Here is a 56,392-nt window from a genome sequence, read left to right on the forward strand (position 1 = left end):
GTCAGGATCGGAACCTGCCCCAGGACCATGGCGAACAGGCGGGGATCGTAGAAGTCGAAAAAGAACTCCCGACGCGCGATCTGCACGAGGAATGCAGATCCGTCGACGAAAAGTCCCCGGCATTCCCAGCTGTGCCAGAGCACCAGGGTCCAGAGAAGGCCGACCGTGGCCCTGTATGCGACTGTAGTTGTTGGCATTTCCCCGCGAGCGGGCCTACAGGACCCTCGCGGGGGGCGCAAGCGTTGACGGCTTGCAGCGTCGATGGGGCGCTGTTAGCAAGGCGCGGCAAACGAGGATGGCGGATGCTCAGTTGGGAGAAAATCGACGCGATTCCGGGCTGGTTCATGTTCCAGTCCTATTGCGTCTGGCGCGCCTTGCTCGATCAGCAGGCCAATATTTCAGGCGATCTGTTCGAGATCGGCGTCTGGCGGGGCCGTTCGGCCTCCGTCCTCGCGTCCTATCGCAAGGGCAACGAGAAGCTTTATTTGTGCGACCTCAGGCTGGATGAACCGGCCGTCCGCCGCTCGATCGAGTCGGTCGGCGCCCAAGCCACGAACATCGTGCCCCTCTCCGGCCCGTCGGCCGACCTGCCGGCCAAGCTCGACCTGCAGGCGATGCACCAGTCGGTGCGCTGGTTCCATATCGACGGTGAGCACACCGGCACGGCGGTCTACCGGGAACTGGAGTTCGCCAACCGGATCGTGAACACCGACGGCATCGTCGTGATCGACGATTTCTTCTCGCCGCGCTACCCGGCCAACACGACCGAGGTCATCCGCTTCCTCGAGAAGAACCCGTTCAGCTTCCGCCTGCTCGCGGTCGGGTTCAACAAGGGCTACCTCTGCCGCCCCGAGAGCCTGCCGCGCTACATGGACTTCATGGCGTCGGGCATGTCGCGGACCCTGCAAGGCTACGGCGCGAAGACGACGATCTTCAAGACGACCGGCCCCTGGGACACCGACGCCGTCGGCATCACCGACTATGTCGACGATGCCGGCGCCATCGCGGGCCCCGACAACGAGCCGCAGCGCTGGCACATGATGCGGACGCGCCATGTGTGGGGGCCGATGCGCCACCTCCAGAACGGCTGGCGGATGCTGCGCGGCCGCTAGGGCCGCGCCTTCCCCGCGACCGTCAGGCCGCGGGTTTCACGATCTTCATCTGCTCGTCGATATCGTCGGCGATGAAATTGCGGACGACCTCGTCGAGATCCTTGTCGGTCTCGAAGCCGAGCTTCCGCGACCGCGCCGAATCGATGCCCTGGGGCCAGCCGTCGCAGATCTTCTGGATCGCCGGATCGTGCTGCCACGTCACCTTGCCGACCTTGCGGTTGCCGGCGTGGCGCCCGACCGCCTGCTCGAGTTCCTTCGCCGTCACGTTGATGCCGTTCAGCAGCAGCGTTCGGCCTGGGCCGAAGGCGTCCGGCGGCAGGTCGTGCAGGCGCATGAAAGCGTCGACCGTCTTGCGCGGGCTCAGCACCACCATAATCGTTTCCGGCGTCACCGGGCAGACGACGTCCACGCCGGTCAGCGGCTCGCGAACGACCGAACTGGCCCAGGTCGACGCGGCCTTGTTGGGCAGGCCGGTGCGCACGCAGATCGTCGGCAGACGGACCGCCGTGCCGCGCAAAAAGCCTTTGCGGGTGTAGTCGCGGACCAGGAATTCGCCGATCGACTTCTGCGCGCCGTAGGACGTCTGGGGCGTGAGCGGCGTGTCGTCGGTCACGGCCGGCGGCAGATCGCCACCGAAGGCGGCCAGCGAGCTGGTGAAGACCACGCGCGGATTTGTGCCGAGCGCGCGGCAGGCTTCCAGCACGTTGCGCGTGCCCTCGAGATTGACCCGATAACCCAGGTCGAAGTCGGCTTCGGCGCCGGCGCTGACCACGGCGGCGAAATGGAACACCGTCGCGGCGCCCTGGACGATCGACTGCACCGTCGCGAAATTGGAGATGTCGCCGGCCACCGTCTTGATCCGCGGATCGTCGAGACCGGGTCCGCTCGCATGTCCCACGTCGAACAGCAGCAGCTCGCTCACCTTCTCCGGCTGCCCGGAAGCGCCTGCGATCGCGCCCTGCTGCAGGATGCGCCGGGCGAGTTTCTTTCCGAGGAAGCCGGCGCCGCCGGTGATGACCACCTTCATGTTCGTTTCCGTCCCGATTTCGTTGTGTCGATGAAAGTGTGCACAGATCGTCGCTCGCAGTCTATGTTTGCAGGCACATGGCAGGACCCAGCGACATCTATGTGTTCAAGGACGCCCTCATCGTCCTGGGAACAGCGGCCGTCGTCGCGCCCGTCGTGCACCGTCTCAAGATCAGCCCGGTCCTCGGCTTCCTGGTGGTCGGCGCGGCGCTCGGCCCGCACGGTCTCGGCCGGCTGGCCGACTATTCCCGCGCCATCGACTGGATGACGGTCACGGGCGAGAGGCAGATCGCCTTCATTGCCGACCTGGGCATCGTCTTCCTGCTCTTCTTCATAGGCCTCGAACTCTCGATGCGCCGCATGATCACCATGCGCCGCCTGGTCTTCGGACTGGGCGGGCTGCAGGTGGTCCTCTCGGCCGTCGTCATCAGCCTGGCGGCGCTCTGGCTCGGCCAGCCAGCCGCCGCCGCCCTCATCATCGGCACCTGCCTGGCGCTCTCCTCCACCGCCATCGTGATGGAATTACTGTCGGGCCAGCGCCGCATGATGTCGACCACCGGCCGCGCCAGCTTCGCCATCCTGCTGGCACAGGATCTGGCCGTCGTACCCCTCCTCTTCCTGATCAGCGCGCTGGGGGGACATTCGGAAGGCTCGGTCGTCCAGGGCGTCATCATCGCGGTGGTCGAGGCAGGCGTGGCCGTCGCGGTGATCGCGCTGGTCGGCCGGCTGGTGCTGAAACCGCTGTTTCGCCTCGCCGCCAGCACCGACAACCCCGAATTCTTCATGGCCGCGACGCTGCTGATCGCCGTCGGCTCGGGCGTGATCGCAGCCTTCGCCGGCCTCTCGATGGCGCTGGGCGCCTTCATCGCCGGATTGTTGCTGGCCGAGACGGAATACCGCCGCGCCGTCGAAGCGATGATCGACCCGTTCCGCGGCCTGCTGCTCGGCGTGTTCTTCTTTTCGGTCGGCATGCATATCGACCTGAGCTTCATCTGGCGGGAACCGTTGCTCGTGATCGGCGGTTTCATTGCCATGATGGTCGCCAAGACGGTCCTGCTGATCCCGCTCTGCCGCCTGTTCGGCGTGCCCTGGGCCGCCAGCGTCGAGACCAGCCTGCTGCTGGCGCCGGGCGGCGAATTCGCCTTCATCGGCATCGGCCTTGCCTCGCAGTTCGGCCTCGTCGCGCCCGGTGTCGCGGCGGGCGTGCTGGCCGTGGTGTCGCTCACCATGGGCACCCTGCCGTTCGTGTCGCTGTTCGCGCGCCGCGCCGCCCAGCGCGTGGCCAAGCAGGTGACGGGCGACGCACCGGCGACACCGCTGCCGCCTGCCGATCATGTGAAACGCGTGATCGTGGTCGGCCACGGCCGCGTCGGTCAGCTCGTGTGCGACCTGCTCGACAAGCACGAAATCTCCTACATTGCCGCCGACCACGACGCGGTCAGGGTCGAACGCTGGCGCAAGCTGGGCCGCCCCGTCTATTTCGGCGATGCTTCAAACTCGCTGTTCCTGCAGCGTTGCGGCGTCGACGAGGCAACCGGCGTGATCGTCACCATCGATACCGCGGCCGTCGACGACGTGGTGCGTGCCGTGCGCGCCCGCCGGCCCGACGTGATGATCGTGGCGCGCGCACACGATGCCCAGCATGCCCGCCATCTCTACACGCTCGCGGTCACCGACACGGTGCCCGAGACGATCGAAGCCAGCCTTCAGCTCGCGGAGTCCGCGCTGGTCGGGCTGGGCGTACCGATGGGTCTCGTCATCGCCTCGATCCACGAGCGCCGCGAGCAGGTGCGCAACGAATTGCAGACTGCCGCCGGCGGCACCGGATCGATGACCGCGCAGATCCGCCGCGCCCGCCGCGAGAAGGCAGGCCGGACGTGAAGGTCATCAGCTGGAACCTGCTGCGTCTCACCGGTGCGGCCGTCGAGGACGTGGCGACCCTTATCAACATCCAGAAGCCCGATGTCCTGCTGATGCAGGAAGCGACACAGCATATCGAGAAGCTACCGGAGCTAGTCGGCGGGCATTTCTACCGGCTCTCCTGGCTGGGACGGATCCACGGGCTCGCTGTCTGGAGCCCGACGCATTTCCCGCGTCCCGTGGCGCTGTCGCTGCCGGCATCGCGCCTGCCCGGGCGGCTGCCGCGCCGGCGCGCGCAGATCTTCCAGATCGGCGACATCACTTTCGCCAACGTCCATCTCTCGCACGGTCAGCTTCTCAACCGGCGCCAGCTCGCCCGCATCGCCGCCGCGTTGCAGGGCAAGCCGTCGGCCATCATCGGCGACTACAACGCCGTCGGTCCGGTGATCCTGCCGGGCTTCGCCGATGTCGGCCCGCGCGAGCCGACTCACCTTTCAGGAAACGTCATGCCGGTCCGACTCGACCGCTGCCTGGCTCACGGGCTCGTCTGCCGCGCCTCCGCCGCGCTCGACTTCGGCCCCTCCGACCATCGGCCGATCAGGCTCGAGCTGAGCCTTGCTGGCCCTCATGCCGAACCCGCGCCGGCGCGGGCCCGCAAGGACCGGCTGCGCCGTTTCTACAGGTAGGGCTGCAACAGCCGCGCCGCGCTGTTGCGCAGGCGGATCGGCAACGGATCGCCGTCCATCTCGGCCAAGGTCAGGCGCCGTTGCGGCGTGGTCGCCGCCACGATCTTGCGTGCAAACTCGACATCGTGCAGTTCGACATTCAACTCGAAGTTCAGCCGGAAGCTGCGCGTGTCCCAGTTGGCGCTGCCGATGAACGACCAGGAATCGTCGATCGTCATCAGCTTTGAATGATCGAACGGCGCGGGCAGCAGCCAGATCCGGCAGCCCACCTCGATCAGCGGCCTGAGCGGCACCTGCCGCGCCCAATCGAGGATCACGTGGTTGGAATTCTCCGGCAGCAGGATGTCGACCTTGATGCCGCGCATGGCCGCGAGCCCCAGCGCCATGGTGAGCGGTTCGCCCGGCAGGAAGTACGGCGTCACCACGCGGATCGATTCGCGCGCGCAGGAGATGGCGTGCAGCGTCGCGAACTCGATCTGCTCCATGTCCTCGTCGGGGCCTGACGGTACGACCCGCGCCGACACCTGGCCGATCGGCTCGAGCGGCGGGAACCAGTCCTCGTCGGGAAGCTGCTCGCCTGTGGTGAACAGCCAGTCGTCGGCGAACGCGTCGGTGAGTTGCTCGACCACGGGGCCTTCCATGCGGAAATGCGTGTCGCGCACCGGATGGGCCGGATTGGAGGCCTGGACGTTCTCCTCACCGATATTGAGCCCGCCGGTGAAGGCCACGCGGCCGTCGATCACCAGCAGCTTGCGATGGTTGCGCAGGTTCAGGAACGGCGTGCGCCACGGGAAGTACGAATGCAGGAATCGCGCGACCGGCACGCCGGCCTTGTGCAGGACGTCGTAGGTGCCCGACCGGAAATAGCCGCTGCCGATCCCGTCGATCAGCACCCTTACCTTCACGCCGCGCTTCTGCGCGTCGATCAGCGCCTGATGGAACTTCCCGCCCGCCGCGTCGGCCCGGAAGATGTAGCTGCAGAGCCCGACGCTCTTCTGCGCGCGGCCGATCTCCTCGAGCATGCGGGGATAGGCTTCGTCGCCACTGTGCAGCATCTCGACGATGTTGCCGGGCATCGACGGCAGGCCCGTCAGGCGTCCGATCGCATATTCGAGCGGTGTCAGCGAATCCGTCGCGACCGTGACGTCCGGGTCGGCGATGGCCAGCGGCAGGCGCTGGCGCCTCAGCCTCTGGGCGCGCCGCTTCACGCGGTTGATGCCCATGACGGCGTAGAGCAGCCCGCCCAGGAAAGGCGAAAGCCAGGCAATGCCGATCCAGGAGACCGCGGCGCCGACGCTGCGCTTGTAGAGCAGCACATGGATCGTGACAGCTCCGGCGATGGCAACGTGGGCCACCGCGGCGGTCGCGCCCACCAGCGCCGTCAGATTGTCGTCGAGAATCACTGCGCCATGTTCCCCGGCCCTTGCCTCTCGGCTGGTCGAGGAACCGTTTTAGCGACGACCCGTGTCGAATGCCATGCGTACCGCGAGCGTGGCCAGCACGGTGCCCATCAACCACCGCTGCGCGGCCATCCAGAACGGCCGGCCGGCGAGGAAGGCTGCAACGGAGCCGGCCGCCAGCACGATCAGCGCGTTGACCGAAAGGCTGATCACGATCTGGGTCGAGCCGAGCAGCAGTGTCTGGCCCAGCACGTCACCCCGGTCGGCGTCGACGAATTGCGGCAGCAGCGAGAGATAGAGCGCGGCGATCTTCGGATTGAGGAGATTGGTGAGCAGGCCCATGGCGAAAAGCCGCCGCGGGGAATCGGGCGGCAAGGTCCGCACTTCGAAGGGCGAGCGGCCGCCCGGGCGCAACGCACTCCAGGCCAACCAGCCGAGATAGGCTGCACCGGCCAGTCGCAGCGCATCGTAGGCGTAGGGTATGGCGAACAGCAGTGCCGTGATGCCGAACGCCGCCAGCAGCATGTAGGTGACGAAGCCAAGCGCCACGCCACCAAGGGAGATCAGTCCGGCGACCCGGCCCTGGCAGATCGAGCGGGAGATGAGATAGGCCATGTTCGGCCCGGGGGTGAGCACCATTCCGAGCGCCACCGCGCTGAATGCAACCAAGGCCGTCAGCGACACCATCTCATCCTCCCCCAAACGACTTTAGGCGATCGCCTTGATGGTCTTCGCCGTGATGTCGATGATCTCGTCGATCTGCGCCTTCTCGATCACCAGCGGCGGCGACATGGCGATGGCGTCGCCCGACTGGCGCACCATCAGGCCGAGTTCGAAGGCCTTGGTGAAGGCGGCGAAGCCACGCGTGCCGACCGGACCGCTCGGCGCCAGGTCGATGCCGGCGGCAAGGCCCAGGTTGCGGATGTCGACGACGTTCGGCAGGCCCTTCAGCGAGTGCACGCCGGCTTCCCAGTAGGGCGAGAGCTCGGCCGAGCGCTCGAACAGGTTCTCGTCGCGATAGATGTCGAGGACTGCCGAGGCCGCGGCGCAGGCCAGCGGATGGGCCGAGTAGGTGTAGCCGTGGAACAGATCGATCGCGTTCTCCGGTCCGTTCATCAGACCGTCGAACACGGTCTTGCGCACGAACACGCCGCCCATCGGCACGGTAGCGTTGGAGATGCCCTTGGCCACCGTCATCAGGTCTGGGATCACGCCGAACTTGTCGGCGGCGAAGCCGGTGCCGAGACGGCCGAAGCCCGTGATGACCTCGTCGAAGATCAGCAGGATGCCGTGCTTGTCGCAGATCTGGCGCAAGCGCTCGAGATAGCCCTTGGGCGGCGGCAGGTAGCCGGTCGAGCCGGCGCAGGGCTCGACGATGACGGCCGCGATGTTCGAGGCGTCGTGCAGGTTGACGATGCCTTCGAGCGCATCGGCGAGCTCGGCGCCGTGCTCGGGCTGGCCCTTGGAGAAGGCGTTCTGCGGCAGGTGCGTGTGCGGCAGGTGATCGACACCCGGCAGCATCGCGCCGAACCACTTACGATTGTTCACCATGCCGCCGACGGAAATGCCGCCGAAGCCGACGCCGTGATAGCCGCGCTCGCGGCCGACGAAGCGGGTGCGCGTGCCCTGGCCGTTGGCGCGATGGTAGGCCAGCGCGATCTTGAGCGCGCTGTCGACCGCCTCGGAACCCGAGTTGCAATAGAAGGCGTGGTTGAGATCGCCCGGCAGCAGGGCGGCGTGGCGCGCCGCCAGCTCGAAGGCCTTGGGGTGACCCATCTGGAAGGACGGCGCGTAGTCCATCTCGTCGAGCTGCTTGGCGATCGCCGCCTTGATCTCCTCGCGGCCGTGACCGGCGTTGACGCACCACAGACCGGCCGTGCCGTCGATGATCTTGCGGCCTTCCGGCGTCCAGTAGTGAACACCCTTCGCCTTGGCCAGCATGCGCGGGTTCTTCTTGAACTGCCGGTTCGCGGTGAACGGCATGAAGAACGCTTCGAGATTGTTGGCGGCAGGCGCGGTGTTCGGCGGCGTCATCGGCGGACCTTCGAGTTTGATGAAGTTGAGGTTACGCTATCACTTGTTCACGTCGACAACTACGCGGCCCCGTATCTCTCCTTTGAGGATTTTTGGGGCCAGCGCCATCAGATCGCCCAGCCCCGCCTCGCTCACGGTGCTGTCGAGCTTGTCGAGTGGCAGGTCGCTCCCGAGACGCTTCCACGCTTCCTCGCGCGGCGCCTTCGGCAGCATCACCGAGTCGATGCCGTAGACGGACACGCCGCGCAGGATGAAGGGCAGGATCGAGCCCGGGAACGCAGGTCCGGCCGCGAGGCCGCAAACCGCTGCCGCACCGCCGTACTTCACCTGCGCCAGCGCCCTAGCAAACATTACGCCAGAGACGGTGTCGACGACGCCCGCGAACCGCTCGCCGAGCAACGGGCGGTCCGCCGCTTCGGTCAGTTCCTTGCGATCCATGATGGTCGTGGCGCCCAGCGACTTCAGGTACTCGCCTTCCTGGACGCGGCCCGTGGCCGCGACGACCGTGTAGCCGAGCTTGGCCAGGATCGCGACGGCCACCGAGCCCACGCCGCCGGCCGCGCCGGTCACCAGAATCTCGCCCGACGCCGGCTTGATCCCGTGCTTCTCGAGCGCCATCACGCAGAGCATCGACGTGTAGCCCGCCGTGCCGATCGCCATGGCCCGCTTGGGCGAGATGGCGTCCGGCAGCTTGACCAGCCAGTCGCCCTTCACGCGCGCCTTGGTGGCGTAGCCGCCCCAGTGCAGTTCACCGACGCGGTAGCCGTTCAACACCACCTTGTCGCCGGCCCTGAAGGCGGCGTTGTCCGAGGTCTCGACCGTTCCCGCGAAATCGATGCCGCCGACATGCGGCCAGGTCTTCACCAGGCCGCCGCCCGTCGTGAGGACGAGACCGTCCTTGTAGTTCAGGGTCGAGTAGTCGACCTTCACGACGACATCGCCCGCCGGCAGTCTGTCATCGGACAGGGTTTCGATGGCGCCGCTGACCTTGCGGTCGGCACCCTGGTTCAGGACAAGCGCGCGGAACGTCATGATGTCTCCTCAGCGAAAAGCCGTCGTTCTGTAGCAAGGCGCCCGGTGTTCAAACAGTCCAGACGAGGCTCGCGTTTCGCGGACCGCGCCAGCGCATCCATCCGGCAGCCACGATCAACAGCGCGAATGCGATCGGCCCATGCGGGCTGGCGTGGGCGATCTGCAGTTGCCAGCCGAAAGCGACCAGCACCGCCATGTTGGCAAGACCGGAAACGTCCGACGGCACCCGCCCCGACAGGAGCAGGGCGGCGGCGATGAAGACCGCGGCGGCGAACGCGGCCCACGACGCCGTCTCGCTGACGAACGAGCCGACGCCGCCGACCACCGGATCGACCCAGAGCGTGTTGAGCAGCAATTCGACTCCGGCCAACTGCTGGGGATCGAGTTTTCCACCGGCCACCAGTCCCTGGACCACGAGGATCGTGCGACCAAGGCCAATGCCGCCGATCGCATCGAGTACCGTGAAGTAGATCACAAAGACGAAGAGCGCCGCCCGGGCGAGGCACACCGCAAAGCGTGCAGCCGCTCCATCCGCGGCGCCGATTCCATCGACCGTGAGCCAGAGGCCGACCGCGACGAGACCGACGGTCGGCGTCTGGATCATGTGCATCACGAACCACCAGTGAGGGCCGAAATAGCCCAACGCACTGAACTTTGCCTCATGATGCTCGGAATGCGACAGATACTGGTACATGCCGGGATCCGCCGTGAATCCCGAAGGATGAAACAGTTCGATCGAGATCAGGACCGCCGGGGCGACGAGCAGGCAGATCCACCACAGAACATTTTTCATTGCCGCCCCCGCTCACAGTTGCGTCAGACGATCATCGTTCGGCGACCTGTTGCCAAGCGCTATGTGCACGCAATATCCGTGAAATCGGCAAGCTAGAGACCGGAAACTCTTACAACCGGAATCCGAATCATCCCCGCAAAAAAAGCACCCCGGAGAGCCAGAGCCTGTTAAAGTAATTTTGTCATATAGTTACGGGGAGACAACGGGCGCTTCTTGCGTACCAAGTCACATGTTCGCAGATTTCAGCCTCCCCGTCCTATCGACGGTTCCGCGGTCGGGTACCTGGTTCCTGCGGTATGTATTCTCCTTCCTCTGTCATCTTGAACGCGGTGGTCGTCTCGACGACCTGCTGACCGGTGACGTCATCGGCAATCCGCAAGGGGCGGCCTTCGATTTCGCGCGCTTCAGAGGCGGCCCGCTGTTTCGGGTCGCGGGCGCGCTGCCGGCGGATCATCTGTTCATCGGCCATACTGTCTGTCCCGGGTTCAGCGACCTCGCGGGAACGACGAACTGGTGGAAGCAGACCAGCTTCCATGTGCCGGGCTACGACTGTCTCCACGAAGAGACGAACTATCGCAACACGCCGGTCGATCTGGCGGCGTACGACTATGCACCCGTCAAGGTGCCGGCGATGGAACGCGCCGCCCGCAAGGGGCGCGGGGCGCCGATTGCGCTCGTCTATCGCAACCCGATCGATCAGGCCTCTTCGTACTTCCGCTACTGCCAGGCGCACGTAAATCCCGCGTACCATACCTTTCGCGGGCGCCCGGTCGCCGACATGTCGTTCCGGGAATACCTGTTCGATGCGGCCCTGACTTCCTACGCACGCCAGTTCATTTCCTACCAGTACCAGGCGGCGCGACATCCGAGGCTGGTGAAGCTCATCCCCTACGAGAACCTGATCGACCGTCCGGTCGAGACGATGATGCACCTGCTCGCGCATTTCTCGGGCGTGCGGCGTGAATGGCCGATGCTGCCGGCGGTCGTGCGACTCGCGCGCAAGGAACACATGCGCGCCATCGAGGAGAAGCTGGGTCGCTCGCTCGACGGCACGCGCAATGGCGGCAACAGCCACATGCGTCCGTCGGATGATGCCGAGCGCGAACCGCCGGTGGACCCGGCCGTGCGCAACGAAGCGCTCGCGGTACTGGACGACATGGGCGTGGATTGCAGCCTGTTTGCCTGGCCGACCCATCGCTCCGCGTCGGTCCGACTGGCCTACCAGGACGACCTCAGGCGCCGGAAGAACGCCGCCAGGTAACGCCGACCGGCGGCGCTTCGGATAACCACATCGCAGTTGTGGCCATGAGGCGCTTGCCAAGTCGCAAGGCCGCCCCCAACTCTGCTGCTGCATGTCCTCTCATTTCGCTCTTCTGCCTCATCGCAGCGTCATCTCGATCGCAGGCGCCGACCGCGTCGAGTTCCTGCAGGGACTGATCTCGAACGACACCCGGAAGGTCGCGTCGGACCATGCGATCTGGGCGGCGCTGCTGACTCCGCAGGGCCGTTTCCTGAACGATATGTTCGTGGCCGACGCCGGTGGCGAAGTCTTCTATCTGGAGACGGAGCGCGAGCGCGCGCCGGCGCTCGCGAAGAAACTCAAGATGTACACGCTGCGCTCCAAGGTGACCGTCGAGGACAAGGCCGACACGCTCGAGGTCGTCGCGGCCTTCGGCGAAGACGCCTCAAAGGCGCTCGACCTCGAAGGCGCGGTGTCGTTCGTCGACCCTCGCCTGGAAACGCTTGGTGTCCGCGTCGTCGCGCCCGTGGGGCAAGCAGCGACGCTTCTATCTGCTCGCGGCTTCACGGAGGCACCGCTCTCCGCCTACGACGCGCTGCGCCTGCCGCTTGGCGTGCCCGACGGCAGCCGCGACCTTCAGGTCGAAAAGGCGCTGCTGCTGGAGAACGGTTTCGACGAGTTGAACGGCGTCGACTGGAAGAAGGGCTGCTACATGGGCCAGGAGCTGACGGCCCGCACCAAGTATCGCGCCCTGATCAAGAAGCGCCTGTTTCCCGTCAGGGTCGAGGGCGCATTGCCCGCACCCGGTACGATTGTCCATCGCGACGGCGAGGAAGTGGGCGAGTTGCGATCCGGCACCGGCGATCGCGCGCTGGCGATGCTGCGCCTCGATGCAGCGCGTGGCGGTGGTGGCGCGCTGATGGCGGGAGACGCGCGCATCGTGCCGGAAGTTCCGGACTGGATGCGCCTGCCCGAACCTTCGGCCCCCTAGCCGCAAGAGCTTACGGCCTTTAAGGTCTCTCCGCGCCGTTTGCGCGAGGAGATGACCGTGAACCGTATCAATCCCAATCCCTTCACCACGCGGCCTGAGATCGTCGGCACGTTCGGTGTCGTCACCTCCACGCACTGGATCGCGACCGCCGTCGGCATGGGCATCCTCGAGCGTGGTGGCAACGCTTTCGACGCCGCGGTGGCCACGGCTTTCACCCTCCAGGTCGTCGAACCGCATCTCTGCGGGCCCGGCGGTGACGCACCGCTCATTCTTCACGACGTGCGCCGCGGCAAGACCGAGGTGGTCTGTGGCCAGGGCCCGATGCCGGCCGGCGCGACCATCGCCCACTACAAGGGGCTGGGCCTCGACCTCATTCCCGGCACGGGCCTCCTGCCCGCCTGCATTCCGGGCACTTTCGACGCCTACATGCTGGTCCTGCGCGATTACGGCACGATGCGGCTGGCCGACGTACTGTCGCCCGCCATCGGCTACTGGCTGAACGGCCACGCCCTCGTCGAGCGCGCGAGCGCGACCATCGCCACCGTCGCCGAGCAGTTCCGCACCCACTGGAAGACCTCGGCCGCCGTGTTCCTGCCGAACGGCGACGTCCCGAAACCCGAATCGCTCTTCCGCAACATCACCCTGGGCAACACCTACGCCCGTATCCTGAAAGAGGCGGAGGCCGGCGGCGGCGGTCGCGAGGCCGAGATCGAGCGCGCCCGGAAGACCTGGAACCAAGGCTTCGTGGCCGAAGCGATCGACAATTTCTGCCGTACCCAGGACGTCATGGACGTCTCGGGCAAGCCCAACAAGGGCGTGCTGACCGGCCAGGACATGGCGAAATGGCAGGCAACGGTCGAGGCGCCGCTCACCTACGACTACGGTCGGTACACTGTTTGCAAGCCGAACACCTGGACGCAGGGCCCGGTGGTTCTGCAGCAGCTCGCCCTGCTCAAGGGCTTCGACCTCGACGGCATGGATCCGACCAGCCCCGACTTCATCCACCTGCAGGTCGAATGCCTGAAGCTGGCCTATGCCGACCGCGAGGCCTTCTACGGCGATCCGGCGTTCGTCGACGTGCCGATGCAGACGCTGCTGTCGGATGCCTACAACGCGGATCGCCGCGAACTGGTCGATCCGGCCTACGCCTCGATGGAGCAGCGTCCGGGCAAGGTCGACGGTTACGGCGGCGTCGTGAAGCTGCGCCGCGCCGACGGCGTGCGGCTGGGCGTGGCGTCGAGCGGCGCCGGCGAGCCGACCGTCGGCCGCGTCGGCCAGACCAACGGCGACACGGTCCACTTCGACATCATCGACAAGGACGGCAACATGATCTCGGCCACGCCCTCGGGCGGTTGGCTGCAGAGCTCGCCGGTCATTCCCGAGCTCGGCTTTCCGCTCGGCACCCGCGGCCAGATGTTCTGGCTGGAAGAAGGCCTGCCGGGTTCGCTGGCGCCGGGCAAGCGGCCGCGCAGCACGCTCACGCCCACCCTGGCCCATCGCGACGGCAAGCCGTACATGGTCTGGGGCTCGCCGGGTGGCGACCAGCAGGACCAGTGGATCACGCAGCACTTCCTGCGCCACGCCCATTGCGACATGAACCTGCAGGAGGCGATCGACGCGCCGGCCTGGCACAGCGAACACTTCCCTTCTTCGTTCTGGCCGCGCACCGCGCGCCCGGGCGTGCTGGTGCTGGAAGGCCGCATCCCCAAGGACACCGTCGCCGAGCTGAAGAAGCGCGGCCACGAGGTCGAGGTGAACGACGAATGGTCCGAAGGCCGCCTGACGGCCGCGACACGCGACGATCCGTGGCGCAAGGCGGCCGCCAATCCGCGCGGCATGCAGGGCTACGCAGCCGGCCGATGACTGGGGGTCGCTGACCGCTGATGACCGTATCGATCATTCCCCCCAACGGCGGCGAGAGGAGCCTGGCGGCGGCGCATCAATGAGTGAAGCGTTGCTGGAACTGCGCGGCCTGACGGTCGATTTCGCAACCGATGACGGCGTGGTCCACGCCGTCGACGGCCTCGACCTCGCGCTGGGACGCGGCCGCACGCTCGGCCTCGTGGGCGAGTCGGGCTGCGGCAAGAGCGTGACGTCGCTGGCCATCATGGGCCTGCTTCCGCCGGAGAATTCCAAGGTCGGCGGCCAGGTGGTGTTCGAGGGACGCGACCTGCTCACCCTCGATGCGCACCTGATCCGAGACCTGCGCGGTGCGCGCCTGGCGATGATCTTCCAGGAGCCGATGACGTCGCTCAATCCGTCCTACACGATCGGCGACCAGATCATCGAGGCGATCCAGCGCCATCAGGGCCTCGACAAGGCGGCGGCGCGGGCCCGCGCCATCGAGGTGCTGAAGCTGGTGCGCATCTCCGCGCCCGAGAAGCGCATCGACGACTATCCACACAAGCTCTCGGGCGGCATGCGCCAGCGCGCCATGATCGCCATGGCGCTGGCCTGCGGGCCGCAGCTCCTGATCGCCGACGAGCCGACCACGGCGCTCGACGTCACCATCCAGGCGCAGATCCTCGACCTGATGCGCGGACTGCGGCGCGACACCGGCACCGCCATCATCCTGATCACGCACGATCTCGGTGTGGTCGCGGAAATGGCCGACGACGTGGCCGTCATGTACGCGGGCCAGATCGTCGAGCGCGCTTCCGTTGGCGATCTCTTCGCCCGGCCCGAGCATCCCTATACGGTCGGACTGCTGGGCTCGATCCCGCGTCTCGACGAAAAGCGCGAGCGTTTGCCGTCGATCGAGGGCCGCGTGCCCGACATGACGCGCCCGCCGCCCGGCTGCCGCTTCGCCGCGCGCTGCCCCTTCGTCGAGCCCGAGTGCCTGGCCGCGCCGCCGCCGCTGGTCGAGGTCGCGCCGGGTCACCTCTCGCGCTGCCGGCGCGCGCCGCTCTCGCAGGTCGCGGCATGAGCGGCCCCTTGCTCGAGGTCCGCGGCCTGCAAAAGCATTTCCCGGTGAAGCGCGGCGTCTTCGGCCTCGTCTCCGGCCATGTCCGCGCCGTCGACGGCGTCGACTTCCATCTCGATGCCGGCGAGACGCTGGCCGTCGTGGGCGAATCGGGTTGCGGCAAGTCGACGGTCGGCCGCCTCGTGTTGCGCCTACTCGAGCCGACCGGCGGCAGCGTGCGCTTCGAGGGCCAGGACCTGCTCGGCCTCTCCGAATCGCAGATGCGGGCGCAGCGCCGGCAGATGCAGGTGATCTTCCAGGATCCCTACGCCTCGCTCAATCCGCGCATGACCGTCGGCGCTATGCTCGGCGAACCGCTGATGCTGCATGGCCTCGCCACGTCGGAAGCAGCGCGGCGCGCGCGTGTCGGCGAGCTGCTCGAACTGGTCGGCCTGCGCCCCGAGCACGCCCGCCGCTATCCGCACGAATTCTCCGGCGGCCAGCGCCAGCGACTGGCCATCGCCCGCGCCCTTGCCGTCGAACCCAAGCTGATCGTGGCCGACGAGCCGGTCTCCGCGCTCGACGTCTCGATCCAGGCGCAGGTCATCAACTTGATGCGCTCGCTACAGGCGCGCTTCGGCCTCGCCTATGTCTTCATCAGCCACGATCTCGCGGTCGTGAAGCACATCGCCGACCGCATCGCCGTAATGTACCTCGGCAAGATCGTGGAGACCGCGACGACCGAGGAACTGTTCCGCAGCCCGCGCCATCCCTACACACGCGCGCTCCTGTCTGCCGTGCCGCAGCCGGACCCGACGGTGGTGCGCGAGCGCGCGTTGCTGGAAGGCGATATCCCGAGCGCGATGAACCCGCCGCCGGGCTGCCGCTTCCATACGCGCTGCGTCTACGCCCGCCCGTCCTGCAAGGTCGACGTCCCGGAACTCGTCGACGACGGTGCGGGCCACGCCACGGCCTGCCCCTGGTGGCCCGAACTTCCTCCCGCACCCCCGCTCGCCGAGGGAACGGGCAACAAGCAAGACCGGATAAGACTGGCCCGCCTTCAGGCGGCGTTCGTCACTTCACATATGGAGGCAACATGAAGAAGACATTCCATCGGCTGGCACTGGCCGCCACGTTCATGGGTCTCGCCCTTTCCGGCGCGGCCGCCCAGAGCAACCTGCGCGTGGGCCTGGCCGAGGATCCCGACGTGCTCGATCCGACGCTGGCCCGCACCTATGTCGGCCGCATCGTCTTCGCTTCCATTTGCGACAAGCTGTTCGACATCGACGAGAAGCTGGCGATCGTGCCGCAGCTCGGGCTCAGCCACGAGACGTCGGCCGACGGCAAGGAAGTCACCATCAAGCTGCGCCCCGGCGTGAAGTTCCATGACGGCGAAGTACTCGACGCGCAGGCCGCGAAGTACAGCCTCGACCGCCATCTCAACATGAAGGGCTCGTTCCGCAAGCCCGAGCTGGGTTCGGTCGACAAGGTGGAAGTCGTCGATCCGATGACGATCAAGCTGGTGCTCAAGGAGCCGTTCTCGCCACTGCTAGCGCAGCTCACCGACCGCGCCGGCATGATGGTCTCGCCCAAGGCGGCCGAAGCTGCGGGCGACAAGTTTGGCCTGAAGCCGGTCTGCGCCGGCCCCTACAAGTTCGTCGAGCGTGTCCAGCAGGACCGGATCGTCGTCGAGAAGTTCGCCGATTATTGGAACAAGGACAATATCTTCATCGACAAGATCACCTACCTGCCGATCGTCGATGGCACGGTACGCCTCGCGAACCTGCGCTCGGGCGGCCTCGACATGATCGAGCGCGTGCTGGCGACCGACATCAAGACGGTGCGCGACAATCCCAAGCTCAAGCTGATCAAGGCGGTGCAGCTGGGCTATGTCGGCCTGACGATGAACCTCGCGAACGGCGCCAAGGCCAATGCACCGCTCGGCAAGGACGCCCGCGTGCGTCGCGCGCTCGAGCTGGCGATCGACCGCGAGGCGATCAACCAGGTCGTGTTCAACGGTGAGTTCGTGCCGGGCAACCAGTGGATCAACCCGACCAATTTTTATTACCAGCAGGCCTTCCCGATCCCCAAACGCGACGTCGCCAAGGCCAAGGCGTTGCTGAAGGAAGCCGGCGTCACGACGCCGCTCACGGTCGACTTTATGGTGCCGAATGGCCCCGAGACGCGCGCCGTCGCCGAAGTCGTGCAGTCGATGGCCGCCGAAGCGGGCTTCGACCTCAAGATCCGCGTCACCGAGTTCGCGACCTCGCTGAAGCAGGCCGAGGACGGTGACTTCCAGCTCTATCTGATCGGCTGGAGTGGCCGCAGCGATCCCGACGGCAATTCCTACTCGTTCCAGACCTGCAACTCGCCACAGAACAACGGCAAGTTCTGCAACAAGGACGTCGACGAGGGCCATGCGGAAGCGCGCGCCAAGAGCGATCCCGCGGTGCGCAAGAAGGCCTACGAGAAGGTCGCGGCCAAGTTCCTGACCGAAGGCTCGATCATGTACCTCTATCACACGCAGGTGCTGGTCGCGTTGTCCGACAAGGTCGAGGGCTACAAGCAGATGCCCGACGGCCTGGTTCGCGTCGTCGGCGTCAAGCTGAAGTAAGACCTTGCTCGCCTTCCTTGCCCAGCGACTGCTGCAGATCATCCCGACACTGATCCTGGTGTCGATGCTGATCTTCGGCCTGCAGCAGCTCCTGCCGGGAGACCCGGCGCTGATCATGGCCGGCGAGGAACGCGACCCGAAGGTGCTCGAGGAAATTCGCGAGCAGTACCGGCTGAACGAGCCGATCCCGGTCCAGTACTTCTACTGGATCAAGGGCGTGCTCTCCGGGAACCTGGGCGAGTCGATGCGGCTCAAGGCCTCGGTTTCCTCGCTGGTGGCCGAGAAGCTGCCGGTCACCCTGCAGCTCGCCGCCATGGCGCTGCTGATCGCCATCGGCATCGGCATTCCCGCCGGCATCATCTCGGCGGTGAAGAAGGATACCGCCTGGGACTACGGGGCCAACATCTTCGCCCTGTGGGGCCTTAGCACGCCCAATTTCTGGCTGGGCATCCTGATGATCTTCCTGTTCTCGGTGACCCTGGGCTGGCTGCCGGCCTCGGGTTACGTCCGGCTGGGCGAGAACTGGCAGGCGAGCTTCGCCACCACGATCATGCCGGCCTTCGTGCTGGGCAACGCGCTCGCGGCCGTCCTGATGCGCCACACGCGCAGCGCCATGCTGCAGGCGATGGGCGCCGACTATGTCCGCACCGCTCGCGCCAAGGGCCTGCGCGAGGGTCGCGTCGTGCTGAAGCATGCGCTGCGCAACGCCATGACCCCGGTGATCACCCTGCTGGCCCTCGATTTCGGCACCCTGCTGTCGGGCGCAGTGCTCACCGAACAGATCTTCACCATCCCGGGCTTCGGCAAGCTGATCGTCGATTCGGTCTTCAACCGCGACTATGCCGTCGTACAGGGCGTCGTCCTGGTGACCGCCACGACCTACATCGTGCTGAACCTGCTGGCCGACGTGGCTTACGTGCTGGTCAACCCGCGGCTGAGGGGCTGATCGCGATGACCACGACCACGCTCGCCCCCGTGACCGCCGCCAAGGATGCGCGCGAGGAGAATCCCTGGGCGCGCGCCTGGCGGCGCCTGAAGCGGCGCAAGGGCGCCATGTTCGGCCTGGCCGTCGTCGCGCTGTTCGTGCTGATCGCGATCCTGGCGCCGCTGATCGCGCCTTACGATCCCATTGCCACCAGCTTCACGCAGGTGCGCAAGCCGCCGTCATGGGCCCACTGGCTCGGCACCGACGAGGTCGGGCGCGATGTACTGTCCCGCATCATCTGGGGCGCCCGCGCCTCGCTCAGCGCCGGCCTCGTGTCGGTGGGCATTGCATTGGGCATCGGTGTGCCGCTCGGCCTGCTGGCGGGCTATGCCGGCGGCTGGATCGATTCGGTGCTGTCGCGCATCGTCGATGCCATGCTCGCGATCCCGTTCCTGATCCTGGCGATCGCGCTGGCCGCCTTCCTCGGCCCGAGCCTCAGCAACGCCATGATCGCCATCGGCGTCACCGCGACGCCGGTATTCATTCGCCTGACGCGGGGACAGACGCTGGGCGCCAAGGTCGAGGACTATGTCGAGGCCGCGCGCGCCGTCGGCAACCCTCACTGGCGCATCGCGATGCGCCACGTCCTGCCCAATATCGTGCCGCCGCTCCTGGTGCAGGCGTCGCTGGCCATTGCCGGCGCCATCATCGCTGAGGCCGCCCTCTCGTTCCTCGGTCTCGGCCAGCAGCCGCCGGCGCCGTCCTGGGGAAGCATGCTGAACTCCGCTCAGCGCTTCATCGCCCAGGCGCCCTGGATGGCCTTCTGGCCCGGCTTCGCGATCTTCTTCGCGGTCCTGTCGTTCAACCTGCTGGGCGACGGCCTGCGCGACGCGCTCGACCCCCGGCACAAGTAACGACGAAGGGCGTCAGTTCGGCAGCGACGTATCGGCGAGAGCGAAAGCCGGCACGCCGCTGGTCAGCGTCGTGACCCGTTCCTCGACCAGGAGCTGCGACACGGCCAGGAAGTGCACGAGCTCGCCGTCGCCGAGGCGCTCGGCCTCCTCGATCATTTCCCGCACCGCATGCCACACCCTGAACAGCGCCGCCGCCCGCTTCTTTTCCGAAAGCGGCGCACGTCCGCGCCGCCGCCGAATGTTTGGTTCGACGATGATCTCGAAGCAATCCGTCATTTTGTACCCGCCTGACGCTTTACGCGTGGAACGTCTCTCCCTGCCCCGGCCGATCGCCGGTTACCCAAGCCTATCGCAAAAGCAGTGCCAGGCGAGGGTAATCCGGCGAGACGTTCTTCAGGCAGTCCGCGGGACCGGGCCTGCGTCAGGAGCGATTGCCGCCCAGCGGCAGGCCCGACGCGTCGACCTGCGGCTCGTTCCGCAAGGTCACCTGCTCGGGCGCATCGGCCTCGGGCAGCTTCTTGCTCGGATCGACCGGGCGCGCCATCGCCACCACGCGCTTCGGGCCCTTGCCGGTATCGTCGGCATCGACGCGATTCCAGCCGTGCTTTTCCAGGTACTTCACGTCCTGGGGCAGCGCCTGGGTGTAGAGCGTGGCAGCGCCGCGGCTCTCTGCGAGCTGGCGGCAGCGCTCGATCAGGAGCTGGCCGATGCCGTTGCCGCGGAAGCGCTGCATCACCGCCAGCCTTTCCGGCATGGCGAAGGACTGGAACCAGCGCAGCCGCACCGCGCCCACCGGCTCCTCGCCGAGATAGGCGATGATGTGGGTGGCGCCGAAATCGTGGCCGTCGAACTCCTCCGAGTAGGGGATGTCCTGTTCGCCGATGAAGCAGGCGGCACGGACCGCGAAGGCCTGCAGCGAGTCTTCCATCTTCATGGCGAGCTTGATGACGACGGACTGGCCGCCGATCGAGTTTGCGGTGTTGTTCATGTGACTCACTCCCCTCAGCTCGCGCGCCGTTCGGTCCATTCCGCGTGCGGGCAGGACGCCCCGCGATCCATCGACTCTTCCAGGATGCCCGGCATGTCGAGCTTGTCTTCCGGACGGTTCAGAACCATCGGATCGGTCGTCACGGTCGGGGCATTGTCACCTACGTCGAGATCGCAGGCGAAGGCTCCGTATTCGTGGTCGGAGAAGTGGAAGACCTTGTCGTCGACCTTGCGGAAGCCGTCCTTCTCGAAGATCGGCCACAGGCGCTTCTGGCCGTGCAGGTAGGCCTTGGGATAGCCCTTCTTGCGGCAGAATTCCTTGGCCCAGTGCACGAACGGGATGAACAGGCCGTACGAGCGATAGCGCTTCAGGATGATGGCGCGCTCGAGCTTGGCGAAGCCCGCGAACCAGCGCACGCGGATCGAAGCGGCCGGCTCGCCGTCGACGTACAGGATGAGATGGCTGGCGGTGTAATCGTTGCCGTCATACTCCTCCCAATACGGGCACTGCTGCTCGCCCATGAACACGGCGGCGCGCAGCATGAAGCACTGCATCATCTCGTCGGAGGTCGACGCGAGCTTGATCGTGATTTCAGGCCGGTTGCTCAGGTCCGCCGTCGGTTGGTCAGTCATCTCAGTTCCCCTTAGTCAAAACGCCGTTGTCATTCCGGAAATGCCGGCCGCCGGCCGACACGATCGGAAGATTCTGTGAAATCTGGGCGAGCACGTCGGTGACGATCGTCGGCGTCATGCCCTTCGCGCCCCGTCGTATGGCGGTGGCCGAGACCTGGTCCCGGCGCAGGATGCACCATGGGTAGATCCAGCCGCATTCGTCGGAGATCTGGCGCACCAGCATGCCGCCGAAATCCGTGCCGTGAAGCATGTGCAAACGGACGCCGGGATGGCGCCGCTTGATCTCGGCAATCACGCCCTGAAAGCCCTTGCCGTAGTAGATGTCGGAATAGACCGCGACCTCGACCTTGTCGGCCATGCCTGCTTCGGCCAGCGCCAGCTCGATCAGCGCGACGCGGGTCTCCGGTGGCAGGAAGGTGTTTCCGGTCGGGAAGTAGTCGACATTGGAATCGGCCTTGTCGGTCTTCTCGTAGATCTGGAAGCCGTCCTTCAGGCGCCCCACCCGAAGCTCGCCCTTGCGGAAAGCGTCGACATGAAGCTTGGGCACCAGAACCGGATGGATGATGACCCGGTCGAGCCCGCGCTCCTCGATCGCCTTCTGGATGATCGAAAGGTGGGTGTTGTGGAAGGGATTGAACGTACCGAAGTAGAGGCCGATGCCGCCCTTGGGCGCCATGACGGACCGCAGGTCCGACAGCATGCCGACCAGGAACAGCGTTCCGCCGAGGCCAAAGCCCAGCAGGAAGAAGCCTTCCCGCGCCCCCGGCACACCCGCCGTGCCCAGCGCCGCCAGGGTGACGTTGACCAGGATTCCGACCAGCGTGTTGCGATTGGCGTCGCCCACGCCCCGCGCAACGAGAAAGCCACCGAGGTACTGGGTTCCCTGCGACGCCAATGTCGTGACGAGCGCGGCGCCGGCTATCCCGCCGACGGACGCCATTCCGAGTTGGTTGAGCGCACCCCCCCATAACATCAGCCAGAACATCACCAGGTTGAACGCCAACTGGGGGATGAACCGCCCAAGCCGCCCGGCCGTGACGAAGCCGAACTGGTTGTTCGCCCAAAGTTCGGCCTTGTTACTGAGCTTGGCGTAACTCGGCAGAAATACCCCGACGAAGATTGACACGCAGATCAGCGTGGGGTTAGCCCAACTGCTGTGCGCATACGCATAGCTCAGATATGTTAAAAGTCCGCCAAAGGCGGCCATGCGCGTCGACGGACTGCGCAAATAACGGCCGATTTTGCCGGTACTAACCGCACCCGGCGTTGATTTTCCGTTGGAGCCGATGGCGGCCACGGGCAGCACTCCTGTCTCGTTGCGAGCGTCAATCCCGATACATACAACCGAAAGATTGACTAACGAATACGTGAACTGGAGGTGCCGAAGGGTCCGGCGAGGACCGGAAAGCCGCCTAACCCCCTAAAATACGACAGAAAACGACATTTCATCGATAATGGTGTAAGGTAACCCCGTTAGATATGCGTTAACGCAACCCTTATTGTAACGATTGTCACCATGGTCACGACTCCTCCGCGCAAGAACAAGGTGCCCAACATCCTTGGCGATTGGGACGACGTTCGTTTTTTCCTCGCGGTTGCAAAAACCGGAAGTTTCAGCGCGGCCGCAACGCAGCTGAACACCAAGCAGACGACCGTGGGCCGCCGCATCCAGGCGCTGGAGCGCCGCCTGGGCGCCAAGCTGTTCGACCGCCACCGCCACGGCATGGAAGTGACCCCGGCCGCCCGCGGTGTGCTGGTGCAGGCCGAATCGATGATGTCCAACGCCACGGCGATCGAGCGGCACCTGGCCGGCCTCGACCGCGAGATGGCGGGTATCGTCCGCATCGCCGCGACCGAGGGCATCGCCGCCCACTGGCTGGTGCCGCGGCTGGGCGTCCTGCGCCGGACCCATCCCGACATCATCGTCCAGGTGATCGCCGGCGATCAGGTCCTCGACCTCGCCACCCGGCAGGCCGACCTCGCCATCCGCTTCTTCCGTCCGACGTCGAACCAACTGGTCGCCGCCCGCGTCGGCCAGGTGAACATGTCGATCTTCGCGGCCCCTTCGTACATCGAGCACTACGGGCTGCCGCAGAAGCTCGACGACATGCGCGAGCATCACGTCGTCGACCACACCACCCTGCACAGCCTGCCCGCCATGAAGCCGTGGAGCGAAGTGGTCGAGCGCAGCACTTCGGTGGTCCTGCGCACCAATTCCTCCTACGCCGCCATGGAAGCGGTGCAGACCGGCTACGGTATCTCGGTGTTCCCCGACTACATCGCCAAGTCGTCGAACCTGGTGGCGGCGCCGATCGACCTCAAGATCGTCCGCGACATCTGGCTGGTCAGCCACGAGGAAACCAACAAGGGCGCGCGCATCCGCACCGTGATCGACTATGTCCGCGACCAGTTCCGCCAGGACGAGCGCGAGTGGTTTTCCACGACGCCGCGCAGCAGCGGCTCCATCGCGGCCGCCTAGAGGGCGGCCTTCAGGCGCTTGTAGATGGCTTCGATCTCGGCCTTGTCGCCGGGCCGGTAATCCCAGTTCAGCGTGGCGCCGTCTTCGGCGTGGCGCGGCAGGACGTGGATATGGAGATGGGGCACGCTCTGCCCCGCCGCCGCACCATTGGCCTGCATCAGGCTCACGCCACCGGGCTTCAATTCGCTCACCACGGCCCTGGCCACCCGCTGCGCTGTCTTCGCCACGGCGCCCAGCACGTCGGCCGGGATCACGTCGACCGTCGGCCAATGCCCCTTGGCGACGGCCAGCGCATGACCCGGATTGACCGGGTTGATGTCCATGAAGGCGATGGTCGCCTCGTCCTCGAACAGCTTGAAGCACGGGATCTGGCCCGCGACGATCTTGCAGAAGATGCAGCTTCCGTCGGTCGGATGGGTCATGCCTCGGGCCTCGCTCGGCGCTATTCGGTCTTGAGCGGGCCGCCCAGCGCCGCCTGCGCCGCTGCCAGGCGGGCGATCGGCACGCGGTAGGGCGAGCAGGAGACGTAGTCGAGGCCGGCCTTGTGGCAGAAGAACACCGAGGCCGGATCGCCGCCGTGCTCGCCGCAGATGCCGAGCTTCAGGCTGTTGCGCACCTTGCGGCCGCGCGCCGTGGCGATCTCGATCAGCTCGCCCACACCTTCAGTGTCGAGCGAGGCGAACGGGTCGTGCTCGAAGATGCCACGCTGCTGGTACTTCTCCAGGAACGAGGCCGAGTCGTCACGGCTCAGGCCGAACGTGGTCTGCGTCAGGTCGTTGGTGCCGAACGAGAAGAACTCGGCCGATTCGGCGATGTCGCCGGCACGCAGCGCTGCGCGCGGCAGCTCGATCATCGTACCGACCAGATATTCGAGCTTCTGGCCCGACGAGCTGCTCACTTCCTCGGCGACCTGATCGATCACGGCCTTCATCAGGTCGAGCTCTTTCTTCGTCGCCACCAGCGGGATCATGATCTCCGGCACGACGGTCTTGCCGGCCTTCTTCTGGACGTCGGCCACGGCCTCGAAGATGGCGCGGGCCTGCATCTCGTAGATCTCCGGATAGGAGATACCGAGGCGCACGCCGCGATGGCCGAGCATGGGATTGAACTCATGCAGCTTGTTGGCGCGCTCCTCGATCTCCTTCACGTCGACGCCGAGGTCCTTGGCAACGACTGCCATCTCGTCCGCCGTCTTCGGCAGGAACTCGTGCAGCGGCGGATCGAGCAGGCGGATCGTGACGGGCAGGCCCGCCATGATCTCGAACAGCTCGACGAAGTCCTGGCGCTGCATTGGCTGGATCTTGGCCAGCGCCGTACGACGGCTGGTCTCGTCGTCGGCCAGGATCATCTGGCGGACGGCGACGATGCGGTCGCCCTCGAAAAACATGTGCTCGGTGCGGCAGAGACCGATGCCCTCGGCGCCGAACTTGCGCGCCTGCGCGGCGTCGGCCGGCGTCTCGGCATTGGTGCGGATGCCAAGTTTGCGGAACTCGTCGGCCCATTCCATGAGCTGGGAGAAGTCGCCGCTGAGCTCGGGCTGCACGGTCGGCACGATGCCGAGAATGATCTCGCCGGTGCTGCCATCGAGAGTGATGGTGTCGCCCGTCTTAACGACCGTACCGCGCACGGAGAGGGTGCCGGCCTTGCCGTCGATGCGCACGTCGCCGGCGCCCGCGACGCAGGGCTTGCCCATGCCACGCGCCACGACGGCGGCGTGGCTGGTCATGCCGCCGGTCGAGGTCAGGATGCCCTCGGCGGCATGCATGCCATGGATGTCCTCCGGCGAAGTCTCGCGGCGCACCAGGATGACCTTCTCGCCACCGCGCGCCTGCTTCTCGGCATCGTCGGCGCTGAACACAACCTTGCCGGAGGCGGCGCCCGGCGAGGCCGGCAGGCCCTTGGAGATCACCTTGCGCGGCGCCTTGGGATCGAGCGTCGGATGCAGGAGCTGGTCGAGCGAGGCCGGCACGATGCGCGCCACGGCTTCCTTCTTGTCGATCAGCCCCTCGTTCACCATGTCGACCGCGATCTTGAGCGCGGCTTTGGCGGTGCGCTTACCGTTGCGGGTCTGCAGCATGTAGAGCTTGCCGCGCTGCACGGTGAACTCGATGTCCTGCATGTCGCTGTAGTGCTTCTCGAGCCGCTGGCGCACGTCGGCCAGCTGCTGGAACACTTCCGGCATGACCTCTTCCATGGCCGGCGCGTCGGACTTCTGGGCGAGCTTGCCCTGCACGGTGAGGTGCTGCGGCGTGCGGATGCCCGCGACCACGTCCTCGCCCTGCGCGTTCACGAGATACTCGCCGTAGAACAGGTTGGTGCCGGTCGAGGGATCGCGCGTGAAGGCGACGCCGGTGGCGCAATCCTCGCCCATGTTGCCGAACACCATGGCCTGCACGTTGACCGCGGTGCCCCAGCTCTCGGGGATCGAATGCAGGCGGCGGTAGGTGATGGCGCGCTGGTTCATCCACGATTCGAAGACGGCGCCGACAGCGCCCCAGAGCTGCTCACGCGGATCCTGCGGGAACGGCTTGCCGGTGCGCTTCTCGACCAGCTTCTTGTATTCCGCCACGACCGAGCGCCAGTCGGCGGCCTTGAGGTCGGTGTCCATCTGGACGCCGAGATCCTCTTTCTTGATCTCGAGCGCTTCCTCGAAATAGTGATGCCCGACGTCGAGCACGACGTTCGAATACATCTGGATGAAGCGGCGATAGCTGTCCCAGGCGAAACGCTCGTCGCCCGACGACTTGGCAAGACCGAGCACGGTCTTGTCGTTGAGGCCGAGGTTCAGCACCGTGTCCATCATGCCGGGCATAGAGGCCCGCGCGCCCGACCGCACCGAGACCAGCAGCGGATTGGCGGCATCGCCGAAAGTCGTGCCCACGATCTTCTCGACCGCGGCGAGCGCCTTCTCGACCTCGTCCTTCAGTTCCGGCGGGTAGGTCTTCTTGCTGTCGTAGAAGTGGGTGCAGAGTTCGGTGGTGATGGTGAAGCCCGGCGGCACCGGCAGGCCGAGGCTCGACATCTCCGCCAGGTTGGCGCCCTTGCCGCCCAGCAGGTTGCGCATATCGGCGCGGCCTTCAGCCTTGCCATCCCCGAAACTGTAGACCCACTTGGCCATGCTAATCAGCCCTCGATCTTTGAAAAGTCGGCCACCGAATCCATGGTGGCGCGAATCTGGTTGAGCAGTTTCAGCCTGTTCAGGCGAATGTCGGGCCTGTCCGTCACGTTGACCGTCACCTTGTCGAACAAGGCGTCGATCGGCCCACGCAGTCCCGCGAACGCCCCCATCGCTCCCGCGAAATCCTCGGCGGCCAGCGCCGGTTTCACCGAACGCGCGACCTCTGCCAAGGCGGAAGCAACGGCTTTCTCCTCGACTTGTTCCAGAAGGGCAGCATCGGGCTCACCCGCGATCCTGGCGGCAAGCCCCTTGTCCTTCTTCTCCTCCGCGCGAACGATATTGGCCGCGCGGCCGTAAGCCGTCAGCAGGTTCTTGCCTGCTTCCGTCCCCAGGAAGGCCTGCAGCGCCTCGGCCCGCGCCAGCAGCCGGACGAGGTCGTCCTCGCCGCCCAGCGAGACGACGGCGTCGACGACATCGTGGCGGACGCCCTTCTCGCGCATCTGCACCTTCAGACGCTCGGCGAAGAAGGCGAGCAGGTCGTCGGCCTTGAGGAACGGCCGCAGCGGCAGGCGAAGCTTGTTCTCGACCACGATCCGGATGACGCCCAGCGCGGCGCGGCGAAGGGCGAACGGATCGCGCGAGCCGGTGGGCTTCTCGCCGACCGACCAGAAGGAAACGAGCGCATCGAGCTTGTCAGCCAGCGCGACCGCGATCGACACCGGCGCCGTGGGGCAGCGGTCGTTGGGGCCGGCCGGCGCATAGTGGTCGCCGATCGCGTCGGCGACGGTGGCCGGCAGCTTTTCGCCAAGCGCGTAGTAACGGCCCATCACGCCCTGCAGCTCGGGGAACTCGCCCACCATGCCGCTCACGAGATCGGTCTTGCAGAGGCGCGCGGCCTGCTCGACCTGGGCGGCATCGGCGCCGGGCAGGATCTTCGCGATCTCGGCGGCCAGCTTCACGATGCGTTCGACCCTCTCGGCCTGGGTGCCGAGCTTGGCGTGGAAGACGATGTGCTTCAGCGACGGCAGCCGGCTTTCCAGCGTCGTCTTGCGGTCCTGGTCCCAGAAGAACTTGGCATCGGCCAGGCGTCCGCGCAGCACGCGCTCGTTGCCGGCGACGATCGTCTTGCCGCCGTCGCGCGCCACGTTGTTGGCCACGACGACGAAGCGGTTGGCGAGCTTCCCGTCGGCGCCCGACGTCGTGAAGAAGCGCAGATGCACCTTCATCGAGACGATCAGCACTTCCGGCGGCACGTCCATGAACTGCGCGTCGATGGCGCCCAGCATCGGCACCGGCCATTCGGTCAGGCCGGCCACTTCCTCGAGCAGGCCCTCGTCCTCGTTCAAGGTGACCTGCGCCTCGGTGCAGAGCTTGCGTGCGCCCTCGAGGATGATCGCCTTGCGCTCGGCGGCATCCAGCACGACATGCGCCGCCCGCAGCTTCGCGGCGTAGTCGGCGAAGTTCGCGACCTCGAAAGTGCCGGTGGAGAGGAAACGATGGCCGCGCGTCGTGGCGCCGAAGACGACCGGCGCCATCTGGCCGCCCGGCGAGACTTCGCCCTTCAGCACCTTGCCGTCGAACAGCGCGACGATGGACTGCAGCGGACGCACCCAGTGCATGGTGCTGCTGCCCCACTTCATCGACTTGGGCCACGGCAGCGCCTTCAGCGCGGCGTCGATCACGGCCGGCAGGGCATCGCCCGTCGGGCCGCCCTTCTTCGTGATCACGGCGAACCAGAACTCGCCCTTGCCGGTATCGCGCTTCTCGGCCTGGTCGAGCGAGGCGAGACCCGCACCCTTCAGGAAGCCCTGTACCGCCTGGTCCGGCGCGCCGACCCGAGGTCCGCGCTTTTCTTCGCTGACATCGTCGCGCACGGCCGGAATGCCATCGATCACCAGCGCGAGACGGCGCGGCGTCACGAAGGCCTGCGCCTTGTCGAAGCCGATGCCCGCGCCCTTCAGCCCGTCGCAGATCAGCCGCTTGAGATCGTCGGCCGCACGCGTCTGCATGCGCGCGGGAATCTCTTCGGAGAGCAGTTCGAGAAGCAACTCGGCCATCTCAGGCGGCCTCTTTCTGCGTCGCCAGCCACGTCTCGCAGCAGGCCTTGGCGAGTTCGCGCACCCGCAGGATGTAGCTCTGCCGCTCGGCGACGCTGATCACGCCGCGCGCGTCGAGCAGGTTGAAGGCGTGGCTCGCCTTGATGCACTGCTCATAGGCCGGCAGCGGCAGCTTCTTCTCGACCAGACGGCCGCATTCCTTCTCGGCATCGGCGAAGTGGCGGAACAGCATCTCGGTATCGGCATGCTCGAAATTGTAGGCCGACTGCTCCCGCTCGTTCTGCAGGAACACGTCGCCATAGGTCAGCGGCACCTCGGAGTCGGCGCGATTGAACGGCAGGTCGTAGACCGACTTCTTGTCGAACAGGTACATGGCCAGGCGTTCGAGACCGTACGTGATCTCGCCGGCGACCAGATCGACCTCGATGCCGCCCACCTGCTGGAAATAGGTGAACTGCGTGATCTCCATGCCGTCGCACCAGACTTCCCAGCCCAGGCCCCAGGCGCCCAGGGTCGGGCTCTCCCAGTCGTCCTCGACGAAACGGATGTCGTGCACGGTCGTGTCGATGCCGATCGCCTGCAGCGAGCCCAGATAGCGCTCGAGGATGTCGGGCGGGGACGGCTTCAGGATCGCCTGGAACTGATAGTAGTGCTGCAGGCGCATCGGGTTCTCGCCGTAGCGACCGTCGGACGGACGGCGAGACGGCTGCACATAGGCCGCACGCCACGGCTTCGGACCGAGTGCACGTAAGGTCGTCGCCGTATGAAAGGTACCCGCACCCATTTCCATGTCGAAGGGCTGGAGGATCAGGCAGCCCTGGGCCGCCCAATAGTCCTGCAGGGTGAGGATGAGTTCCTGGAAGCACGTCGGCTTGGCGCGCGCTGCTGAGGGGTTCGACACCGGTATTCCCCGAAGCTCTAAAGGCCTTTTATTTCCGCAACTTATGGCCGTTTTTGCGGTGCGGCAAAATAGGTTCCACCCCCTACCCGGTCAAGACTGCCGGTTGGGGCTGGATGCGCGCTGCGGCCTTATGGCCGGGAATGACCGCACTGGCCGCATTTTTCAGCAGCGGTCGAAATGTAGGCACCGCAGCCCATGCACTGGACCGTATCTTCGATCACGACCGGCTTGCGGAGCGGCGGCATGGTCGGCTGAGGCGCCTGCTGGGCAGTCTGCTGCTGCGGAGGCGGTGGCGGCGCGGGAGGACGCTGGGGCGGGTTCGCACTGCCCGTGAAGCGGTCGAAAAGGCCCTTCCAGTGCCGGAAAGTCCTGTACGCCCCGTACACGGCAACGCCGAACAGCAAGATCTTGAGCAAAAAACCCATGCGGCCATTTGAGGTTCCTGCGAAATCCGGTCAAGCGGGCTATAGGTGAGCCCATGAATGGAACGGAGAGCAAGCCGCTCGACCTGTTCGTGGTCGGCGGCGGCATCAACGGCGCAGGCATCGCCTGCGACGCAGCTGGACGGGCACTCAAGGTCGGCCTTTGCGAAATGAACGATTTCGCCAGCGCCACCTCGTCCAAGGCGACGAAGCTGATCCATGGCGGTCTGCGCTACCTGGAAACCTACGAATTCCGCCTGGTGCGCGAGGCGCTGCAGGAGCGCGAAGTGCTGCTGGCCAAGGCACCGCACCTGTCGTGGCCGCTGCGCTTCGTGCTGCCGCACGAGCCGCATCTGCGTCCGCGCTGGATGCTGCGGATCGGCCTCTGGCTCTATGATCATCTCGACTGGCACATGACCCTGCCCAAGTCGATCGAGGTCGACCTGCCGACCTCGAAGTTCGGCGGCGGCCTGAAGTCCAGCTTCCAGAAAGGCTTCGTCTATTCCGACGCCTGGGTCGACGACGCCCGCCTGGTGATTTCCAACCTGAAGTCGGCGCGGGAGATGGGCGCGACGATCTACGCCCGCCACCGCTGCGTCTCGGCCCGCCGCAGCGAAGACGGCAGGCTATGGAACATCGAACTGGCGGGACCCGGCGGCGCTCCGGTCCATGTTCAGGCGCGGGCGCTGGTCAATGCCGCCGGCCCCTGGGTGAAGCGCTTCATCGACGAGCAGACCGAGATCAAGACGCCCAAGCGGGTGCGCCTGGTGAAGGGCAGCCACATCATCGTGCCGCGACTGCACGACGGCGACCACGCCTTCATCCTGCAGAACAGCGACAATCGCATCGTCTTCGTCATCCCCTACGAGCGCGCCTTCTCGCTGATCGGCACGACCGACATCACTGTCGAGGACGGCGAGCATCCGGTCTGCTCGCCCGAGGAGATCAGCTACCTTTGCGACCTCGCCAATCGCTACATGGCCAAGACCGTGCGGCCCGAGGACGTGGTGTGGACCTATTCCGGCGTCCGCCCGCTGTTCGACGATGGCGACGACAATCCGTCGAAGGTGACGCGCGACTATCACCTCGAAGTCGACGGCACCCCGCAGGCCAAGGCGCCGATCCTGTCGGTGTTCGGCGGCAAGATCACGACTTACCGACGACTGGCGGAGCATGCGCTGCGGGACCTGGGCCCCTACTTCCCCCGCATGGGCGGCCCCTGGACCGACAGCCGTGCCGTCTATGACGGCGAAATGGCCGACGCGCCGACCTTCGAACAGGCCTTCGACAATTTCGTCGACGGCGCCGCCGCCAGCAAACCCGCCCTGCCGAAGGACCTCGTGCGGATCCTGGCGCGCCGCCACGGATCGGGCCTCGAGGACCTGCTGGAAGACGTGAAGACCGTGGCCGATCTCGGCCGCCATTTCGGCGGCTCCCTCTACGAGGTCGAGGTCCGCTATCTGGTGCGCGACGAATGGGCGGTCGAGGCCGAGGACGTGCTGTGGCGACGGACCAAGGAAGGCCTGTACATGACGCCGGGCGAGCGCGAAGCTTTCGCCGTCTGGATGGAAGAGCAGCGGCCGAACTTTACATAACTTAACCTTGTCCCCGGGCACGCCCGGCGGCCTCGCTCCGTATGTCAGGAACAGCCCGTTTCCCGGTGAGGTTCCTGATGTCGATCCGTTCCATTCTCCTGCCCACCGCCTTCGTTCTGGCGGCCGGCTTCGCCTTCGCGAGCCCCGCGTCGGCCTTCGATCTTTTCGGCGACGACGAGATGATCGAGATGGCCCAGGCCACCCCGCCTGCCCCGCCGCCGCCTCCCGGTCCGCGCGGAGAGCGTGCCCGCGGTGAACGGGGCGATCGCGCCGTCGAGCGTGCGTTCTCGCCCAAGGCGGCGTGCGTCAACATGGTCGCCCGGCGCATCGGCGACCGCGCTTACATCAAGGCGCGGCTCGAGCTGAAGCCCGAGCAGATGACCGCCTGGAACGCCTTCGAGAAGGCGGCCGACGAAGCCAGTGCCAAGTCGATGGCACGCTGCCAGACGCTGCCGACGGAGATGAAGGAGCGCCCGGGCCTCGTCGAACGCCTGACGATCGAGGAGGACCTCGCGAAGGCCCGCATCGCCACGATCGAGGCGGTGAAGCCCTCGCTGACCGCGCTGGTGGGCGTCCTGACGGCCGACCAGAAGGCCATTCTCGACCGTCCCCGCGAAGGCTTCGGCCATCGCGGCGGCTGGGGCCGCCCGGGCCCGCGCTAGACGCTGATCCCTACCAATCGCTGTGGCGGACGATCTTCAACAGGTCGTCCGCCATGGTGAGCGCGGTGAGCACGCCGGTCTTGGGATTGTCCGGCATGGCGCGGCCCAGCCTCTCCAGTTTCAGCTCGCCCGAATCGGCCACGACCTCGAGCTTGCTGGCATTCGTGCCCGGCGGCAGGGTCGGATCGGCCACAAGCTCGATTTCCGTCTTGTCGAGACCCGCGCCGCACAGCGCCACCGTCACCGCCAGATTGGCATTCTTCGGATAGAGCCGACCGGCATCGGCGGGCTTGCCGCGGAAGATCACCGTCGGCTCCTTGATCGACGGCAGGTCGAACTCGGTCTCGGCCGGCGTGCCGGTCCAGGCATGCGGCGGCTTGATCGAGATGTATTTCACCTTCTCCAGCTTGCCCAGCCGCATGGCGAGCAGCCCGTCGAGGCCGGCGATGGCACCGGACGGCAGGCGCAGGCGCGCGCCGCCTTTCTCTGCCGCCTTCACGTGTTTCTTCCACAGGACCGGGTCGCCATAGGCGCCGGTCGCGATCACCATGAAGTCGAAGCCCTTCTTCAGGATGGTCTCGCCCCAGTCGCGCACCGCCTGCTGGCTGGCCGCCTCGACCACCACGTCGGGCTTCAGTTTCAGCAGCCCTTTCAGGTCGTCGACGACCACGACCTTCTTGCCGAGCTTCTTCTGCGTCTCCGCGACGCGGCCTTTTCGGACCAGGACGCCCACGATATCGATGGGCGGCTTCTTCTCGCGGAACACGTCGAACAGCATCTGGCTGATGGCGCCATAGCCGATCAGCGCGATTTTCAGCCGCTTTTGCTTCGCCATTTGTCCCCCGCGAGCCCGAATTCCGGGGCGACTATAGCGAGTGGCCGCGGCCCTTGCGACCGCAGGGGGTCGCGGCTATAACCCCGGCCTCGTCGCGGGCCGGAGTCCGTACACCTGACGGAGCGTAGCTCAGCCTGGTAGAGCACTAGCTTCGGGAGCTAGGGGCCGGAGGTTCGAATCCTCTCGCTCCGACCAATCGACGAGACGAACGGCGCGCAGCAATGCGCGCCGTTTCGTTTTTGGCCCTGAAGCTCAGCCCAGCAGCGGAAAGTGGCAGGCGACCTCGCGGCCGGCTGCGATGGTCCGCATCGGCGGGACCTCGTCCGTGCAGCGCGGCTGGGAATGGGGACAGCGCGTGCGAAAACGGCAGCCCGAGGGTGGATCGAGTGGCGACGGCGGGTCGCCTGGCTTCAACTTGGTGTCCCCCAGCGGGAGGTCGGGATCGGGCACCGGGATCGCGGCCATCAACGCGGCCGTATAGGGATGTGCCGGCGTGGCGAACAGCGAGGCCGAGTCCGCCACCTCGCAGAGCCTCCCGAGATACATGACCGCCACCCGGTCCGACACCGACTTCACCACCGCAAGATCGTGGGCGATGAACAGGAGGGTGAGGCCGAAGCGCGCCTTCATGTCCTCCAGTAGGTTGACGATCTGCGCGCGGATCGAGACGTCGAGCGCCGAGACCGGCTCGTCGCAGACGATCAGGCTGGGCTCCAGCACGAGCGCCCGAGCGATCGCGATGCGCTGGCACTGGCCGCCGGAGAATTCGTGCGGTCGGCGGTTCCAGACGAGATCGGGATCGAGACCGACCGCCTCCATCACCTCACGGACACGGCGGGTTCGCTCAGTCGCATCCGATACGCCCGAAACGACCAGCGGCTCGGCGATGATCTCGGCAACCTTGCGGCGCGGGTTCAGCGAGGCGATCGGATCCTGGAAAATCATCTGCAGGCGCGGCCGCACGGCGCGCAGCGCCTGGCCCCGCATCTTCGTGAGATCCTGGCCGTCGAACACCACGGCGCCCGCCTTGGGCGGCGGCAATTGCAGCAACGCGCGCGCCAGCGATGACTTGCCCGAGCCGGACTCACCCACGAGGCCAAGGGTCTCGCCCTGCTTCACCGACAAGGTGACGTCGCTGACCGCGTGGACGTGACGGCCTCCACCCACCGGGTATTCGACCACGAGGTTCTGGATGGCGAGAAAGTCGCTCACGAGTTCATTCCCCGTGGATGGAAGCAGGCATAGCCGTGTGCGCCCTCCATCGTCAGCACCGGCTGCGCCTCGTCGCAATGATCCGTGCGGTAACTGCAGCGCGGCGCGAAGGCACAGCCGCCGCTGCGCCGCGCGAGATCGGGTGGCCGGCCGGGAATGGCGCTGAGGCGGGTATGCGTCGGATCGGACAGCCGCGGCAGCGAGCGCAGCAGCGCCTCGGTGTAAGGCATGCGCGGCGAGCGGAAGATCTCGCGCGTCGCCGCTGTCTCGACCGCGCGGCCGGCATACATGACCATGATGTCGTCGGCCCGTCCGGCTGCCACGCCAAGATCGTGGGTGATCAGGATCATCGACATGCCGCGCTGGCGCTGCTCGCGCTGCAGAAGGTCGAGGATCTGGCGCTGCACGGTGACGTCGAGCGCGGTGGTCGGCTCGTCGGCAATCAGCAGCTTGGGGGCGCAGGCGATCGCGATGGCGATGGCAACGCGCTGGCGCATGCCGCCCGACAGTTCATGTGGATACTGGCCGGCACGGCGCTCCGCTTCGGGAATGCCGACCTCGCCCAAAAGCTCGATCGCGCGGCGGGCAGCGGCCTTGGCATCGAGCCCGCGGTTCAGCCGCAACCCCTCACCGATCTGCCGGCCGATCTTCATCACCGGATTGAGCGAGGTCATCGGGTCCTGGAACACGACACCGATATCGCTGCCCAGCACGCCACGGAATTCCCGGGCCGACAGCGCCCGCAGGTCGCGGCCCTCGAACAGGACCTGCCCAGCCACGTCGGCGCCGGAACTCGCACTCACGAGGCCGATCAGCGAGCGCACGAGGACGGACTTGCCCGACCCCGACTCGCCCACGATGCCGAGCGTCCGGCCCTTGTGCAGGTCGAACGACACGCCATCGACGGCGCGCAGCGGTCCGCGCGCGGTGGAAAAGCCCACCCGCGCGTCGCGCACCGACAGGAGCGGCGCATCGCTCACAGGGCCGACCTGCGCGGATCGACCATGTTGCGCACCATGTCGCCCAGGAAGTTGAGCGACAGGACTGTAACGAACATCACCGCCGCCGGGATCAGCGCGATGTGCGGCGCGACATCGAGCGTCTCGCGGCCGTCGGCGATCATGCCGCCCCAGCTCGGTTGCGGCGCGGGGATGCCGAGGCCCAGGAAGGAGAGCGCGCCCTCGGCCACGATGATCACGCTGATCGCCACCAGCCAGAAGGCGAACATCGGCGGCAGCAGGTTGGGCAGGATCTCGCGCGTCAGGATGCGCCAGTTGCTGGCGCCGATGGTGCGCGCGGCCAAGACGAAATCACGATTGGCCCAGGCCAGCGTATTGGCCCGCGACACCCGCGCCGCCGCCGGGATCGAGAGGATGCCCAGCGCCAGGGTGACGTTGAACAGGCTCTGCCCGAGATAGGCGGTGAAGGTGAGCGCCAGCACCAGAGAGGGAAAGGCCAGCAGGATGTCGATAAAGCCGACCGCCAGCAGGTCGACCTTGCCGCGGAAGTAACCCGCGCTCATGCCGATCGCGCCACCGACCAGGAAGCCCAGGAACGGCGCGCAGATGCCGACGATCAGCGAGGTACGCGCGCCGTAGATCACGCGCGAGAGCATGTCGCGGCCGAGATTGTCGGTGCCCAGCAGGTAGGTCATCGACGGCGGCTTGCGGCGCAGGATCAATTCCTGCGCCGACGGATCGGGCAGGCCGATCCAGTCGGCGGTGATCGCCAGGAAGACCACGAGCAGCATCCAGCCCAGCGGCAGCGCGAGCGCCCAGTGCCAGCGGCGGCGTGGCCGGGTGGCCGCGATGACCGCGCCCTTAGCTGCGGAAGCGGACATGGCGAACCCGGGGATCGAGCACGGCGTAGAGCATGTCGACCAGGAAATTGATGACCACGAAACCCACCGCGATGAACGACACCGTACCCTGCACGAGGATCAGGTCGCGGTTGAAGATGCCGCCCAGCAGCAGGCGGCCCACGCCGGGCAGGGCAAAGATCTGCTCGACGATCACCGCGCCGCCGATCAGCCCGCCGATGTTGAGGCCGAGGATGGTGATCAGGGTGAACGACGAGGGCCGCAGCGCGTGCTGCAGCAGCACCCGCCATGGCGGCAGGCCCTTGGCGCGCGCCAGCAGGATGAAATCCTCCTTGAGCGTCGTCAGCAGGTCCGAGCGCAGCACGCGCATCAGCACCGTCCACTCGATCAGGCCGAGAGTCAGCGACGGCAGGATCATCGATTCGATATTGTCCCACAGCCCTTCCGACATCGGCGTGAAGCCGGTCGCCGGCAGCAGGTCGAAGGACACAGAGAACAGATAGATCAGCACGATGCCCAGCATGAAGTTGGGCATGGCGAGAAAGCCGAAGGCAGCCGAAGCCGAGATGCGATCGAAGATGCCGCCGGGCTTTCGCACCGACAGCAGCGCCACCGGAACCGCGATGCCGAGCGCAATGAGCTGGGCCATCACCATGAGCTGCAGCGACACCGGCAGGCGATCGAGGATCGCCTGCACCACCGGTTCGCCGTTGCGGTAGGAGCGTCCAAGATCGCCCGACAGGGCCGATCCCAGCCAGTCGAAATACCGGACCATCATGGGCCGATCGAGGCCCATATCGGCGCGCAGGCCGGCAATGTCCTGCGGCGTGGCGAGGCTGCCCAGGATCACGATCGCGATGTCACCCGGCAGGATGTTCACGATCACGAAGGTGAGCAGGGTGACGCAGAACAGCACCACCACCAGCCGGACCAATTGGCGCAAGAGCCACGGCACCGGAAACGCCCTACGCTACCCTACCCTTCGCCCGTCGCTACTTCGTGAGCCAGGCGCCCTCGACCTGAACGGCACCGCCGCGCAGACCCGGAATGCCATGCACGTTGGCGCGAGTGATGGCGAAGTCGATGTTGCTGCCGGTCCACAGCCATACGGCATCGTTGTTCAGGATCTTGATCAGGTCGCAATAGGCTGCCTTGCGCTTGTTCTCGTCGAGGCTGGTGCGGCCGATCAGCAGCAGCTTGTCGACTTCCTCGTTGTTGTAGCCCGAGAAGTTGATCGGGCTCTTCGAGTGGAAGTTCGCGAACATCTGCGGATCGACGTCGGCCAGGTCGATGATGCGCCAACCGGTGATCTGGAAGTCACGCGACAGCGTCTCCTTCACGAGCTGCGTCTGGTCGACCGGCTTGATCTCGATGTCGATGCCGGCCTTCTTCATGTCGGCCTGGAACACCTGCGCATTCTCACGGCCGCGCGGCGTGGCGGTGACCGTCATGGTCATCTTCACCGGCTTGCCATAGTCGGCGATCAGCTTGCGGGCGGCTTCCGGATCGTATTTGAGAGCACCGGTGTCCTTGCAGTCGATGCCCGAGCTCGGCCCGTAGGGATCGTCGAGGACGGGACGCAGGCCCTGGCTCAGCACCTCGCCATTGGCCTTGCGATTCAGGGCCATCGACACGGCCTGGCGCACGCGCTTGTCGTTCAGCGGCTCGCGCTGGGTGTTGAGCGGAGTGACCAGCGCGCCGCTGCCGACCCAGGTCAGCACGCGCAGGTTCTTATCCTTCTTGGCCTTGACGATGTTCTCGGCGCGGTCTTCCCAGATGACCTGCACGTCACCCTTCACGAGGCTGGCGTAGCGGGCATCGGAATCCGGCAGCGGCCGCACGGTCACGCGATCGAGATAGGGCTTGTCCTTGTCCCAGTAGTTGGGGTTGCGCTCGGCAACCAGCCGATCGGCGGCACGCCATTCCTTGAAGACGAAGGGGCCGGTGCCGATGGGATTGCGATTGTAGTCGGCACCCTTTTCCTGGGCGATCTTCACCGGGATGATCAGCGTCGTGACGGTGGGCTGTGCCAGGGTCCGAGGCAAGGCCGCGTTGGGTCCGCGCATCTTGAAGACCGCGGTCAGGTCGTCCGGCACCTCGACCTTGTCGATCGCGAGGTAGGCGCGGCCGGCAAAGCGGTTGGCCGGATCGATCAGCCGGTTGAAGTGGTCGGCCACGTTCTGGGCGGTAAACGGCGAGCCGTCGTGCCATTTCACATTCGGGCGGATCTTGGCGGTCCAGACGCTGCCATCCTCGTTGGGCGTCATCGACAGCGCGAGCGCCGGGATGAGGTTGCCCTTGTCGTCGAGCCGCATCAGCGTCTCGTAGAACAGCGAGGCCGCCGTCACCGTCGAGTTGGAATAGACGCCGGCCCGGATCGGATCGAAGCCTTCGAAATCGCTCTCGACGCCGATCGTCAGCGCACCGCCGCGCACCGGCGTCGCGGCCGGCGCCTGGGCGAAGGCCGGAGCGGCAAACGCGGCGACCATCGCCGCCACCAGACCGAATCTGCGAGAAAACAGTGCCATAAGGCCCCTCCCATGGATCGCGCCGTTGACCGGCATCAACTCTATGGGCGGGAAGATAACGCGGCGGTCGCCGCGAGCCTAGAGGATTGCGGCGGCGCTGAAGCCCCGCACGCTACATGCAATAGGCTTGTGCGGCGACGACCGAGTTCAGGCCCTGCATTTCCTGCGGCGAGAGGTTCGACGGATTGAGTAGGTTGCCGGTCGCGCTCACCGACTGGTTCGACTTGCGCAGGCCCAGGACGGCATTGGCGCGCTGGTCGGCCGGGATGCGCGCGATGATGCACTCGCACATCTTCTGGGAGGCCGTGACCATGCACTCGGACAAAAGCTCGTCGGCACGGGAGGCGGACGAAAAGCCCAGGGTCATGACGAGAGCGGCAAATCCGGCGGCGATGATACGCATGTGAATCTCCATGGATGGCACATCATACACCGTCTCTCAGGCAACCAGCCAGTTCCTCAGAAGGCCGAAAAGACCCGTCATGAACAGGATCGTGAGGGCCACGTTACGGTACAGACGCTCGCTGGCGAGGCCATGGAACAGCCGCCCGCCCGCCCAGGCGCCCGCCACCACGACCGGGAACAGCACGACGGCGCGGACCAGCGCGTCGACGCCCGCCACGCCGGTCGCCAGCACGATCACGATCAGCAGGAACTGCGTCAGGAAGTAATAGGTGACGATGTTGGCGCGGTTGACCTGCGGCGGGTCGTTGCCCGACAGGAGGTAGAGCAGCACCGGCGGCCCGCCGACGCTGGTCGTAGCCATCATCGCCCCCGAGACGGCGCCGACGATCACCGTCGCGACCGTCGAGCGGCGGCCGGTGTATTTCCAGCCCGTCCACATCAGCAGCACGAAGGCCACGATCACGGCCGACACCGCCGTCACGATCGTGTTCTTGTTGACGCTCGCCAGCAGCCAGACACCCGCCGGCATGGCGAGGCACGCCGCGAGGCTCATCGGCGTCAGCAGCTTCCAGTCGGCATGGCGGCGTACCTGCGGGAAGAGCTGCAACGACACGACCAGTTCGATGGCCACCACCGTCACCACCATCTCGGCCGAGCCGAACAGGATGGCGAAGATCGGCGCCATCAGCATGGCCGAACCGAAACCCGCGAAGCCGCGCATCAACCCGGCGACCAGGGTGACGCCCAGCGCGGTCCACAGGCCGGTCTCGACGAACAGGGATTGGATGTAGGGGATCATGAGGCGACGGGCTCGAGCGGTTTAGAAGACGTTCGACGACGATGATCCGCGGCCCGAAGGCGGCGGATCAGCCAATAACTCGAAGCGTCGTAAGTCGCGTCATGATGGCCGGAGTGTCGGTGATGGCGAAAGAGTCGTCAACATCGCCACTCGTACTTTGAAGAAAGCGAAAGGTCCCTCGCTACGCTCGGGATGACACTATCGTTGGCGCTGGCGCAGATACGCCGATCCAGAAACCGATGTCATCCCGAACGCAGTGAGGGACCCTTACGTCATCCCTGGTAACGCCCTAGCGCTTGCCCTGTCCCTCGCCCGTCTTGTCGCGCAGGCGGCGCATGCCGCGCAGCCAGCGATCACGGTCGAGCTTGCGCGTCATATATTCCTTCACCTCGGGGTGCGGCAGGATCAGGAAGCGCTCCTCGTCCATCGCCTCGATGACGGTCTGCGCCACCGCGTCGGTGTTGATCACGCCGTCGACCGACGCCGCGGTCGCGCCGGCCATGCGCAGCATGTTGGTGTCGACGGCCTGCGGGCAGAGCACCGAGACTCGGATGCCGCGGTCGCCATACTGGATCGACAGATGCTCGGCGAGCGCCACGCCCGCCTGCTTGGTGACGCCGTAGGGCGCCGAGCCCATCGACGCCAGCAGGCCGGCTGCGCTCGCGGTGTTGAGCAGATAGCCCTCGCCGCGCTTCAGCATCTGCGGCACCAGCGCCCGCGCGGCATAGACATGCGCCATGACGTGGATCGCCCACGAATCGGCCCAGTCCTTGTCGCTCGCATCCTCGTGGCCACCGCGACCGATGCCGGCATTGGAGAAGAAGATATCGATCTCGCCGTATTTCTTCTCGGTCTCGGCGATCAGGCGCTTCACCTCGGACTCCTGGCCGATGTCGCCCGCGACGCCAAGCGCGCCGATGTCCTTGGCGACCTTGTCGAGCCGGCCGGCATCCATGTCGGCCACGACGAGCCCCTTGGCGCCTTCCTTCGCAAAACGCCGCGCGATCGCCTCGCCGATGCCGCCCGCCGCGCCGGTGACGACGCAGACCTTGCCCTTGACCTTCATGTCAGCCCCACGATTGTTCGATCAGTTCGATGTACTGCGCCTTGGTCGGCTGGCGCGGCGTCGAGAGATGGCAGTGGTCGCCCATCGCGCCCTCGGCAATCTTCTCGATGGTGTCCTGTGCAAGCCCGGCCGAACCCAGGCCCTTCGGGATGCCCAGCCGGTCGTTGAGCGCGGCCACCGCGTTGGCGACGCCCGCGGCGCTGGCCTCGCTCTCGCGCAGGCCCATTACCTGCGCCACACGCTTGAACTTGTCGCCCACCGCCGGCTCGTTGAAGCGCAGCACTGCCGGCAGGTAGATCGCGTTCAGGGTGCCATGATGCAGGCGATAACCCTTCAGGCCGCCCGTCGGATGCGAGAGCGCGTGCACGGCGCCCAGGCCCTTCTGGAACACCATGGCGCCTTCCATGGCGGCCACCGCCATGTTGTAGCGCGCCTCGCGGTCCTGCCCGTCCTTCGTGGCGCGCTCGACGTACTTCCATGCCTTCTCCAGCCCGTCGAGCGCGATCGAATCGGCCGGCGGATTGAAGACGTTGGCAAGGTAGCACTCGATATTGTGCGTGAGCGCATCCATGCCGGTGCCGGCCGTGAGATGCGGCGGCAGGCTCATCGTGAGTTCGGGATCGATCAGCGCCAGCCGCGGGATCAGGTAGGGGCTGCCGATGGCGAGCTTGCGGCCGGAGTCCATGATGATGACGCCACCGCGGCTCACCTCGCTGCCGGTGCCCGAGGTCGTCGGGATCGCGACCATCGGCGCCACGGCGGCGGTGATCTTGCCGGCGCCGCCCTCGACGAACGAATAGGCCTGCAGCGACGGACCGGGATGCGTCGCCATCAGCGCGACCGCCTTGGCGAGGTCCATCGGCGAGCCGCCGCCGATCGCGATGATGCCGTCGCAGCCCTCGTCCTTGTAGATCTTGAGTGCGTCGCGCATGGCGGCTTCGGTCGGGTTCTCCGGCGTGCCGTCATAGATCGTGATCGGCATGTTGCCGGGAAGCTGCTCCTTCACCTTGGCCCACAGGCCCGCCGAAATGACGCCCTTGTCGGTGACGATCAGGGGCCGGCGCATGCCCATGAGTTGCAATTCGGCCTCGAGCAGCTTCAGCGCGCCGAAGTCGAACTGGATACGGGTCAGGTAGGTGATCAGGGCCATCCGCTTTTTTCCTCTCGATTTTGCGCGGAGCCTACGCGAGAAAAAGCACATGAGCGACAGTCCAGTCCTGCGCACGGCCACCGTCGGCGATGCAGCGGCGATCGCGGCCGTCATCGCCGCGTCGTTCGCACAGTATCGCGGCAAGCTCGTGCCGGAATCCGGCGCCTTCCGTGAAACCGCCGACGGCATCGCCGCCGAGTTGACCAAGGGCGCCGCGGCCATCGTCGCGGAGCGGAACGGTGAGATGCTGGGCTGCGTGCTGGTCGAAGAGATGGAAGGCGACCTCTATTTCGGCCGGCTCTCCGTGCTGCCCTCGGCGCGCGGCCTCGGCCTGGCGCGGAAGCTGATCGACGCTGTCGAGGCCGAGGCCCGCCGCCGCGGTCTGGCAGGCGTCCGGCTGGGCGTGCGCATCGTTCTCACCGACAATCAGCGCCTGTTCAATTCGCTCGGCTACCGGGAGACGTCGCGCGAAGCCCATCCGGGCTTCGATCACCCGACCTCCATCAACATGCGCAAGCCACTGCGCTGACCGGTCAGGCCTCCGCAGGGCGCGGGCGAGCCGCGTACAGGACGATCAATCCAAGCCCGAAGAGATGCGGCGTGTAGAAGCGAATCTCCGAGGACGGAAACAGCAGGAACCTTACGGCCGCGCCGACAAGCAGCGCCCCCAGGAGCAGGCTGGCCCATCGACCGCTGGCCGGCCGCTTCAGCAGCAGGATCGCCGCCAGCACCGCGGCCACGGCCGCATGCACCCAGGCCAGATGGGAGACGACCCCGAGCTGGGCCATCACGACCCGGGCGTAGACTCCAAGGTCGAAGGGCGGGCGGAAGTCGGTCAGCACGTTCTGCAGTCCCACGAAGGTGAAGTGGAACTGCGCCCACCAGCCGACATGGTGGCTGGCCAGTATGTTCATTGCATAGGCCGCGGAAGATCCGAGAAGCAGGATCGCCGTCGCGCCGTACTGGCGCCGAAAGGCCAGCACGCCGCAGAGCACGGCGTTCAGGACGATGCCGTCGGGCCGCAGCAATGCCGCCGCCAGGAAGAACGCCACGGCCAGGCGCAGTCGCTCCGACAGAAGGGCGGCAATCCCCGCTGCATAGGCGAAGGTGAAGATCGCGTCGGGCGACACCATGCTGGCGAAGCTGCCCAGTTCGAAGAGCAACACGACCGGCAACCAGGCGAGCGTGGCAATGCCCTCCAGCCGCCATGCGGCGTGCAGCAGGAGGATCAGGATCCCCAGCGTACCGATCAGGCTCACCATGACGATCGCGCGCACGGGTTCGGCCACCAGCGCGACGGTTCTCAGCAGCAGGATATAGCCGTACTTGCTCTCGTAGAGCGGGAGCTGGCTGATCAGTGCCGTTGGATTGAGGTACTGCGCCTCGACGTAGCTGGTGCCCGTCGTCAGATAAGCCAGTCCCTGCGGCGACAGATGCGGTTTCACCGCCGCCCAGCTGCGCGCGTGCAACTCCACGACGTCGATCGTGCCGTCGGGCGCCGTCGCACCAGCCTTCAGGATCGCCATCGTGTACGGAACGACATCCCAGTCGATCGCCGGGCGCGTGATGGCGAAATAAGCGAAATAGACGGCAATGAGGACGGCCAGGACAGCGGAGATCGAGCGCCATCCCCTCCAATCCGCAAACGCGGTCATCATGAATTTTTCTCTCCCCTGCACACACTATCGCGACCGATTGACCGTTGAGCAACCTGGGGTGTGATCTGCTAATATATTGGGCATGAGCAGCCGCACCCCCCTCACCGGTCCCTCCGTCTGGCATGGCCAGGACATCAAGAACTCGTCGCGCTGGATTCGCGACATAACGCCCGAGGGCGTCGACGAACTCGACGCGGCCCTCAAGGGCCTGCGCGGCATGGAATGGTCGGAGATCACGCGCGAGGATTTCTACCTGCCCTCGCTCGATGAACTGTTCGACGACGTCGCCGACGAGTTGGAGAACGGCTCCGGTATCGTCAAGCTGCGTGGCATCCCGGTCGATCGTTACAGCGAAGACGATCTGCGCCGCCTCTACTTCGCCATCGGCACCCATATCGGCACCCCGGTCTTCCAGAACCGCACCGGCGAGCTGATGCGCGCCATTCGCGACGAAGGCGCCCATGTCGGCCGCACCTACGGCGAGACCAAGGACGAGAAGGGCTCGACCTTCCTCTCCTCCTACGCCCGCACCCTGACCAACGGCGCGCTGCGCTTCCACACCGACCGCACCGACGTGGTCGGCCTGCTGTGCGTGCGCCAGGCGCGGGCCGGCGGCGTCAGCAAGCTGGCGTCGACCCCCGCCATCCACAACGCGATGCTCGCGACCCGGCCCGACCTGCTCGAGCTGCTGTTCCAGGACTACTGGCGCAGCCGCTTCGGCGAGGAAGGCACCAAGAAGGACGGCGAGGCCACGACGCGTGAGACCGCCTACCCGCTGCCGATCTTCGGCCTGCGCGACGGCAAGTTCACCTCGCACTATTCGCTGACCTTCATCGAGGCCGCGCAAATGGCGCCCGGCGTGCCCAAGCTCACCGCCGCCCAGCGCGAGGCGATCGACGTGCTGATGCAGACCGCCGAGGACCTGTGCTTCGAGATGACCCTCGAGCCCGGCGACCTGCAGCTCATCAACAGCCATGTCACCTACCACGGCCGCACGCCGTTCGAGGACGATGCGTCCTCGGGCAACGACCGCATGCTGCTGCGTCTCTGGCTGACGATGCGCAACAACCGCCCCCTGCCCAAGGGTCACGAGATCCTTTGGCAGGACATCGAGGCCGGCCGCCCGCGCGGCGGCATCCGCCAGGTCGAACTCTAAGGCATTACCGGGACGCGCCACGCTCGTGGCGCGTCATGCATCGGCGACAATTGGTTGACAAGGAAACAATATCCATATAGTTTCCTTGTCAACAAATGACATCCGATCTCGACTCCCACCTGGGCTACTGGCTGCGCTTCGTGTCCAACCACGTCTCGCATGCCTTCAGCCTGAAACTGCAGGCGCGCGACGTGACCGTGGCCGAATGGGTCGTGATGCGTGAGCTGTTCGATACCGATGGTATGCCGCCGAGCGTGCTGGCGGACCGGTTGGGCATGACCCGCGGCGCCATCTCGAAGCTCGCCGACCGGTTGGCCGCCAAGAAGCTCGTGGACCGCGTGCCCTCCACCGAGGACCGGCGCCAACAGACATTGTCGCTAACGAAGCCGGGCCGGAAGCTCGTTCCGGAACTGTCGGCCCTGGCCGATCGCAACGATGCCGAATTCTTCGGTCACCTGAAGCCGGCCGAGCGCATGGCGCTGGAAAAAGCGCTGAAGGAGATCGTGCGCCGGCACGATCTCAAGACCATCCCCACCGAGTAGGACAGAAATCGTGGATGTCACCGTTCTCAAGGAATGCACCGAGGCGTCCGATCAGGAACGCATCACCTTCGGCGAGGTCGTGGGCCGCCTGATCGAGGCCGGCGTCGAGCGCTACCACACCGATCTGTCGCGCGCAGAGAAGATCTACTACATGCCCGACGGGCGCTCCCATCTGGTGGCCAGCAAGGCGATCGATGTGAAGCCGGCCGAGGTCTTCTCGCCGGACGGCGTGCAAGCGGCCGTGCGATCGATCCAGGCCGGCCGGACGAAGTACCTCACCTTCTGTCGCCAGATCATGGAAGCAGGCTGCGTCGGCTATCTCGTCTCGATGCAGGGCAAGCGCGCCGTCTACTACGGTCGCAGCGGCGAGACCTATGTCGAGCCGTTTCCCGGCAGCCGCTAGCGCTTCTGGCGCAGGCGTCCGACGATGCCGGCCGGGAAGAAGTAGACGCAGAGGATGAACGCCACGCCGAGCCACAGCAGCCAGCGATCAGGATGGAACAGGTTGGCGAGCAGCGGCACGCCGACCAGCGCCTTGTTGGCGATCGCCAGAAGGTCCTGCAGGTAGTTCTGGGCGAAGACCAGCAGCACCGCGCCGATCACGGCGCCGTACATCGTGCCCATGCCGCCGATCACGACCATCAGCAGGATGTCGACCATGATGTCGAAGCTGAGCGTCGTGTCGGGATTGGTCTGGCTGGACCACAAAGCCAGCAGGGCACCGGCCAGGGCCGCCGTGGCGGCGGCGATGCAGCTCGCGATGGTTCTATAGACCACGGTGCGGTAGCCGATCGCCTCGGCGCGGAACGGATTCTCGCGGATCGCCATCAGCACGCTGCCGAACGGCGAGTTCACGATGCGCAGCAGTACCAGGATCAGCGTCAGCGACGCGGCATAGACGAGATAGTAGTCGAGCAGACGCCCGTTGAGCCTCACGCCGAACAGCGTGTCGCCGAACGAGAAGGACGCCCGCAAGGCGGCCGGCAGCCGGTAGTTCAGCCCGTCCTCGCCGCCCGTCAGGTCGGAGAGCTGCGAGGCCAGGATCGCGAAGGCGCTGGCGACCGCCAGGGTGATCATGGCGAAGAAGATCGTGCGCACCCTGAGGCTGAACAGGCCGATCACCGTGGCCAGCACGATGGCAACGATGAGCCCCGCGACGACGCCGACGGCCACGGCATCCCATCCCGCCCCCATGCGCGTCAGCGAGATCGCGACGCCATAGGCGCCGATGCCGAAGAACATCGTGTGGGCGAAGGAGACGATGCCAGTGTAGCCCAGCAGCAGGTCGAACGACGCGGCCAGCACGATGAAGACGCAGATCTTCGCCGCGACGTTCAACGACTTGGCGCCGGGGAACAGGAACGGCGCGACCGCAAGGCCGACCAGGATGGCGACCAGCGCGAGCGCCAGCCAGCGGCTCTTAGGCAGGTCGTCGGACAGGATCGAGCGCAGCATGTCCTCTACCTCTTCGCCACGGGATAGAGGCCCTGCGGTCGCCACAGCAGGATCATCGCCATCAGCAGGATGTTGGAGCCCAGCGCGACCTTGGGTGCGAGGAAGCCGATATAGTTGGCCGTCAGCCCGACCAGCAGCGCGCCGACGAAGCAGCCGCCCACCGAACCCAGCCCGCCGATGATGATGACGATGAACACCAGCACGGCGACCTGCGCGCCGATCGCCGCCGTCACGGTCTCCTGGTAGAGGCCCCACATCGCGCCACCCAGACCGGCCAGCGCCGAGCCGACCACGAACACGCCGACGAACAGGCGGCGGATGCGATATCCAAGCGCCTCGACCATCTCGCCATTCTCGACCCCCGCACGGATCAGCAGGCCGAGCCGCGTGCGGTTGAGCGTCAGCGCCAGGGCGGCGAACACGACCAGCCCGACCACGACCGCCAGCACGCGATATTTCTCGATCGCGATATCGCCGAACAGGAAAGCGCCGCGCAGCGCCGTCGGCCGGCTGAGCGTGATCTGATCGGGGCCCCAGATCACCTTGAGGAGCTGCTCGGCCACGATCAGGCCGCCGGTCGTCACCAGGATCTGCTTCAGGTGCTGGCCATAGACCGGCCGCACGATGACCCGCTCGAAGCCGAGCCCCAGCACGCCGCTCACCACCATCGCCGCCAGCACCGCCGGTCCGATCGCCGCGAGGTTCAGCCAGATCGAATCGGCAGTCATCCACGGCGACAGCGCCAGCATGACGCTCGCCGCCACGAAGGCGCCCACGGCGATGAACGCGCCGTGTCCGAAGTTCAGAACGTCCATCAGGCCGAAGGTCAGCGTGAGGCCCGAGGCCATGATGAATATCATCAGCCCCATCGCGAGGCCCGCGACGGTGAGCGTCACCCAACTCGCCGGCGAACCGATCAGCGGCAAGGCGCCGATCATCAGCGCCGGGATCAACACCAGCGGGAGCCAGTCTCGTTTCATTGATGCGTATCCATGCCGAGGCCGAGCAGGTGCTGCTGCAGGCTGGCGTCGGCGGCGAAAGCCGCCATGCCGCCTTGGTGCGCGACCTTGCCGTCGTCCATCACCGCGACCGCATCGCCGAGCTGGCGGGCAAAGGCGAAGTTCTGCTCGACCACCAGCAGGGTCGATTCGCCGTCCTTCAATTCACGAAAGGCGTCGATCATGTTGGCGATGATGGCCGGCGCCAGTCCCTTGGTCGGCTCGTCGATCAGCAGCAGGCGGCGCGGCTCGATGATGGCGCGCGCCACCGCCAGCATCTGCTTCTGGCCGCCCGACAGATGTCCCGCCGGCAGGGTCCAGAACCGCTTCAGCGCCTCGAAGCGGGAGAAGATCCAGTCGAGCCGCTTCTGATCCGGAGGGCCGGAGCGCGCCGCCAGCAAGAGATTCTCCTGCACCGTGAGATCAGCGAAGATCGCCATGCTCTCCGGCACATAGGCGATACCGAGACGCGCGATGTCCGGCGTGGCCAGGTGCGTGATGTCACGCCCGTCGAAACGGATCTCGCCGGCCGCCGCGCGCCACATGCCCATGATTGTGCGCAAGGTGGTAGTCTTGCCCGCCCCGTTGCGCCCCAGCAGCATGGTGAGCCCGCCCTCGGCCACGTCGAACTCGACGCCGTGCAGGATGTGATAGCGCCCGATATGCGTCTGCACGCCACGCAGGGAGAGAAGCGCGCTCATGGCCCCAACTCACGCATCGACCGCTCCGCCCAGATACGCTTCGCGCACGATGTCGGAGTTGATGACCTCGGCGGGCTTGCCGTCGGCGACCAGCTTGCCCTGGTGCAGCACCACGATCCGGTCGGACAGCGAGCGCACCACGTCCATCTTGTGCTCGACCAGCAGGATGGTCTTGTCGCCGCGCTGCTTGATGGAGGCGATGATGTCGAGAATGGTCGGCACCTCGTCGATGCTCATGCCGGCCGTCGGCTCATCGAACATGAAGACGTCGGGCTCCAGCGCCAGCAGGATCGCGACCTCGAGCTTGCGCTGGTCGCCGTGCGGCAGAGTTGCAGCGATCGCCTGGGCGCGGTCGACCAGTGAAACGGCCGCGAGATGCGCCATCGCCCGGTCGATCAGCTCACGATGCGTCAAGGTGCGGCTGAACAGGTCGTAGCCCTTGCCACTCTTCACCTGCACCGCCAGCCGCACGTTCTCGAGCGTGCTGAGGTTGGGAAAGAGATTGGTGAGCTGGAACGCGCGACCGAGACCGAGCCGCGTCCGCCGCGGCGCCGCGAGGTTGGTGATGTCCGCGCCGTTCAGGGTCACGCGGCCGGAGGTGGCCGGGAGCTGGCCGGAGATCAGGTTGAAGTAGGTGGTCTTGCCCGCACCGTTCGGCCCGACGATCGAAGTGAGCGTGCCCTTGGTGAAGGCGCACGACACCCCGTCGACGGCCGCGTGTCCGCCGAAACGGATGGTGAGGTTTTCGGTAGCTAGCATCTGTCGACGATAAGCAAGTCTGTCGTCCCGAGGCCGCAGGCCGAGGGACCTTTACCGTTCGGCAAGGGTCCCTCGCTGCGCTCGGGATGACAATCTTCGCGTCAGCGCTTGTTCTTGATCGGCAGCGTCATCTCGCTGGCCGGGATCACGCGCACCAGTTCGAGCAGGTCGACGTTGTCCGGCGCATCCTTCTTCATGCGCCAGTGATACATCTCCTGCAGGGCCTGATGGTCTTCCTTGCGGAAGGTCATCGTTCCCTTGGGCGTGTCGAAGCTCATGCCTTCCATAGCCGCGATCAGCTTCTCGCTGTCCGTCGACTTGGCTTTCTTCACCGCCTCGACCAGCGCGATGGCCGCGCTCATGCCGCCCGCCACGAAGAAGTCCGGCGGCACGCCGTTGTTCTTCTTCTTGTATTCGGTGACCAGCCAGTCGTTCACCGGGTTCTTGGGGAAGCCCCAATAGTAGTAGATCGCGCCTTCGAGGCCGGGGAACTGCTTCCAGCCGGCCATCACCGGCAGCAAATTGCCGCCCGGCGCCATCTCGATGCCGAAGCGCTCGGGCTTCAGGTCCATCAGCTTCGGCAACGGATGGGCGCCGGCCCACACCACGACCACGACCTTGCGGCCCGGCTTGTCCTTCAGCGCGTCGAAGATGCGCTGCGCCGACGCCGTGAAATCGGTCGTCGCCTGCGGAGCATACTCTTCATGCACCACCTTGGCCTTGGAACCGACGGCGGCCAGGGCGGCCTTCACCGCGGCGACGCCGTCCTTGCCGAAGGCATAGTCCTGGGCGAGCGTGGCGATGCTGATATTGTCTTCCTTGAGGGTCGCGGCGGCGGCCAGCGCGTCCTGCGTGGAGTTGCGCGCGGTGCGGAAGATGTAGCGGTTCCACTTCTCGCCGGTGATCTGGTCGGCCACGGCCGGCTCGACGATCAGCAGCTTCTTGTATTCCTCGGCCACCGGCAGCATGGCGAGCGCGCCCGCCGAACCGGTCGTGCCGACGGCAATGTCGACCTTGTCGTCGCCATAGGCCTGTTCGAGCGCGGCCTTGGCGAGGTCCGGCTTGAACTGGTCGTCCTTCAGGATGACCTGGATCTTGCGGCCGTCGACTTCCATCGTGCCCTTGGTCGCGTATTCCAGGCCCAACATGAAACCGGCCTCGGTCTGGCGCGCATAGGCTTCGAGCGGACCGGTCTTGCTGTAGATCAGCGCGACCTTGAGCGGCGGCTGCTGGGCGGCCGCCGGACCGGCCATGAGCAGGCCGGTCAGCACCAGAAATGAACGACGGATCATTGAGAACCTCCCTAGAGGAGGCCCTTCTAGTCGATGATCGCGGCTTGCACCATCGTGCGGAATTGATTGCGCAACGCCACCCGGTCGGGATCGCTCACCTGCACCATGTAAATTGCAGTCAGCTCGTTCTTGGGGTCGATCCAGAAGAGCGTGCCGGCGTTACCGGCCCAGCCATATTCGCCGATCGAGCCCGGCAGAGCGGCCTCGCCCGTCATCGTTCTGACTTCAAAGCCCAGCCCGAAGCCCAGGCCCGGCGGGCGACCCGGACGGGTGCCGGTGTGGTCGGCCGCCATGAAGGCCAGCGTCTGCTTGCCGACCAGGCGCTTGCCGTTCAGCTCGCCGCCGTTGGCCAGCATGGACGCAAAGCGCAGGTAGTCTTCCATCGTCGAGGTGAGACCGCCGCCGCCCGACTCGAACTTCGCACCGTCATCGACCTTGAAGCGCGGCGTCGCCGGCTGGCCACCGGGACGCGGCCCGGGCTGGGCCGCGCGCGCCACCTTGGCGGCCGGCACCTGGAACTGCGTGTCGACCATGCCGAGCGACTTGAAGACGCGCTCCGACAACGATTCGCCCAGCGTCCGCTTGTCGATCACCTCGACGAGGCGGCCCAGCACGTCGGTCGAGACGCCGTACTCCCAGCGCGCGCCGGGCGAGAAGCGCAGCGGCAGGGTCGAGAGCTTGGTGACGAACTCCTCGTTGCTCATCGAGCGGTCGCCGATCTTAGAGGCGACATAGGCCTGGTTCACCAGCGACGTACCGCGGCCACCGTAGATCAGGCCGGACGTGTGGCGCAGCAGGTCCTGCACCGTCATCGGTCGCTCGGGATCGGAGAGCAGCATCGTGGATGTGCCGTCGGCGCCCATCTTCTCCTGCGCCACCTTCATCTTGCCGAGCTCGGGCAGGAACTTGGACACCGGGTCGCTGACCTGCAGCCGCCCCTCCTCCACCATCTGCATGACCGCGACGCTGACGATCGGCTTGGTCATCGAATAGATGCGGAAGATCGCATCGGCCTTCATCGGATCGGGGGATGCCGCAGGATCGCGCTTGCCCAGCGTCGACACCCACGCGACCTTGCCACGCCGCGCCACCAGCATCACCGCGCCCGGCACCAGCCCGTCGTCGATATGCTTCTGCGTCGCCGCCTCGAGCCGCTTCAACTGCGCCGACGAAAGCCCGACATCCTCGGGCTTCGCCGCCATCGGCAGCACCCAGCCTTCGGCACGAGCCGGCGGTGCGAGCATCGCGCCCGCAAATGCAAACGAAGCAAGCCCCACGGCCGCGACGGCAACTTTCTTCATGGCGTTTCTCCCGGGATATTTTGCCCGAGCATACGCCACGCAAAAGCGCCCGTCAGGTCTTGTCGCGCAGGCGGTGATAGCGCTTGAGGAGGGCGTGGCCCTTTGCAGCGATGCGGCGGGCGGCAGTGACAGTACGCGGCACGGGCTCGCCCCAGGCAGCGGCGGTGAGAGCGAAGCGTGTCGGCTTGCCCTTGTCGTCCTTAAGCGGCGGCAGCTTGCCGGTGCGGCCATAGAAGCGGACAGCCCAACTTCCCTTGCGGCGCATCTCTTGCGGCGACATATCGGCCACGCGCTTCTTCACGCCGGGTTTCAGGTGTGCGCCTTGCGAGTGGGCGAAGGCGGCGCGGCCGGCTGCGGTCAGTCCGCCCTTAGGATCCTTCGTGGGAGCCTTGCTCTTGGAGGTCGCGCGTCGAGGAGTGGCGCTCATAACCGGTCCTTTCGGCGCTGTTGCGTGACCCACATATTGTCGACGAGATTGGGATAGCGGCGTCCCGCCCGCTGGGCGCGCCGGCGGGCGCGCTCCTTCTCTTCGGCCGTCAGACGGACGGAGCCGCGCTTGCGCGAGGCCGCGGAGCGCTTCTTGCGCCAGGGCGGAGGTGGCTTGCGAGCCGGCTTCTGAGTCTTGCTGTCCATTCCAGCGAAACGCCCCGCCAGGCTAGGACGTTGCCTCACCTTTCGAGAGCGGGCGAGAGCGACCTTCGAGCAGCGGCCGCTCGCGCTGGAAGAGCGCGATGACTTCGTCCATCACGGCGCGCACGCGCGGCAGGGCGCGCAGGTCGCGATGGACCAGAAGCCACTGGTCGGCGAAGACATCGGGGAGGATGCCGCCGATCCGTCGCAGCAACGGGTCGACGTCGGCCAGATGGCACGGCAGTACGGCGAGGCCGGCACCCGTCCGCGCCGCCTCGTGAAGCACCAGCCAATTGTTGCCGCGGACTTCCGGCCGGCGGCCGCCGCGAAATTCCAGCAGCCAGCTCTGTCCCTGCATGCGCAGATGATCGTCGTCGAAGCCGACCCAGGGCAGCGCGGCCAGCGCCTCCGGGGTGGTCCGCTTCACCGGAAAATCGCGCGCGGCATAGATCGCATAGGCGAGACGGCCGAGCTTGCGGGCGACGATGCCGTGCAGTTCCGGCACTTGCTCACGAATCAGGAGATCGGCCTCGCGGCGCGACAGGTTTGCGAGCGTATGGCTCGAGATCACCTCGAACTCGATCTGCTGCAGCTTGTTTCGGAGCTGGGCGGAATAGCGGGCGATCAGGGCGGCGGTCGCCTCTTCCGCCGACAGGCGCACCGTGCCGCTCACCGTGTCGCTGAGGCCGGCGCTGCGGCGATGGATCGACTGCGCCGCCTTCTCCATCGCCTCGGTGTCGGCCAACAATTCCTCGCCGGCGCTGGTCGGCACGAAACGGTCGGGCAGCCGTTCGAACAGGCGGGCGCCGATCTGTTGTTCCAGCGCCTGGACGCGGCGCGACACGGTCGGATGGCTGACGCCCAAGGCTTTTGCCGCCGTCGTCAGCGTGCCGCCACGCGCCAGGGCCAGGAAAATGCGCAGGTCGTCCCAGTTGGGGTCCATGTTCAGAAGTGTACAGCGGCCTTTCCGAAATGTGGACTGACGAATACGGGTGTTCGCCCTAGCATCCCTTCATGCACATCGAACCTCGCCTGCTCGTCTTCACCAAGGGCGTCCGCGCCCGCATCGCCGCTACCGTCGCCATCGGCCTGCTGGGCGTCGCCTGCGGCATCGCCCGGCTCGGCCTGCTGGGATGGCTGATCGGCCAGATCTTCGTCGGACGGCCACTGCAGGAACTCATCCTGCCAATCGTGCTGATCGCCGGGGTGATGGTGCTGCGCGGCTTCGCCGAACACTGGCGGGCAGTGATGGCGCACGAGACGGCCGCACGAGTGCAGAAGGTGCTGCGCCGCACGCTCTACGACAAAGTGGCATCGCTGGGCCCGGCAACGGTCGGCCGCCAGCGCTCCGGCGGCCTGACGCTGTCGATGATCGACGGCGTCGAGCAGCTCGAGACCTATTTCGGCCAGTTCCTGCCGCAGTTCCTGATTGCGCTGCTGACGCCGATCCTGATCTTCGTCGTCATCTCCTTCATCGACCTGCCGGTGGCGCTGGTCATGCTGGGCTTCGCACTGGTCGCGCTGTTCGCGCCGGCGCTCTGGCACAAATGGGACGTGCGCGCCTCGATCGCGCGCATGACGGCCTATAAATCGTTCGCCGCGGAGTTCCTCGATTCGATCCAGGGCCTCGCGACCCTGAAGGCGTTCGGCCAGGGCAAGACGCGCGCCGACAAGCTCGAGGTCGAGGCGCGCGACCTGTTCCGGCGCACCATGTGGGTGCTGGGCACCAACTCGCTGGCGCGCGGCATCACCGACACGTCGATCGCGGGCGGCGCAGCGGCGGCGCTGATCTACGGCGCGGCGCGCGTCGAGGCGGGCGCGATGACGCTCACTGCCCTGCTGGTGATCCTGATGCTCGGCATCGAGATCTTCCGGCCGATGCGCGAGCTACGCTCGGTGCTTCATCAGGGCATGGTCGGCCTGTCGGCGGCGCAAGGTATCTACCGCATCCTCGACGACACGCCGTCGGTGATCGATCCCACGCCGGCTCGACTTGACGGACTGCTGGCACCCACAATCGCCTTCGAGGATGTGCGCTTCGCTTATCCCGGCACGCGCCGCACCGTACACGAGAAGCTGAACTTCAAGGCCGCTGCCGGCGAACGGTTGGGTCTCGTGGGCTCCTCGGGCGGCGGCAAGTCGTCGATCGTGCGCCTGCTGCTGCGCTTTTACGATCCCGACCAGGGACGCATCCTGCTGGGCGGCCACGACCTGCGCACGCTGTCCTTCGCGCAGATCCGCTCGCTGATCTCGGTGGTGAATCAGGACACGTTCCTGTTCCACGGCACGGTCGAGGAGAATATCCGTCTCGGCAGGCCCGGCGCCTCGCGCGAGGAGCTGGAAGACGCGGCGCGCGCTGCCAACATCCACGACTTCATTGTCAGCCTGCCGCAGGGCTACGAAACGATCATCGGCGAGAAGGGCATCAAGCTCTCGGGCGGCCAGCGCCAGCGAGTCGCGATCGCCCGCGCGCTGCTGCGCGACACGCCGATCCTCGTGCTAGACGAGGCGCTCTCCGCCGTCGACGCCGAGAACGAAGCGGTCATCCAGGAAGCGCTCGACCGCTTGATGCAGGGCCGCACGACGCTGATCCTGGCGCATCGCCTGTCGAGCGTCATCGACTGTGACCGCATCCTCGTGCTCGACCGCGGTCATGTCGCCGAGGAAGGCAAGCATGCCGCGCTGATGAGCCGGGGCGGCGTCTATTCGCAGCTCATGGCCGAACAGGCGCGCGAGCAGCAGGCCGGCGCCACGCTCGACGCTCTCGCAGCGCCTCAACGCGCCGAGACCATCGCCAGCACATCCGGCGGCGCGATCAAGCCCGTGACCGAAGGCATCATCAAGGCCGAGGGTCTCACCTGGTATCAGGTCGTGGTGGCGCTGATGAAGGTCATCATGCCGTGGAAAGGCAAGCTCACCGCGACCTTCATCCTGGGTGTGGCGCGTGTCGTCGCCTTCATCGGCATTGGCGTGCTCTCGGCGCTGATCGTGCTGGCACTCAAGAACCATCAACCCTATGGCGGCCTCGCCATCGCGCTCGCCATCCTCGCACCGGTCTCGGGCATCCTGCACTGGTTCGAATCCTGGCTGGCGCACGACATGGCCTTCCGCCTGCTGGCCGAGATGCGCATCGACGCCTTCCGCAAGCTCGACGCGCTGGCGCCCGCCTACCTCACGCGCCGCCGCACGGGCGACCTGATGGCCCTGGCCACGCACGACATCGAGCTGGTCGAATATTTCTTCGCCCACACGGTGGCGCCGGCATTCGTCGCCATCCTGATCCCCGCCGCCGTGGTGATCGCGCTGGCCACGACGAGCGGCTGGCTCGCGATCACGCTGGTGCCGTTCCTGCTCGCCGTCGGCCTCAGCCCCTTCCTGATGCGCAAGCGGGTCGATCGCCTCGGCAGCCAGGCGCGCGAGGCGGCCGGCGAACTCGGCGCCTTCGCCGTCGACTCCGTGCAGGGGCTGGGCGAGATCGTCGCCAACCAGCAGGAACGTGCCCGCGGCGACCGGCTCGACGAGCTGTCGCAGCGCCACATCTCGCTGCGCCTGCCGTTCTTCAGCGAACTGACGATGCAGCACGCCATCCTCGAAGTGCTGACGGGCCTCGGTGGTCTCGCCATCGTCGTGGTCGGTGCGATCCTGGCCGGCAACGGCAAGCTCGATCCGGGCCTGCTGCCATTGATGACCATACTCGCCATGT

General features: G+C 66.3%; 54 protein-coding genes and 1 tRNA gene (2 of these 55 cut by a window edge). 20 read left to right on the plus strand and 35 right to left on the minus strand.

Features of this window, described 5'->3' with window-relative positions:
• Positions 1-86: the 5' portion of a hypothetical protein gene (locus AC1RP5_RS17735; RefSeq protein ID WP_493112667.1), read on the minus strand. 1,153 nt of this gene lie to the left of the window's left edge; 86 of the gene's 1,239 nt are visible here — the first part of the coding sequence; it begins with the start codon at positions 84-86; its stop codon lies beyond the left edge, outside the window.
• A 216-nt stretch (positions 87-302) separates the two neighbouring features.
• On the opposite strand from AC1RP5_RS17735, the gene AC1RP5_RS17740 reads away from it, so the two are divergent.
• A complete protein-coding gene (locus AC1RP5_RS17740) occupies positions 303-1,112 on the plus strand; it encodes a class I SAM-dependent methyltransferase (RefSeq protein WP_493112669.1) in 810 nt (269 codons plus the stop codon).
• Between the two features lie 22 nt (positions 1,113-1,134).
• Here AC1RP5_RS17740 and denD read toward each other — a convergent pair whose 3' ends face one another.
• Positions 1,135-2,139 (minus strand): D-erythronate dehydrogenase, encoded by a 1,005-nt coding sequence (gene denD, locus AC1RP5_RS17745; RefSeq protein WP_493112670.1) that lies wholly within the window; start codon positions 2,137-2,139, stop codon positions 1,135-1,137.
• Positions 2,140-2,216: 77 nt separating this feature from the next.
• Here denD and AC1RP5_RS17750 point away from each other — a divergent pair, with 77 nt between their 5' ends.
• Positions 2,217-4,019, plus strand: a complete 1,803-nt coding sequence (locus AC1RP5_RS17750) for a cation:proton antiporter domain-containing protein (protein WP_493112672.1) — start codon at positions 2,217-2,219, stop codon at positions 4,017-4,019.
• Positions 4,016-4,684, plus strand: a complete 669-nt coding sequence (locus AC1RP5_RS17755) for an endonuclease/exonuclease/phosphatase family protein (RefSeq protein ID WP_493112673.1) — start codon at positions 4,016-4,018, stop codon at positions 4,682-4,684. Before AC1RP5_RS17750 ends, AC1RP5_RS17755 begins: the two co-directional genes overlap by 4 nt.
• Here the strand turns inward: AC1RP5_RS17755 and AC1RP5_RS17760 are convergent.
• From AC1RP5_RS17760 to AC1RP5_RS17780, 5 genes are read right to left on the minus strand one after another with little or no spacing between them, the layout of a single operon-like run.
• Positions 4,675-6,087 carry a phospholipase D-like domain-containing protein gene (locus AC1RP5_RS17760; RefSeq protein WP_493112675.1) on the minus strand — a complete coding sequence of 471 codons (1,413 nt, stop codon included), beginning with the start codon at positions 6,085-6,087 and terminating at the stop codon, positions 4,675-4,677. The two genes, AC1RP5_RS17755 and AC1RP5_RS17760, sit on opposite strands and share 10 nt — an antisense overlap.
• Before the next feature lie 48 nt (positions 6,088-6,135).
• Positions 6,136-6,771 (minus strand): LysE family translocator, encoded by a 636-nt coding sequence (locus tag AC1RP5_RS17765; protein WP_493112676.1) that lies wholly within the window; start codon positions 6,769-6,771, stop codon positions 6,136-6,138.
• A 21-nt stretch (positions 6,772-6,792) separates the two neighbouring features.
• Positions 6,793-8,118, minus strand: coding sequence for an omega-aminotransferase AptA (gene aptA, locus AC1RP5_RS17770; protein ID WP_493112678.1), 1,326 nt, complete (start codon positions 8,116-8,118; stop codon positions 6,793-6,795).
• Between the two features lie 39 nt (positions 8,119-8,157).
• Positions 8,158-9,150 (minus strand): acrylyl-CoA reductase (NADPH), encoded by a 993-nt coding sequence (gene acuI / locus AC1RP5_RS17775; RefSeq protein WP_493112680.1) that lies wholly within the window; start codon positions 9,148-9,150, stop codon positions 8,158-8,160.
• A gap of 49 nt (positions 9,151-9,199) precedes the next feature.
• On the minus strand, positions 9,200-9,943 hold the full coding sequence (locus tag AC1RP5_RS17780) for a hypothetical protein (protein WP_493112682.1): 744 nt from the start codon (positions 9,941-9,943) through the stop codon (positions 9,200-9,202).
• 229 nt (positions 9,944-10,172) lie between these two features.
• Between AC1RP5_RS17780 and AC1RP5_RS17785 the strand changes: the two genes are divergently transcribed.
• The 8 genes from AC1RP5_RS17785 (at position 10,173) to AC1RP5_RS17820 (ending at position 19,529) form a co-directional block, all read left to right on the plus strand.
• On the plus strand, positions 10,173-11,204 hold the full coding sequence (locus tag AC1RP5_RS17785) for a hypothetical protein (RefSeq protein ID WP_493112683.1): 1,032 nt from the start codon (positions 10,173-10,175) through the stop codon (positions 11,202-11,204).
• A gap of 91 nt (positions 11,205-11,295) precedes the next feature.
• On the plus strand, positions 11,296-12,174 hold the full coding sequence (gene ygfZ / locus AC1RP5_RS17790; RefSeq protein WP_493112685.1) for a CAF17-like 4Fe-4S cluster assembly/insertion protein YgfZ: 879 nt from the start codon (positions 11,296-11,298) through the stop codon (positions 12,172-12,174).
• A gap of 51 nt (positions 12,175-12,225) precedes the next feature.
• Complete coding sequence (locus AC1RP5_RS17795) at positions 12,226-14,037, plus strand: gamma-glutamyltransferase family protein (RefSeq protein WP_493112687.1); 1,812 nt, start codon at positions 12,226-12,228, stop codon at positions 14,035-14,037.
• Positions 14,038-14,116: 79 nt separating this feature from the next.
• On the plus strand, positions 14,117-15,100 hold the full coding sequence (locus tag AC1RP5_RS17800; RefSeq protein WP_493112688.1) for an ABC transporter ATP-binding protein: 984 nt from the start codon (positions 14,117-14,119) through the stop codon (positions 15,098-15,100).
• The gene (locus tag AC1RP5_RS17805; RefSeq protein ID WP_493112690.1) at positions 15,097-16,176 is read left to right on the plus strand and encodes an ABC transporter ATP-binding protein; all 1,080 of its coding nucleotides are present in this window, start codon (positions 15,097-15,099) and stop codon (positions 16,174-16,176) included. Before AC1RP5_RS17800 ends, AC1RP5_RS17805 begins: the two co-directional genes overlap by 4 nt.
• Positions 16,173-17,690 (plus strand): ABC transporter substrate-binding protein, encoded by a 1,518-nt coding sequence (locus AC1RP5_RS17810; protein ID WP_493112692.1) that lies wholly within the window; start codon positions 16,173-16,175, stop codon positions 17,688-17,690. Before AC1RP5_RS17805 ends, AC1RP5_RS17810 begins: the two co-directional genes overlap by 4 nt.
• Before the next feature lie 4 nt (positions 17,691-17,694).
• Positions 17,695-18,636 (plus strand): ABC transporter permease, encoded by a 942-nt coding sequence (locus AC1RP5_RS17815; RefSeq protein WP_493112694.1) that lies wholly within the window; start codon positions 17,695-17,697, stop codon positions 18,634-18,636.
• Positions 18,637-18,641: 5 nt separating this feature from the next.
• Positions 18,642-19,529: an ABC transporter permease gene (locus AC1RP5_RS17820; RefSeq protein WP_493112696.1), complete on the plus strand. Its 888-nt coding sequence runs from the start codon at positions 18,642-18,644 to the stop codon at positions 19,527-19,529.
• Positions 19,530-19,541: 12 nt separating this feature from the next.
• Here the strand turns inward: AC1RP5_RS17820 and AC1RP5_RS17825 are convergent, their stop codons facing one another.
• From AC1RP5_RS17825 to AC1RP5_RS17840, 4 genes are all read right to left on the minus strand, one after another.
• Positions 19,542-19,805, minus strand: a complete 264-nt coding sequence (locus tag AC1RP5_RS17825; protein ID WP_493112697.1) for a hypothetical protein — start codon at positions 19,803-19,805, stop codon at positions 19,542-19,544.
• Positions 19,806-19,950: 145 nt separating this feature from the next.
• On the minus strand, positions 19,951-20,517 hold the full coding sequence (locus AC1RP5_RS17830; RefSeq protein ID WP_493112699.1) for a GNAT family N-acetyltransferase: 567 nt from the start codon (positions 20,515-20,517) through the stop codon (positions 19,951-19,953).
• A 14-nt stretch (positions 20,518-20,531) separates the two neighbouring features.
• Positions 20,532-21,149, minus strand: coding sequence for a GNAT family N-acetyltransferase (locus AC1RP5_RS17835; protein ID WP_493112701.1), 618 nt, complete (start codon positions 21,147-21,149; stop codon positions 20,532-20,534).
• A gap of 1 nt (position 21,150) precedes the next feature.
• Positions 21,151-22,446, minus strand: coding sequence for a nucleotidyl transferase family protein (locus AC1RP5_RS17840; RefSeq protein WP_493112702.1), 1,296 nt, complete (start codon positions 22,444-22,446; stop codon positions 21,151-21,153).
• Between the two features lie 219 nt (positions 22,447-22,665).
• Here AC1RP5_RS17840 and AC1RP5_RS17845 point away from each other — a divergent pair, with 219 nt between their 5' ends.
• The gene (locus AC1RP5_RS17845) at positions 22,666-23,628 is read left to right on the plus strand and encodes a LysR family transcriptional regulator (RefSeq protein ID WP_493112703.1); all 963 of its coding nucleotides are present in this window, start codon (positions 22,666-22,668) and stop codon (positions 23,626-23,628) included.
• On the opposite strand, the gene AC1RP5_RS17850 is transcribed toward AC1RP5_RS17845, so the two are convergent.
• The 4 genes from AC1RP5_RS17850 to AC1RP5_RS17865 are packed head-to-tail and all read right to left on the minus strand — an operon-like array spanning position 23,625 to position 29,710.
• Entirely contained in the window at positions 23,625-24,050 is a 426-nt protein-coding gene (locus tag AC1RP5_RS17850) for an HIT family protein (RefSeq protein WP_493112706.1), read from the minus strand. The two genes, AC1RP5_RS17845 and AC1RP5_RS17850, sit on opposite strands and share 4 nt — an antisense overlap.
• A 20-nt stretch (positions 24,051-24,070) precedes the next feature.
• Complete coding sequence (gene ppdK / locus AC1RP5_RS17855) at positions 24,071-26,746, minus strand: pyruvate, phosphate dikinase (protein WP_493112707.1); 2,676 nt, start codon at positions 26,744-26,746, stop codon at positions 24,071-24,073.
• Positions 26,747-26,751: 5 nt separating this feature from the next.
• Positions 26,752-28,803, minus strand: coding sequence for a glycine--tRNA ligase subunit beta (gene glyS / locus AC1RP5_RS17860; protein WP_493112709.1), 2,052 nt, complete (start codon positions 28,801-28,803; stop codon positions 26,752-26,754).
• Between the two features lies 1 nt (position 28,804).
• Complete coding sequence (locus tag AC1RP5_RS17865) at positions 28,805-29,710, minus strand: glycine--tRNA ligase subunit alpha (RefSeq protein WP_493113388.1); 906 nt, start codon at positions 29,708-29,710, stop codon at positions 28,805-28,807.
• A gap of 472 nt (positions 29,711-30,182) precedes the next feature.
• Between AC1RP5_RS17865 and glpD the strand changes: the two genes are divergently transcribed.
• Together glpD and AC1RP5_RS17875 are read left to right on the plus strand one after the other, a co-directional pair.
• Positions 30,183-31,721, plus strand: coding sequence for a glycerol-3-phosphate dehydrogenase (gene glpD, locus AC1RP5_RS17870; RefSeq protein ID WP_493112711.1), 1,539 nt, complete (start codon positions 30,183-30,185; stop codon positions 31,719-31,721).
• 77 nt (positions 31,722-31,798) lie between these two features.
• On the plus strand, positions 31,799-32,383 hold the full coding sequence (locus AC1RP5_RS17875) for a Spy/CpxP family protein refolding chaperone (protein WP_493112713.1): 585 nt from the start codon (positions 31,799-31,801) through the stop codon (positions 32,381-32,383).
• 10 nt (positions 32,384-32,393) lie between these two features.
• Here the strand turns inward: AC1RP5_RS17875 and AC1RP5_RS17880 are convergent, their stop codons facing one another.
• Complete coding sequence (locus AC1RP5_RS17880) at positions 32,394-33,218, minus strand: aspartate dehydrogenase (protein ID WP_493112715.1); 825 nt, start codon at positions 33,216-33,218, stop codon at positions 32,394-32,396.
• Between the two features lie 118 nt (positions 33,219-33,336).
• Here AC1RP5_RS17880 and AC1RP5_RS17885 point away from each other — a divergent pair.
• Positions 33,337-33,413 (plus strand) — tRNA-Pro (locus tag AC1RP5_RS17885).
• A 57-nt stretch (positions 33,414-33,470) separates the two neighbouring features.
• Here AC1RP5_RS17885 and AC1RP5_RS17890 read toward each other — a convergent pair.
• The 9 genes from AC1RP5_RS17890 to gbd all read right to left on the minus strand — a co-directional run bounded on the left by AC1RP5_RS17890 (position 33,471) and on the right by gbd (position 42,197).
• Positions 33,471-34,430 (minus strand): ABC transporter ATP-binding protein, encoded by a 960-nt coding sequence (locus tag AC1RP5_RS17890; protein WP_493112717.1) that lies wholly within the window; start codon positions 34,428-34,430, stop codon positions 33,471-33,473.
• On the minus strand, positions 34,427-35,410 hold the full coding sequence (locus AC1RP5_RS17895; protein ID WP_493112719.1) for an ABC transporter ATP-binding protein: 984 nt from the start codon (positions 35,408-35,410) through the stop codon (positions 34,427-34,429). Before AC1RP5_RS17895 ends, AC1RP5_RS17890 begins: the two co-directional genes overlap by 4 nt.
• Positions 35,407-36,270 (minus strand): ABC transporter permease, encoded by an 864-nt coding sequence (locus AC1RP5_RS17900; protein ID WP_493112720.1) that lies wholly within the window; start codon positions 36,268-36,270, stop codon positions 35,407-35,409. Before AC1RP5_RS17900 ends, AC1RP5_RS17895 begins: the two co-directional genes overlap by 4 nt.
• Positions 36,251-37,192, minus strand: coding sequence for an ABC transporter permease (locus AC1RP5_RS17905; RefSeq protein WP_493112721.1), 942 nt, complete (start codon positions 37,190-37,192; stop codon positions 36,251-36,253). The genes AC1RP5_RS17900 and AC1RP5_RS17905 overlap by 20 nt, the downstream gene beginning before the upstream one ends.
• A 49-nt stretch (positions 37,193-37,241) precedes the next feature.
• The gene (locus AC1RP5_RS17910) at positions 37,242-38,777 is read right to left on the minus strand and encodes an ABC transporter substrate-binding protein (RefSeq protein ID WP_493112723.1); all 1,536 of its coding nucleotides are present in this window, start codon (positions 38,775-38,777) and stop codon (positions 37,242-37,244) included.
• Between the two features lie 112 nt (positions 38,778-38,889).
• The gene (locus tag AC1RP5_RS17915; protein ID WP_493112725.1) at positions 38,890-39,180 is read right to left on the minus strand and encodes a hypothetical protein; all 291 of its coding nucleotides are present in this window, start codon (positions 39,178-39,180) and stop codon (positions 38,890-38,892) included.
• Positions 39,181-39,216: 36 nt separating this feature from the next.
• The gene (locus AC1RP5_RS17920; protein WP_493112727.1) at positions 39,217-39,981 is read right to left on the minus strand and encodes a sulfite exporter TauE/SafE family protein; all 765 of its coding nucleotides are present in this window, start codon (positions 39,979-39,981) and stop codon (positions 39,217-39,219) included.
• Between the two features lie 289 nt (positions 39,982-40,270).
• Complete coding sequence (locus tag AC1RP5_RS17925) at positions 40,271-41,047, minus strand: SDR family oxidoreductase (protein WP_493112728.1); 777 nt, start codon at positions 41,045-41,047, stop codon at positions 40,271-40,273.
• Position 41,048: 1 nt separating this feature from the next.
• Positions 41,049-42,197 (minus strand): 4-hydroxybutyrate dehydrogenase, encoded by a 1,149-nt coding sequence (gene gbd / locus AC1RP5_RS17930; protein WP_493112729.1) that lies wholly within the window; start codon positions 42,195-42,197, stop codon positions 41,049-41,051.
• Positions 42,198-42,246: 49 nt separating this feature from the next.
• On the opposite strand from gbd, the gene AC1RP5_RS17935 reads away from it, so the two are divergent.
• Complete coding sequence (locus AC1RP5_RS17935; RefSeq protein ID WP_493112731.1) at positions 42,247-42,726, plus strand: GNAT family N-acetyltransferase; 480 nt, start codon at positions 42,247-42,249, stop codon at positions 42,724-42,726.
• A gap of 4 nt (positions 42,727-42,730) precedes the next feature.
• Here AC1RP5_RS17935 and AC1RP5_RS17940 read toward each other — a convergent pair whose 3' ends face one another.
• Positions 42,731-43,855: a hypothetical protein gene (locus AC1RP5_RS17940; protein ID WP_493112733.1), complete on the minus strand. Its 1,125-nt coding sequence runs from the start codon at positions 43,853-43,855 to the stop codon at positions 42,731-42,733.
• A gap of 82 nt (positions 43,856-43,937) precedes the next feature.
• On the opposite strand from AC1RP5_RS17940, the gene AC1RP5_RS17945 reads away from it, so the two are divergent.
• The 3 genes from AC1RP5_RS17945 (at position 43,938) to AC1RP5_RS17955 (ending at position 45,956) form a co-directional block, all read left to right on the plus strand.
• Positions 43,938-45,011, plus strand: a complete 1,074-nt coding sequence (locus tag AC1RP5_RS17945) for a TauD/TfdA family dioxygenase (protein ID WP_493112734.1) — start codon at positions 43,938-43,940, stop codon at positions 45,009-45,011.
• Between the two features lie 95 nt (positions 45,012-45,106).
• Complete coding sequence (locus tag AC1RP5_RS17950; RefSeq protein WP_493112735.1) at positions 45,107-45,553, plus strand: MarR family winged helix-turn-helix transcriptional regulator; 447 nt, start codon at positions 45,107-45,109, stop codon at positions 45,551-45,553.
• Positions 45,554-45,563: 10 nt separating this feature from the next.
• The gene (locus AC1RP5_RS17955; protein ID WP_493112737.1) at positions 45,564-45,956 is read left to right on the plus strand and encodes a DUF1398 domain-containing protein; all 393 of its coding nucleotides are present in this window, start codon (positions 45,564-45,566) and stop codon (positions 45,954-45,956) included.
• On the opposite strand, the gene AC1RP5_RS17960 is transcribed toward AC1RP5_RS17955, so the two are convergent.
• From AC1RP5_RS17960 to AC1RP5_RS18000, 9 genes are all read right to left on the minus strand, one after another.
• Positions 45,953-47,008: a branched-chain amino acid ABC transporter permease gene (locus AC1RP5_RS17960; RefSeq protein ID WP_493112738.1), complete on the minus strand. Its 1,056-nt coding sequence runs from the start codon at positions 47,006-47,008 to the stop codon at positions 45,953-45,955. The genes AC1RP5_RS17955 and AC1RP5_RS17960 overlap by 4 nt on opposite strands.
• A 5-nt stretch (positions 47,009-47,013) precedes the next feature.
• A complete protein-coding gene (locus AC1RP5_RS17965) occupies positions 47,014-47,988 on the minus strand; it encodes a branched-chain amino acid ABC transporter permease (protein WP_493112740.1) in 975 nt (324 codons plus the stop codon).
• A complete protein-coding gene (locus AC1RP5_RS17970) occupies positions 47,985-48,707 on the minus strand; it encodes a branched-chain amino acid ABC transporter ATP-binding protein (RefSeq protein WP_493112742.1) in 723 nt (240 codons plus the stop codon). The genes AC1RP5_RS17965 and AC1RP5_RS17970 overlap by 4 nt, the downstream gene beginning before the upstream one ends.
• Before the next feature lie 9 nt (positions 48,708-48,716).
• The gene (locus AC1RP5_RS17975; protein ID WP_493112743.1) at positions 48,717-49,466 is read right to left on the minus strand and encodes an ABC transporter ATP-binding protein; all 750 of its coding nucleotides are present in this window, start codon (positions 49,464-49,466) and stop codon (positions 48,717-48,719) included.
• Between the two features lie 101 nt (positions 49,467-49,567).
• Entirely contained in the window at positions 49,568-50,758 is a 1,191-nt protein-coding gene (locus AC1RP5_RS17980) for a substrate-binding domain-containing protein (RefSeq protein WP_493112745.1), read from the minus strand.
• A 26-nt stretch (positions 50,759-50,784) separates the two neighbouring features.
• The gene (locus AC1RP5_RS17985) at positions 50,785-52,059 is read right to left on the minus strand and encodes a serine hydrolase domain-containing protein (protein ID WP_493112746.1); all 1,275 of its coding nucleotides are present in this window, start codon (positions 52,057-52,059) and stop codon (positions 50,785-50,787) included.
• 52 nt (positions 52,060-52,111) lie between these two features.
• Positions 52,112-52,486, minus strand: a complete 375-nt coding sequence (locus AC1RP5_RS17990) for a DUF6321 domain-containing protein (RefSeq protein ID WP_493112748.1) — start codon at positions 52,484-52,486, stop codon at positions 52,112-52,114.
• Entirely contained in the window at positions 52,483-52,692 is a 210-nt protein-coding gene (locus AC1RP5_RS17995) for a hypothetical protein (RefSeq protein ID WP_493112749.1), read from the minus strand. Before AC1RP5_RS17995 ends, AC1RP5_RS17990 begins: the two co-directional genes overlap by 4 nt.
• 22 nt (positions 52,693-52,714) lie before the next feature.
• Entirely contained in the window at positions 52,715-53,632 is a 918-nt protein-coding gene (locus tag AC1RP5_RS18000; protein ID WP_493112751.1) for a LysR family transcriptional regulator, read from the minus strand.
• Positions 53,633-53,703: 71 nt separating this feature from the next.
• Here AC1RP5_RS18000 and AC1RP5_RS18005 point away from each other — a divergent pair, with 71 nt between their 5' ends.
• Positions 53,704-56,392 carry the 5' portion of an ABC transporter ATP-binding protein gene (locus tag AC1RP5_RS18005; protein ID WP_493112753.1) on the plus strand. Its footprint extends 893 nt past the window's final position, so the window shows 2,689 of its 3,582 coding nt (coding positions 1-2,689); it begins with the start codon at positions 53,704-53,706; its stop codon lies off the right edge, out of view.

Source organism: Reyranella sp. GW821-FHT12G01 (assembly GCF_058806575.1).

Bases quoted from the DNA above. Each gene is read 5' to 3' on its own strand.
- denD (WP_493112670.1), bottom strand. From the start codon at position 2,139: ATGAAGGTGGTCATCACCGGCGGCGCCGGCTTCCTCGGAAAGAAACTC.
- AC1RP5_RS17970 (WP_493112742.1), bottom strand. From the start codon at position 48,707: ATGAGCGCGCTTCTCTCCCTGCGTGGCGTGCAGACGCATATCGGGCGC.
- AC1RP5_RS17810 (WP_493112692.1), top strand. From the start codon at position 16,173: ATGAAGAAGACATTCCATCGGCTGGCACTGGCCGCCACGTTCATGGGT.
- AC1RP5_RS17795 (WP_493112687.1), top strand. From the start codon at position 12,226: ATGACCGTGAACCGTATCAATCCCAATCCCTTCACCACGCGGCCTGAG.
- AC1RP5_RS17985 (WP_493112746.1), bottom strand. From the start codon at position 52,059: ATGAAGAAAGTTGCCGTCGCGGCCGTGGGGCTTGCTTCGTTTGCATTT.
- aptA (WP_493112678.1), bottom strand. From the start codon at position 8,118: ATGACGCCGCCGAACACCGCGCCTGCCGCCAACAATCTCGAAGCGTTC.
- AC1RP5_RS17780 (WP_493112682.1), bottom strand. From the start codon at position 9,943: ATGAAAAATGTTCTGTGGTGGATCTGCCTGCTCGTCGCCCCGGCGGTC.
- AC1RP5_RS17845 (WP_493112703.1), top strand. From the start codon at position 22,666: ATGGTCACGACTCCTCCGCGCAAGAACAAGGTGCCCAACATCCTTGGC.
- AC1RP5_RS18000 (WP_493112751.1), bottom strand. From the start codon at position 53,632: ATGGACCCCAACTGGGACGACCTGCGCATTTTCCTGGCCCTGGCGCGT.
- AC1RP5_RS17820 (WP_493112696.1), top strand. From the start codon at position 18,642: ATGACCACGACCACGCTCGCCCCCGTGACCGCCGCCAAGGATGCGCGC.
- AC1RP5_RS17920 (WP_493112727.1), bottom strand. From the start codon at position 39,981: ATGATCCCCTACATCCAATCCCTGTTCGTCGAGACCGGCCTGTGGACC.
- glpD (WP_493112711.1), top strand. From the start codon at position 30,183: ATGAATGGAACGGAGAGCAAGCCGCTCGACCTGTTCGTGGTCGGCGGC.
- AC1RP5_RS17960 (WP_493112738.1), bottom strand. From the start codon at position 47,008: ATGCTGCGCTCGATCCTGTCCGACGACCTGCCTAAGAGCCGCTGGCTG.
- AC1RP5_RS17915 (WP_493112725.1), bottom strand. From the start codon at position 39,180: ATGCGTATCATCGCCGCCGGATTTGCCGCTCTCGTCATGACCCTGGGC.
- AC1RP5_RS17740 (WP_493112669.1), top strand. From the start codon at position 303: ATGCTCAGTTGGGAGAAAATCGACGCGATTCCGGGCTGGTTCATGTTC.
- AC1RP5_RS17980 (WP_493112745.1), bottom strand. From the start codon at position 50,758: ATGATCCGTCGTTCATTTCTGGTGCTGACCGGCCTGCTCATGGCCGGT.
- AC1RP5_RS17900 (WP_493112720.1), bottom strand. From the start codon at position 36,270: ATGTCCGCTTCCGCAGCTAAGGGCGCGGTCATCGCGGCCACCCGGCCA.
- AC1RP5_RS17805 (WP_493112690.1), top strand. From the start codon at position 15,097: ATGAGCGGCCCCTTGCTCGAGGTCCGCGGCCTGCAAAAGCATTTCCCG.
- AC1RP5_RS17850 (WP_493112706.1), bottom strand. From the start codon at position 24,050: ATGACCCATCCGACCGACGGAAGCTGCATCTTCTGCAAGATCGTCGCG.
- ppdK (WP_493112707.1), bottom strand. From the start codon at position 26,746: ATGGCCAAGTGGGTCTACAGTTTCGGGGATGGCAAGGCTGAAGGCCGC.
- AC1RP5_RS17825 (WP_493112697.1), bottom strand. From the start codon at position 19,805: ATGACGGATTGCTTCGAGATCATCGTCGAACCAAACATTCGGCGGCGG.
- AC1RP5_RS17940 (WP_493112733.1), bottom strand. From the start codon at position 43,855: ATGATGACCGCGTTTGCGGATTGGAGGGGATGGCGCTCGATCTCCGCT.
- AC1RP5_RS17935 (WP_493112731.1), top strand. From the start codon at position 42,247: ATGAGCGACAGTCCAGTCCTGCGCACGGCCACCGTCGGCGATGCAGCG.
- AC1RP5_RS17990 (WP_493112748.1), bottom strand. From the start codon at position 52,486: ATGAGCGCCACTCCTCGACGCGCGACCTCCAAGAGCAAGGCTCCCACG.
- AC1RP5_RS17750 (WP_493112672.1), top strand. From the start codon at position 2,217: ATGGCAGGACCCAGCGACATCTATGTGTTCAAGGACGCCCTCATCGTC.
- AC1RP5_RS17910 (WP_493112723.1), bottom strand. From the start codon at position 38,777: ATGGCACTGTTTTCTCGCAGATTCGGTCTGGTGGCGGCGATGGTCGCC.
- AC1RP5_RS17830 (WP_493112699.1), bottom strand. From the start codon at position 20,517: ATGAACAACACCGCAAACTCGATCGGCGGCCAGTCCGTCGTCATCAAG.
- gbd (WP_493112729.1), bottom strand. From the start codon at position 42,197: ATGGCCCTGATCACCTACCTGACCCGTATCCAGTTCGACTTCGGCGCG.
- glyS (WP_493112709.1), bottom strand. From the start codon at position 28,803: ATGGCCGAGTTGCTTCTCGAACTGCTCTCCGAAGAGATTCCCGCGCGC.
- AC1RP5_RS17835 (WP_493112701.1), bottom strand. From the start codon at position 21,149: ATGACTGACCAACCGACGGCGGACCTGAGCAACCGGCCTGAAATCACG.
- acuI (WP_493112680.1), bottom strand. From the start codon at position 9,150: ATGACGTTCCGCGCGCTTGTCCTGAACCAGGGTGCCGACCGCAAGGTC.
- AC1RP5_RS17875 (WP_493112713.1), top strand. From the start codon at position 31,799: ATGTCGATCCGTTCCATTCTCCTGCCCACCGCCTTCGTTCTGGCGGCC.
- AC1RP5_RS17945 (WP_493112734.1), top strand. From the start codon at position 43,938: ATGAGCAGCCGCACCCCCCTCACCGGTCCCTCCGTCTGGCATGGCCAG.
- AC1RP5_RS17975 (WP_493112743.1), bottom strand. From the start codon at position 49,466: ATGCTAGCTACCGAAAACCTCACCATCCGTTTCGGCGGACACGCGGCC.
- AC1RP5_RS17880 (WP_493112715.1), bottom strand. From the start codon at position 33,218: ATGGCGAAGCAAAAGCGGCTGAAAATCGCGCTGATCGGCTATGGCGCC.
- AC1RP5_RS17950 (WP_493112735.1), top strand. From the start codon at position 45,107: ATGACATCCGATCTCGACTCCCACCTGGGCTACTGGCTGCGCTTCGTG.
- ygfZ (WP_493112685.1), top strand. From the start codon at position 11,296: ATGTCCTCTCATTTCGCTCTTCTGCCTCATCGCAGCGTCATCTCGATC.
- AC1RP5_RS17765 (WP_493112676.1), bottom strand. From the start codon at position 6,771: ATGGTGTCGCTGACGGCCTTGGTTGCATTCAGCGCGGTGGCGCTCGGA.
- AC1RP5_RS17785 (WP_493112683.1), top strand. From the start codon at position 10,173: ATGTTCGCAGATTTCAGCCTCCCCGTCCTATCGACGGTTCCGCGGTCG.
- AC1RP5_RS17995 (WP_493112749.1), bottom strand. From the start codon at position 52,692: ATGGACAGCAAGACTCAGAAGCCGGCTCGCAAGCCACCTCCGCCCTGG.
- AC1RP5_RS17800 (WP_493112688.1), top strand. From the start codon at position 14,117: ATGAGTGAAGCGTTGCTGGAACTGCGCGGCCTGACGGTCGATTTCGCA.
- AC1RP5_RS17965 (WP_493112740.1), bottom strand. From the start codon at position 47,988: ATGAAACGAGACTGGCTCCCGCTGGTGTTGATCCCGGCGCTGATGATC.
- AC1RP5_RS17925 (WP_493112728.1), bottom strand. From the start codon at position 41,047: ATGAAGGTCAAGGGCAAGGTCTGCGTCGTCACCGGCGCGGCGGGCGGC.